The following is a 54,493-nucleotide window of genomic DNA, read 5'->3' on the forward strand; positions in this document are numbered from 1 at the left end:
ATCCCGATCGCGTTTAATGAGACCGAACTATCTGCGGATGTGGATCCAGGCCGCTTCCGAGGCCGTGTGATAGATGCTCATCACGGTAGCGGCCTGGATCCACATCCGCAGATAGTTCGGTCTCATTAAACGCGATCGGGATCGTGTTGATGCCAAAGAAATTCGTCGCCAGCAATACCGCGTGCAGGGCATGGTTGGTAGCCAGCTCCGCCAACGTCGGCATCGCCGCCAGCGCGCTGGCATAAGCCGCTGCCACGACTTCATGCTCGGCGGCCAACCCCGCGCTGTCGGCGCTGGCCCGCAAAAGCCAGGCCAGGTACGGGACGTGCACAGCCGCATATACTTCGGAGCTCGGGCCCCGCCACACCGCCTGAACTGCGGCCAGCACCATAGTCAGTTCTTCTGCCGCCGAGGCGTATTCGGTGCTCATCGATGTCCATGACGCGGCAGCTGCGAGCAGCGGACCGGGGCCCGGACCGCTGCTCAGCAACGAAGAATGCACCTCCGGGGGAGAGGCAATCCAGACCGGTGCCGTCACTGCAAACCGCCGGAGGCGAAGTACGTGGCCGCCGCGACGGCATCGCCAACCGCGTAACTCACCCCGGACTCGCCGAGACCAACCGCGGACCGGCCGAGCTCTTCGACCCCTTCCGCCGCGATCGCCGTGTGCTCGACGCCGTGACCGCTGAACCCCGCCGCGGTCTGCAGCGACACCGGATCCGCCGCCGGCGGTACAACCCCCGTGATCAATGGTGCCGCGGCTGCCTGCGCGGCCGCGAGCCGAGCCGTCAGCGCCTCCACCGCAGCGCTGGCCGCTGCCAGACCTTCGGGCACCACTCGCAGCGTCATTATCGATACTCCTTCTGAGCCATCTCACCGACGGATTCGCACAATCGACCGAATATAAATCTCACGAACTATAACCCTTGTCAACTGTTGTAATTGGTTACGGTGCCGTAGCCTTCAGGCACGTCAAATTGAGCGCTTGTCAGTTTGGGCCGGCGGGCACTGGCATCGACCGGCCGCTGCTGCGGCGGCCCCCGGAAGGCGCTTAATCGAGGGCGAGCGCCCTGCAGGTCAACGAAATTTGTTGTGCCGCAATAAAACAATGCCGGCAGACAAATTCGTCAGAGCCCGACGGCGCGCTCCAATTCCTTCAGCGAGGTTTCCAGGTGTCCGAGCACGCGCTGCAGGTGCGGGACGCTGCGGCGGCAGCCGACGAGTCCGAAGTCGAGACTGTCGGCGGTGCTGGTCAAGGTGATGTTGAGCGCCTGACCGTCGAGCACGAGGGACATCGGATAGTTGCCGACCAGCCGCGCGCCGTTGTAGAAGCGCGGCTCGCGCACGCCCGGAACATTCGAGATGCACACATTGAACGGCGGCGGAGTTGCCTTTCCCAGGCCAGGCACGGTGTTGAGGGCCGCCGGGCTCAGCAGTAGCAGTGACAACGCCATCGCTTGCGCCCGCGGCAGTTGCGACAGGACCTTCCTGTTGTCACGCATCGACGCATGGATGGCATGCAGGCGGTCCGCCGGGTCGTCGAGGTGAGTCGCCAGGTTGCACAACACCGCCCCCACCATGTTGCCGCCCGCCGAGTCTTCCTCGTTGCGAAGGCTCACCGGAACCATTGCCACCAGCGGTGCGCCCGGCAACGCGTCGTTGTCGTCGAGGTAAGCCCGCAGTGCGCCGGCACACATCGCCAGCACGACATCGTTAAGGCTCACTCCGGCAGCGTCTTTGACCGTCCTGACCCGGTCCAGCTCCCAGGATTGGGCCGCGCAGCGCCGCGCTCCGCCGACCGCGACATTCAGCATGGTGCGCGGCGTGCCGAACGGCAACGTCAGCTGCTGTTCCAGCAGCGCGGAACGCGCCAGCCGAAGCGTCGACGAGGCAAGCCCGCCAACGGATGCCAGCGTTCCACCGAGCTGATGCAGACGTCCACGGCGCAGATCGGCACGGGGCGCGCGCGTCGGTGCCGGCGACCAGGCCGCACGAAATTCGGCGCCGCTGGCCTCTTCGGCAAGCGACTGCCGCATCAGCGTGAGTCCCGACACGCCGTCGATGAGCGCATGATGCATCTTCGAATAGATGGCAAAGCGCTCATCCTTGAGGCCTTCGATCACGTGTGTTTCCCACAGCGGCCGATGGCGATCAAGGAGGTTGGCATGCAGCCGCGAGGTGAGTTCCAGCAGCTCGCGCACCCGCCCCGGCGCGGGCAGGGCAGATCGCCGCACGTGGTAGCTGAGGTCGACGTCGTTGTCGGTGGACCAGCCGATGTTGGCGAACGAGCCACCCAAAGAGGTGGGCCGCTTACGGAAAAGCGTTGCTATATCCTGGGATTCGAGCATCGCCTGATGGGTTTCGCGCACGAACGCGCGGCCGGCGCCCGCCGGCGGCGCGAACAGCTGCAGCGCGCCGACGTGCAATGGATGCTCCCGTGACTCGGCCGCCAAGAACAACGCGTCCACCGGTGACATCAGTTCCATACGTGTACTCCTCTTAGCCCGCTGGGCCGGTTGGCAGGTCAGCCCGTCAAGGCCAACTCGGACGTGTCGGCACAGGCCGACTTGGCAAAGTGCAGGCTGTCGTCGTCGACTGGCCCGTCGCGCAGTGTCTTTCGGTCGGCGCGGTAGTCCATGCAGGTCCGCCATGGCCCTTCGGCGCCCTGGTGGGGGAACTGGTCGACCGCCCGCTGCACGTATCCGGCGGAAATATCCAGTAGCGGCCGGGTCGGCATCGTCCCGGGTGCCACCGGATAGCAGATGTCGTGGCCGTTGGCGTCCATGTAGGCCAGCAACCGGCAGAAGTGTTCGCAGATCAGCCCCACCTTGAGCGTCCACGAAGAGTTCGTGTAACCGAAAACGTAAGCGAAGTTGGGAATGTCGCTGAGCAGAAAGCCTTTGAAGGCCACCTTCTGCCCAACGTCTACGGCGGCGCCGTCCACCGAGACAGAGATGCCGCCGAACGCCAACAGGTTCAAACCGGTTGCGGTGACGATGATGTCGGCCTCCAGTTCGCGTCCGGACCGCAGCCGGATGCCGCTTTCGGTGAACGTTTCGATCTGGTCGGTAACCACCGAGGCCCGGCCTTTTCGGATGGCCCGGAACATGTCGGCGTCGGGCACCGCGCACAGCCGTTGGTCCCATGGGTTGTAGGCGGGCTTGAAGTGCTCGTCGATCGGGTAGCCCGCCGGCAGCTGCCGGGCGTTAAGGTGACGGATCAGCCGTCGGGCGGCGCCCGGATACTGCTGGCAGAAGTGGAAGACGAGCCGTTGCTTGGCCACGTTCTTTTTCCGGGTCAACGCGTACGCCCGATCCCGGCCGACCAACTTGGGCAGGGTGTTGGCGATGCGGTCCCGCGCCGGCACCGGGACCACGTAAGTCGGCGACCGCTGCAACATGGTCACGTGCCCGGCGGTCTCGGCCATGGCCGGCACCAAAGTGACCGCGGTGGCGCCGCTGCCGATGATCACCACCCGCTTGCCTCGGTAGTCCAAGTCCTCCGGCCAGTGCTGCGGGTGCACGATCTGCCCGTTAAAGCTTTCCCGGCCAGGAAATTCCGGCGTATAGCCCTGGTCGTAGCGGTAGTATCCGCTGGCGCAGAAGAACCATCCGCAGCTGATGGTCACCCGCTCTCCGGTTGCCTGACCGTTGTGCAACCGCTCGACCCGGACCAGCCAGCGCGCCTCGCTGGTGGACCAAGCGGCCTCGAGCACCTTGTGCCCGAATCGGATCGACTTGGCGATACCGTTCTCGGCCACTGTCTCGCGAAGGTAGGCCATGATGGCGTCCGCACTGGCGATCGCCTTGTCGTTTTCCCATGCCTTGAACTCGTAGCTGAATGTGTGCAGATCGGAGTCCGAGCGAATTCCCGGATACCGGAACAAGTCCCACGTCCCGCCGATGTCGTCGCGGGCCTCCACAATCGCGAACGTCTTGTGCGGTTGCATGGCCTGCAGGTAATAGGCAGCGCCGATGCCCGAGATTCCGGCACCGACAATCAACACGTCGATGTGCTCAATGCTGCTGGAGTTCATGTGCCTGGAGTTCATGTGCGTAGTCCTGTTCGGGTGGATCTGCCCCGCGAACCTCACTGTCCGAAGGGGATGGCTCGGCATCGAACCCACCTTGACGCACGCCGCGGCCCTACGTCTTGACATCACAGGACAACGTTTTGACATTTGCGGACAGCGGACGCCTCCCCCGGGGCTGATTGCGCCATCGCACCCGACCCGGCTGACCGGGAACCGCGAGATTGCCACCATGGTCGTGGTTTTCGCGTTGACCACAACCCTGGCGGCAATCGGGACGCCACCCGAGCAGCGCAGTGGCCCGACGCGCTAGAGCTAGATACCGGTCAGGTCGTCGGGCACGTCGACGGAGTGCTCTTTCAGCGTCTCGAGCGTCACCACCTCGAGGGTGCGCTCGTGGGTGGCGGCCAACACCACCGGAGCGGCACAGCCGTCATGGTGGGCCCGTAGCCAGTTCATTGCGGTGACACACCACCGATCGCCCGGGAGCAACCCGGGGAAGCGGTATTCGGGAACGGGTGTCGACAGGTCATTGCCGATCGAGCGCTGATGCTCGAGGAATTCGGCCGTCACGACTGCGCAGATCGTGTGCCGGCCCACGTCTTGCGGGCCGGTGGAACAGCAACCGTCTCGATAGAAGCCGGTCAGCGGGTCGGTACCGCACGGTTGCAAGGGGCCGCCCAGCACGTTGCGGTCAGGCTGGCGTTCAGGCATCTGCCCAGTATCGCGCTTTCCTGCCGCGGATCGGCGAAGCTACGGCCGGAATGCCATGCGCCGACTACGCGCCCACCACGCGTAAGCCGGAGAGCAGCCCCGCGCCGGTCAGGTTCGTGGCGGCGGCGGCGTCGACCTCGGTGTACATTCGCGCGATATCGGCAAAGGCCGCGCCGGCCCGTTGTAGCTCTTGTTGCGCCGCTTGGTTGAGAGCCAGCAGCTGAGTGGCCTCCGCCGTGAACGCCGCCACCGCCTGGGCCGAGACTTCGTCGGCCCCGGCGGGTAGCAACGAGGTCAGCGAGGTCGACGCCGTCGCAGCGGCCTGTAGTCCTTGAGAGGCGTTGTCGGCAACCTGGGCACCGATGTCGGCGGCTGCCGGATCGATAGACATCGACTGCATGTGTTTCTCCTGTGTAGCGCCAGTCCGTAGTGGTCGACGGCGAGGTAACCCCGGGCCTAAACGATGTCAGTAGCGATAGTAGTGCTCAGGCATAGTTTTCATCTGCATATTTTAGAAATCGGTGGGGCCTGACAAAACGTTTCACTGCCTGGCCCACCGTTCGGCGAGCCGAGGAACACCGCGGCTCGAAAGCCGCTCGTGAAACGTAGAAGCCGGATGACGTTGGTGGCGGCGTGCCGCACATCTGCGCCCAACCTCTGCACAATCCACGGTCTTAGCACTGTTGTGGTTCAACGGCAGCCGAAAAAATCTCGATGAATGCGCCGGCACCGACGTGGGAGTCCGCCAGATCGGCGCCTCAGGTTTGCTGGCAGCATGTTAGGTTCAGCGGCGTGATACTTACGGGTGCCTTCCTGGCCGACGCCGCTGCCGTAGTGGACAACAAGCTCAATGTGCAGGGCGGTGTGCTGTCACGGTTTGCGGTCGGGCCGGACCGGTTGGCCCGGTTCGTCCTGGTCGTGTTGACGCAGTCAGAGCCGGGCAGTACCGAAGACCGGCAGCTCAATATTGAGGCGAGGCCTCCCGCGGACGCCGACGCAGTACACCTGCAGTTCGAAGTGCCCGAAGCGGCGGTCGCCGAGTTTCCCGGGTTCGCGTTCTTCGAGATCCAGCTGCGCTTGCCTGTCGACGGCCGTTGGGTGCTGGTCGTGACCGCCGACACGGGAGCGATCTCGCTGCCGGTACTGGTCAGCGAGATGACACCGCAGTTTGGCTTCTGAGCCGGCGCGGGTCAACCCTTAGACGCAGTCCGAGGCGCCGTCGACGACGAAGACGGCGCCCGTGGTGTAGCTGCTGTGCTCGGTGCACAAGAACGCGACTGTGGGCGCAATGTCGCCGACAGATCCGAAACGTCGCAGCGGAATGTGCGCCAGCTCCGCCGCCACCAGCTCCGGAGCGATGTGCATGGGTGCGGTCATCGGGGTATCGATGGTGCCCGGCGCCACCGCGTTCACCCGGATCCCGATCGGTGCCCACTTGACCGCGAGATTTCTTGTGATGGAGATAATCCCGGCCTTGGCGGCGGCGTAGCCGGGCACCAAAGGCACCGCTCGCAGGGCAGACATGGAGGCCATGTTGACCACGCTGGCGCCTCCGGTAGCCGTGGACGCTTCCAATGCGCGGCGAAGTCCCACGGTCAATCGGTAGGGACCGGTCAAGTTGAGCGTCACCGAAGTGTCGAACCCATCCGGCTTGGATTCGTCGAGCCCGCCGGGAAAGTTCGCGCCGGCGTTGTTGACTAACACGTCCAGTCGGGGGAAACGCTGAGCCAGCTGGTCCACCGAATCGGCGTCGGCCAGGTGTAGCCGGTGATAACTCATGCCGGACAGGTCGGTCTCGTATTCCGCCGCGGCCGGTCGCGTTCCGGTGATTGCGACATCGGCCCCGGAATCGCGAAACAGCGTCGCGATCGCATGTCCGATCCCGCTGGTGCCGCCGGTGATTAGGGCGGTGGTCCCAGTGAAGTCAAAGCTCACCCGCGCGGTCATGAGTTGCTCGCGATCTGATGCTTGAGCCATGCGCTTTCCCAGAAGTTCGTACTGTCGGCCAGCAGTGCCTGGTGGGCTTGTCTGAGCACTGCGCGCGCCTGATCGTCGGGCACTAACTCGGCAAGGTGGATGGCGTGCAGCGGCCGGCCGGCGGCCAGGTGCGCGCGTGCCCGATCCAGGAGTGCGTCGGCGCCTGCCAATTCGACGACATCTGACGCGACGGCGTCGAAACCGACGGGATAAAGCTCGGTCGTCGAGCGATGGTGAAACCAGCCCGAGTAGTTCTCCCAGATGGCCCGCACGTCCCAGGCGACCTTTCCGTAGCCTTGGCCCACTTCGTCTTCCGGCGGCACACTGATCTCACGCATCAGCGTCGCGACATCCTTTCCAGCGTTCATCCCGGCAACGGTCTGGTCGTGGATGTACTGAACAGCGTTGCGCAGCCGGGTCAGCTCTGCGTTGATGCGTTCGGCGCCGGTGATGGGTGCGAAGTGACCGGTCACCAAGAGTTCGGGTTGCAGGTCGCGTACCCGTTCGATCGACGAGATGGCGGTCAGGGCGTCTCGGTAGCGATCGCCGCGTATGGTGACGAGGTTGGGCACGTGTCCGAACACCGGGCCGAAGGTATTTCCGCACAAGCATATTCGCTCGTCGGGCAGCCAGACCACGAGTGAGTCGGTGGTTTCTCCGCCGGGAACCGCCAGCAGTTCGATCCGCCGGCCGCCGACCTCCAGCGCGAGGCTGTCCTCGAAGTCCAGATCGACGGCGGGCACGCTCTGCGCGGGCAGGCGGGTGGTGCCCAGACGGCGTTGAATCGCTTCGACGCCGGTTTTCAGCGTGTCTTTGAAGGCGAAGGCACTGCGGCTGGCTCGGTACCGGATGAGGCGTTCGTTGTCGTCGCGCCATAGAGTCCAATTCTTCTGCGCGACAACGACTGTATCGGGATCACGGACGCTGTCCAGACCGCCGACATGGTCGACGTGACCCTGGGTAAGGATGATGTAGCGTACCGGCGAGTTGTCGACGGCATCGAAGTTGGCGCGGTGCACCGGCCCCTCGAAACCCATGCCGGTGTTGACGATCACCCGGCCGTCACCGGTGGTCAGCAAGTAGGTATTCGACAGGCCCGGTGAGCACCACAGACCCGGCGCGAGCTCCTCGGCCCGTTCGGCGGCCGCCGGGCGAATCTCGTCGGCGCCGGGCCGGCTGAGATAAACCGGCTCGAACATCACAGTGGTCTCCTTCGTCGGGTCAGGACTCGGCACGGACGTCGAATCTGTCGAAATAGAAGCCGAACCGTTCGCGCAGGCGCTCGGCCGAGATGCCGAAATGGCGGTGTAGGTCGTAGCGGATTCGTCCGTGCTTGCCGCGCGCATTGCCGTCCAGGTACTGCTGAAAGCGTCCGCGCACCTCGGGAGTCAATTCGACTCCACCGCACCGGTAAAGCTCTGCGAGCAACGGCATTTCGTTGCCGTTGAGCCGGTGGAAGCCGACGTCGATGCTGCGCTCGGGCGGCACTGTGGCGCGGTCGCGCACGCAGGCGCGCAGCAGCCGGCGAACTCGGTCAGTCCAGTAGTCCAGCAGCCAGTCGGCGTCGATGCTGTTGCGGCGCAGCCGGTCCGAGTAGGCGATCATGGTGACTGCCGACTGGATCACCGCGACGGGGTCGCGATGGGTGAAAACGACGGTCGCGTCGGGGAAGGTCGCCATCAGGGCGCCCAGTTGCTCGCAATGCTGCGGGCTCTTGAGCACCCAGGTGCGGGGGCCGCGCAAGAACGTCAATGCCCGCAACACCTTTTTCAGGTAGGCGTAATGAAGGTTTTGGTCGAGTCCCAGATAGTAGTCGCGCCAATCAGGCACTCGCGCATGCCATTCCAACACATAGGAGGCCATATCCAGGTCGAGGAGCTCCACCTCCTCTTCGATGGCCTCGGGGAAGCGGTCATGCATGGCGGCCACCACCGGCGCGGTGACCATGAGTGCGTCGTGTTCCTGCTTGGCTCGCGCGTAGCGAGGGTCCACTCCGAAGATGTCGGGACCCTGGCCGCGGGCCGGGATGGGTTCCTGGCTTTCCCAGTACGGCAGTGCGCGCCGGCGTGGATCGGCGGCGATGAGGTTGACCAGGTGGGTGGTGCCCGATCGCGGCATCCCGACCACGATGAAGGGCCTCTCGATTGGGATCGATTCGATCTCGGGATACCGCTTGATCAGGTCGGTCAACGACAAGCGGTTGCGCAGCAGTCGAATCACTCGTTGCCGCAAGGTGCCGCGGGTTAGCTGGGTCAAGCCGGTGTCGCCGTCGATGGCCGCCACGTGCGCGGCCAGCCGGCCGCCAAAGCCGTCGGTGTCGTCCAGGTCGTCGGCTCCTGCCTGGTCGATCGCTTCGGCCAGCATCTGGTCGACGTCGAGTTCGACGGGCCGCGACTCGGTGAAGTTCAGCACCTGGCGCTGGATATCGGTCAGCGTGGGTGACGTCAGATCGTCGAAGTCGATGTCCTGGGTGTCACCGCCCGTAAGGTCCACCGGGTCCCCACTCCCACGCGTCGATCGGAGTCGATCGATATGTGCCTCAGACGGTAGCCGGTGCTGCGCCGCCGTAGCACAGGCATACCCCTACCCCGGCTTCCCTGGCTACCACCCGGCGGGGACCCGCAGACGCCTTACGGGCACGATGCCGCCGGCGGAGTGCGTTTGTCCGACGAGTCCGCGGTGACTGCCGGACCCTTGCGGCTGTTCTTCGGCCACCTCGGCATCGGGCGTTTTTACATCGGATCGATTCCGATGGCCGTCACACAGCTGAGCCTCGGGCTGCTCAGCATCGTCCTAATCATGTTCTGCTTCGTCGGTTTCCCGATCTTGGTTGGTGTTGTGGTCTGGACCTTTGTCGACGCGATCATGATGTTCACCGGCAGCGTGACCGACGAATGCGGCCGAAAGCTGCGCTGAAGCGCCAGGCGCGGCGACGAAACGGTACCCTGCACCGAAGGCCAGGCCGGCGCTCATTTCGGCAGGAAAGGTTGTGCGGTGCTCGTTGTCACTACCAATGACATTCCCGGTTGGGAGATCCAACGCGTCTGTGGAGAGGTCTTCGGACTCACCGTGCGATCACGGAATGCCTTCTCGCAGATAGGTGCCGGCTTCAAGTCGATGTTCGGCGGGGAGCTGCAGGGCATGACCAAGAATTTGGCCGAGAGCCGCAACGAGGCGATGGTCCGGCTGATGAACGAGGCGCGCAACAAGGGCGGTAACGCGATCATCGGGATGCGATTCGACACCACCGAACTCGGCGACGTGTGGACCGAGATCTGCGCCTACGGCACCGCGGTGCAAGCCGTACCGGTCACCGACGCCGCCCGTTACACCGCCTCGCAGCTCGGGTACGGCGGTGCGCCGCAGCCGCAGCCGCAGCCCCAGCAGCCGCAGCCCTACGGCGCGGGCTGAGACCGGCCAAGACGGCGATAGGTTCGGCGGGATGATCGTGGGGGCCTTCCTGGCCGAAGCAGCGGCGGCGGAGGACAACAAGCTCAACGTCTCCGGCGGCGTCTTGTTCCGATACGCCCTCGACGCTGACCGGTTGGCGCAATTCCTGCTCGTGGTGCTGACACAGACCGAGACCGGCAACCCGGACCGCCGAGTCGATGTCGAGATCTGGCCCCCCACCGACGGCGAGCCGCTGCATCTGCCCTTCGAGCTGCCCGAGGCCGCCACCGCCGCCGAGGTCGGCTTCGCGATCTTCGCCATCGAGGTGACGCTACCGGTCGACGGCCGCTGGGTGATTGTGGTGACCGGCGGTGCCGGCGCGATCTCGCTTCCGCTACTGGTCAGTGGCGGTTAGTCGCGGCGGCCTGGCCGCTGCGTCAGCGATTTGGCTGCCCTGACGCATTCATGACGGACCGGGGCGCAGCTGACCACGGGCGATTGTTGACAGCGCTATCACCCGTGATAGCGCTTTTCCGACTCGCATGCCTGGCAGTTCGGTGATGCTGGTGTGGCCCGTGTGACCTGTTTCGCTCGTCAGGAGCGTTAGCACCTAGATGTGCCTTGACCAGCGGATACCTTGACAATAAGGGCGGTGGCGGAGGGATTTGAACCCTATTCAGCTACCTGGTCAAAGGGCATAAACTGCCTACTAAGTGCGGAAATACATCACCGTTAGTAACCATAGTTATCGGCTTCTGACAGGGTTTTGTGTCCAAACGGGGTCCACCGGGGCAACTCCTCGGCCCCCTGTCTACATGGCTCGCTTGCGGTACCGGTTCAGCACGAACAGTTCGGCGAGTGACCATGAGAACGCCGGGGCCAGGGCGGCCTCGTATTCGACGTCATCAACCCTCTTCCGGCGGTGTTGGGCACCGTTGGCGGCCAAGCGTGCAGCGGCGGAGGTAATGACCGCGGTGATCTCGTCGTGAGGTTCGTTGCCGGTGAAACCCTGCCCTCGGGTGTAGGCCTTCGCCATCGTCGTGACGATGGGGACGACCGTCGCCACGTCGCCATCAATAAGCGACGTGACGTCGGCCGGATCGACTGGCATTAGCTACCGGTCTCACTGAGCAGGGTGACAGCCTCGGCCTGCAACAGTGCGGTGTCCCACCGGGACACGACCCTGATGCCGATGCTGTCGTAGTCGCCCCAGGTTTGGTCGAGGATCTTGACTTCGGCGTTGACGTCGCGGGCCACGACGACTTTGGAGAAGTCGACCAGTCCGACGCGGGCGTTGCCGGCCGAGTCGGGGATGTTGTCGGTGATGATCACTGGCAGCCCCAGCAGCCGGAAGTCGGTTCCGTTCTGGATGGTGTTGGGGTCGATCACGTAGCGCTTATCGCCGGTGCCGACCTTGACCTTGCGGATCGCGGCGAAAGTGGCCGCAGTCATCACCCAGTGGGTCGGAGAGACCTTGTTGCCCTGGGCTGTGGCCAGGCCGTCGATCAGCGAGTCGGGGTCGGTAAGGTTCAGGGTGCCGGTGGCGATTCCGCTGGCCCGCAGGATGCCCTTGATGGTGTTGGAGCTGCCGGTACCATCCCAGAGGGCTGCGTCCAGGGCGTTGGCGACGTCGGTGACCAACCGGGTCTGTAGGACGGACTCGAGGCCGACGACGGAGGTGCGGATCAATTCGTTGGACAGCTTCACCAAAACCTTGAGGCCCTTGAGCGTCGAGGGCAGTAGGGTCACTTCGTCGAAAGCGACATCACCATCGCTGATTTGGCTGCCTTCGGCTACGAAGCCGGCGGTGACACCGCTGACGATCCTGGGCACCCGCACGGGGCTGGACGAGTCGAGGACGACGGGGCCGGCGGCCAGGAACGTCGAGGCCTGCTCAAGGGGCTGTACAAGCAGGCTGGCGACCTGCGACTGAATGAGGGTGGAATTACCGCTGGTGACTTCGATGGTCACGATGAGTCCTTACGTGTGTCGGTTGGGGGAGGTTCGACACGCCGCCAGGACGTCAATCGCGATCGGGCACCAGGCCCTGAGTTGAGTGTAGCGCGCTCAAGTCCGTTCTTTGAGCATCTGCAGCAGGGAGAACGGCTGCGAGGACGATCCGCGGTTGCCTTGGCCGATGTCCCCGGTGGGCCGGCGACTGGCCAGGTGTGGCTTGCTGGCAAGCAACTCGTCGATCGCGGCCGCCAGTGCGTCGGCGTCGTCGAGGTGTTCCTCGGCGTACACCAAGTCGGTGGGGTCGGCCAATCGGCCTGTAGCGCGAACGAGTTCGGTGTGTAGGCGGCGGGCCAGGGTGTCGGCCTGGTGGGCGCGCTGCCGGTACTTGCCGTTCTCCCTGCGGAGTTGTTCGACGACTTCGCGGGGGAAGGATTCGGACTGTTCGTCGGGTTGGTCGATGTCGTGGCCAGTTTCGCCGCCCTGTTCCTGTTCGACGTCGTCGGCGACGTCCGCGGGCTGGTCCTCGGCCGTTGTTTCCTCGGTGGCGGCTGCCTCGGTCATGATGCTGTCCTCTCGGTGGAGTTGGTGTCGCTGACGGCGTCGGCGAGATCGGTGGCTAGTTGAAGGGCTTCGGCTGAGGTGAGGCCGAACGTTAGGCCGATGATCCGCAGGCGAATTGGCCGCCATGACTGGTGTACAACACCCACTTTGGCGTCGAAGTTGCGTGCGCTAAGCCGCATTGGAGTTCACCTGCCCTGCGGAGGTTTCCGTGGCGCGGGCCGCGGCGATCTTGGCGATCTCGTCGTCGGGGTAGCCGAGCTTGCCCAGCGCGTAGGTTACGGGCAGGATGCCCGCCTGCACCAACTTCACGGTGGCATCGGCCTCTTGGGCGACCGAGCGGGTAGCGGCGTCGGCCCAGTGGACGCGGATGTTGTCGATCGTGTTCGGGTCACGGCCATCTCGCACCGCGATCATCAGTCGGGCGACCTGCTCCCAAGCGCGACCAAATGTCTGTTGGCGGGCTTCGGCTCGGGCGGTGAGACTCGCCTCGGCCGCACGCAGCGCGTCGGCACTGGCCGGGTTGTCAGTAAACACTCCAACGTAGTGGGCGGGAAGCGTTGACACCGCCATGATTTGACCCAGGATCACCCGTACCGATGCCTCGTAACCCGCGAGGTCGGCGGCCTGCAATTGCCCAAACTTCGCTTCGTTGTTCTCCGAGATCATGGCCCGGTGCCCCTCGGGGATCGGATTAACCTCGGTCATCACTGGCTGATCGTCGTCGTCGAGGACGGGATTGCCGTCGTCGTCGAGTACCGGCTCCTCGGTCAGCTCGATGCCCGTAGCCCACCGGCGTGGTCGGCCAACGTATTCGGAGGTCACCATCATGTCGGCCAGCGACTTGTTCAGGGCATCCACCAAAGGTTTGAGGTCGTCGATTTCCGAACTGCCCCAGTCGCCGACGATGCGGTCGGTGTTGCGCAGGTTGACCACCGGGACCACGCCGAGCGGGTTCGCGATCTCCTCCAAGGTGCGGTAGCCCACCGTTGTAGATCCGGTCTGGTTGGCCCTCAAACGCACAATCTGATCCGGCAGGTACAGCACGGCTTCGGTGGTGTTGCGGATCTTGTCTTCCCAGCGTTTGACGGCGGCCACGACGGTGCGGGTGCCCGGATCGAGCTGGACAGCAACCTGTTTCGCGCTCTCGACGGTCACCTTTGGGCGGCCAAACTGATCGGCCCACACGATCACGTAGGAGTCGCCGAGCAGCAAGGCTTCGCGGTGGGCAACACCACTGGTCTGGTCGAGGTCGTTGCGTACCCAGTCGGCCCACAGCTCGGCGTCGCCGGTGAATCCGGTGATCCGAAGCCGTTCGGCCAGTGCGGTCACGGCCAGCCGGGGAATGTTGGAGGCCATCAGCCCGAACCTGTTGCCCAGAGCCACTTTTGCTTCCGGGGACAGGAATGCCAGGGGTTGAGTGCCGGTGTAGTAGCGGTCCAGGTCGGCGTAACGGGCGGCGGGCTCGCTGAGCCGCTGCATCATCTGCTGAATCTGTTCTTCACGGGTTGTCATGAGGCAAAGCTCCTTACTCGCTTACGGTTTCGTTGTTGGTGCCACGCCGCGCGGTCGTAGGCCACGATGGCGGCCACGGCGGCGTCGATCTTGCGGGGCGACCCGCGCTTGTCTTTGGAGACGAGGTCACCCATCGGTGTCGTCTTGGCGATGCAGTGTGCGACGTGGGCTGCCATCCGCAGATCACCGTCATGAGTGACCACGCGCGTCACAACCGCCTGATACAAACGGTCGGTGGCCGGGGCCATCCGCGCGGCGTGGGCAGTATTCCATTCCAAGACACGGCGCTCACCGTGCCGCTTGGCCCAGTCCTCGATCTCCGAACGCCAGCCCCACGGGTCGGCCGCCAGCTCAGCCACGTCGTAGCGGGCGAACGCCACATCGACCGCGCGGGTCACGTCTTCCCGTGGAACACGCCACCGCAGATCGCCGGGGTTCTCCCACAGGCCTTCCACCCATAGGTGGCCATCGAGGGTGCAACCCACCAGCGCGGTCGAGTCGCCCGACGCGGACCCATCGAACGCCAGCACCACACGCTCCCGCGGCGTCACCCTGCGCTCGGTACCGCAGGCATCCCATGCTCCCCACGGCAGCCATGCCTCAACACCGGTCACCCACTGACCCAGGCGTAGTTGCCGAAACACCGGCTCCCGGATCGTCTTCCGGGCTGCCTCGATTCCATCTTCGGACAGGAACGGCTTGCGACACGCCAACGCCGGATTGCCCACCCGCCAGGCCTGCCGATCATCGGCCGCGCACCCCTCCGGCGCGGCGAACTCACGGAAGTAGAAAGCGGGATCGTCACCGGTACGTCCATGCTCCACCAACCGCCACATGATCGAATCAGGGGAGCTGGCCGGTGTCGAGATCGCCAGTGTCAGCGACTCGGGACGCTTGCCGGCCACCGAAGTCACTGCCTCCCAAACCGCTTCAGTGACAACGTGTAATTCGTCAACAATTTGCAAGCTGGGGTCATGCCCATGCAGCGCACCGACCTCGGCCGGCAACGGCAACAACGTGGCGTCGTTCTCCGGCAGGTACAGGCGATCGGCGTAAACCTGAACCCGCTCCTCCAACACCGGGTTCAGCTCCACCATGCGCTTGGCGTACTTGAGAGTGATGTTGGCTTGGCGTTGATCGGTGGCGACTACCAGAACCTCGGCGCTGGGCGGACCGACGAACATTTCCGCGATACCCAGCGCGGCGGCAAGCATCGTCTTACCGTTGGCACGCGGAATCGACACCAAAGCGGTACGGATACCGGGCGCGAACGCTCCCCGAATGATCTCACGCTGAAAAGCCCTGAGATCGAAGGGCTTACCGGCACCTAGACCGCGAGGGGTCACCAGGTACTCACCAATGAACCGTTCGCGGCGCTTTGCGCGGCCTCTAGGCCAGTCATTGAACGACAGCGGCTCGGCCGTGACCGTTCCTTTCGGGCCAGCCCTCATGGGAGACTCCCGACGTGGCTATTGAAGTGAAGTTGACCGCGGATACGTCGTCCGATCTGCACAGCGGCGAAGGAGATTGGTTCGAATTCCTGCCAAGCGGAGTGCTTGCTCTCCACTTTGGCGACGGAATCCAGGCCCCGCAGTACTACTCCCCGCACGCCTGGGAGTACGTGTCCTCCGACCAACCGCCGGGAAAACCCAAACAACAGTCGACGCCCAGACAGATCTACTGACATCCGAGCACCGAACCGGTGGGTGAGTAACGCAAACTTTGCCCACCGTGGCGGTCAGGAAGGGTCCGGCGTGGGGCATCTCCCCTGGCAGCACCACGCCGGACGTTGCATAGGCGGCAGACCACATCGATGTCCTTGAGGCGGATGGGCAGGCCGGCGGCCTTGCGTGCCCATGCCTCGGGGCTGTGGTCGGCATGCAAGTCGGTGGTGGCCCCACAGTCGATGCAGAACGGCTGCAACTTCCGAGCGCGTTTGGACAGCTTGGTCCACGCCCAGTCGTAACCCCGCGCGTTGGCGGCTGGTTGGGTGTCAACGGTGTGCGTTGTACAGCGGGGACCAGAACACGGTTCACCACACACTAGGCACGGGTGCAGTGTCACTCGTTGGCCTCCTCGGTGTGGCTGGCTGCTACACAGGTGTCGAGCCATTGCCTGCCTGCCGTTGATGACAGCTCGGGCAAGATCACCGCGTAGATATTGAGCAGCGCGAGAAGGGTTTGGGTGCCTCGGTTATCAGCGCGGAGGGAGCGCAGGACTTCATTGATTGCGTCCAGGTCGCCGCGACCGTGGCCGTCGAGTATCCGAGCCGCGCGGTGCATATCCACCGTCTCGACGTCGGTGGGTACGATCGCAGCGATGTCTCCGACCTGTGATCGGATGTAGGCGACGCCGGTCTCTGTGTGCAATTGGACCATGGCGATCATGTGCAGGTGCAGTAGCGCCTCCAAGAGGCCGCTGGCGCGGCCGCCTTCGGCGGCGTCTCGGACTATTTCGGCGACCCCCACGTTGTCGCCGTTGCGGTGATGGATCGTAAGGACGGCCGCCATGCGGACGTCGCGCGGGTTCGGTTGGTTGGTGATGTCGGTCATGCTGTTTGCTCTCCCTCTTTTGTTTGCTGGTTAGCGCGGCAAGACAGGTGGGTTTCGCCCTGGCCGGCGACTACGGGCTTGTCGCATATGGTGCAGTTGGGGTAGCTGGATGCGGGTTCGCCTCGGTAGGTGCGCCTTCTCTGGGATGCCGGAGATGGTTGGACGACGGTCAGTTTCGGCGGCATGGATGCCGGTGACGGGGTGTAGGGAGCACCAAGGGAGCACTCTTGCCTTGCCTGCTCCCTTGGTCGATTTTCGGGCTTCTGCACCCCTTCTGACGTGCAAGGGAGCAAGGGAGCACTTCCACACGAGACAGGGGTGCTCCCTTGGTCGGTTGCTCCCTTGGTCGGAAGCTTCCAAAACCACGGACCGTCGCCAGTTTCACGTACCGCCTCAACAGCGAGCCGCTTCTTCGCGCGCTTTGCCTGATCCTTGGAGAACCCGGCCGCATCGGCCGCCGAGTACACCTCGTTGGCCTTCTTCGACCCGGTAGCCAGGAAGTCGGTGAGCCAGCGGTCTACATCGCGGGCGTCCTCGTCCTGAGCGCCAGCCAGCAGGTCGCGAGCGTCGAGAACGGTATCGCCGAGCCATTCCACGCAACCCATATCCGTGGACCCATCCGCGGTGCTAACCGTTGTGCTGACGATGCGGAACTCCACGGACCGATCAGTGGGCGTGTAGTTCCCCTTGGTGTTTGTCAGGATGCGGTGGCCAGTGTCGGTGTCCTCGGCGATGGAAAGGACGCAGCGAGCAACCTGGGACCAAGCGATCGAACCGAGCAACAACTTCCCGGAATCGTCGCCGCCCCGCTTACCGAAGTGAGCCAGGCCCAGGATTGTGACACGCCGCCTGGCAGCTAGCGCGGCAATGGGCTCAAGGTACTGGCGCACCGCAATGTCGTCGTTACCGGAGAATCCCGGCGGCACCAGGCCCTTGCACGGGTCCAACACGAGCATGGTGATGTTCTGCTCGCTGATCACCCTCTCGATCGCAGGTAAGTCGAGGGGGAACACCAAAATCCCGGTGCCGGTGTCGGTCTCCACGTCGACAAAGAAGATCTTCGACATGTCGGCGCCGTTGGCGATCAGCCTGGGCGCTTGGGCGTGCTCACGGGATTCTTCCGAGCCGATCCACAACACGTTGCCACCCATATGGGTCTCCCGAGCAGCCCAGCTGGCCGCCACAGTCGACTTACCTTTACCCTCCCGAGCGGCCAACAGGTTGATCGCATCACGCAGCACAAGTCCCGGCTCCCACCAGATCATCTTCTTGGTCTGCACCTGGTTGCCGGCGGTGAGAACAAGCCGCCGATACGAGTCGGCGTCGGAGGCCTCGACGGTCACCAACTCGTCGAGCGTTCGGCCGGCGGCGTAGTGGTCAGCGAAGTCTTTGCCCACGGCTGCTTCGGTGATGCGCACCGAGGCGGCTATGCCACGGAGCTGCTCGGTGACCAGTTTCGCGTGCTTACGTCCGGCGAGGTCGCGGTCGGCTATGACGATGGCGTCTATGCCCTGTAAGACATCCCAGTCGTAGTCCAGCCGTTTTTGACCCGCGCCCTGCGGCGGGCATACCGCGGAGCCACCAGCCGCTTCTACGGCAAGAACGTCCTTTTCGCCCTCGACAACGTAGACGGTCGAAGCCCCACCAACCTTGTCAGCGTGAAATAAGCTGCGGCCCTTCGTGTTGCCGCTCTGCCGGAAACTCTTGCTCGGACTGCGATGGACCTTCCGCCCGTCTGGGTAGGCGTAGAGTGCCCCGCGGCGATCGTCGTACAGATCCCCCGCCGCTAGCCCCAGTTGCCCAAGGATGTCTCCGATTTCACATCCTGCATGGCAGAACACAAGCACCGACCCGTCGATCTGCGTCACACTCAGCGACGGATTCCGATCATCATGAGCAGGGCATTGTGCCCGAGCCCGACCATCACGTTCATCGACCCGCTGACCAGCGCCCCGAAGGGCGCCGATCAGGGTCTCGTAAGCGGTCAACTAGCCGACCCCCTTGGGGCGGGCAGCCGTAACCAGATGATCTGGGTCGCAGTGGCGGCAGTAGAAGAGATTTCGCGCATCCACTGTGCCGTCCAGGTTGAAAATTGGTTTCCCGGTTGGGTTTAGGGTCATAGGCTGGCCACAGTCGACGTGGGTCAACTCTGGAACTTCGATGGGGGACTGCGGGCTGTTGGCCATCTAGACCACCACCGTGATCTCGTCGGCAACGGCGATCAGGTGGGCGGCCAGCTGGCGGGCCTCATCGGCGGTCAAGTGCAAGCTGTCGTCTAGGTCGAGGTGCTCGTTGTCGCTGGGCCGGTAAAGATGCAAATAAACGCAACCGCGCCAGCCAGGTTCGCGGCGGTATGAGTAGACGCCGACCCGCGGCGGGTCGAATCGGCCAACCGCGTCAAGCAGAGCCCCGTGCGGATACCCGGGCTCCATCGTTAGGTTCACGTCATGGTCGGCGCCCCAGCAAGCCAGGTCGTGGCGGCGGTGGTCGGCGTCTACACACCACGGCTCGCACCGTGTCTCCGGGCAGTCGCCGGTCTCGTGCCAGCCACGCCGACCGCATGTGTCGCAGCGGACGAGCCCCTGATCTGCCGGGGCGGGTGGGTATACAGTGGTCATGAACTTTCCTTTCTCGGTTCCTACTGGTGGGGTTGGTTCGGAAGGCCTTGAGGTGCCAGCCTCGGGGCCTTCAACATTTCAGTGCGGTCGTCCTCGACCAGGCCACGATCTTCGATCGCATCCCGATCTGCCTGGTTGGCGTGGGGGCCGCGCTGGTTGCGCAGTACATTTCGGATGGCGGTTTCCCCGGTTGGGTCGGAGTAGCTGATCGCCCTGGCGATGTCCGGGTTGAGCATCGCCGTTCGCTTCTGCTGCTCGGAAAGCTGGACCGAGTTCACGAAGAAGTCGAAGAACGAGAAACCGTTCATCGCAACCTGGTGTTGATAGTCGCGAACCAGCCGGGACACCTTCGACGGCGACATCTTGATGCCGCAGTTGTCCAGCACCAAGTGGGCGGCCTTGACCATGGTCTCGGTCCTCGTGGTTCGACCGGATGCAGCGCCTTCGGCCCTATGCGGCATCAGGCCCGCCGAATCGGTTGTCCTCCAAGAATTTCAAGACGTCAACCCGGAGGTAGCGCACCCTCCCGCCAATTTTCGTCCAGGGCACCCCACGCCGGCGGTAGCGGTCCTGAGCCAAGGCATCGACCGTGGTCTGCAAGATCTCTGCTACCTGGGTTGCCGTCGCGATTGGCGGCAACTCGTCCAGCCCGATCGGTTCAGCCATCTCGTCCTCCTTTCTGATGCCTAGTCCTATCAGATTTGATATGACTAGGTATCAGGTTGCATAACCGCAGACGTATTGTCAAGACTGAGAGAGTGACTTATCAGGTTTGATGCTTTACGGTCAGGGCATGGCCACTGATGAGAATTCGGTTAAGTCGACCAAGTCCACCGGCCGGCCGCTTGGCCCCACAGGGGAAACAGTGCGATCAAACATCAAGCGAATCCGGGAGCGCCGGCGGATTGCGGTCACGGAACTCTCCGCGAGAATGCGAAAGCTAGATCGGTCCATTCCGCCGCTCGGCATCCACCGAATCGAGGATGGCCAACGTCGGGTTGACGTTGACGATCTGGCGGCTTTCGCCGTCGCCCTTGGTGTTTCGCCGGCCTCACTATTGATGCCCCAGTCGGACACAGCCCATGACATGGTGAGCGTCACGGGCTACCCCGACACTCTCGCAGCCGGCAGGGTGTGGGCATGGCTAGGCGGCGGCCTTCCTGTATCTGAGGACCACGCCCTTGCAACCCTGGTAATGCACGGGTGGCCACCGTGGCGATGGCACGAAGTCAACGAGGCCGTGAAGGGCGCCATGCAAGAGCGGCTAATCGAACAACAGCGACTTTTCGATCAAGGAGATCGCCGCGCCAAGGTCACCTGGGATGGTCTACCGGCGGCAGAGCTAGAAGAAGACTCCGATGGCGACGATTAGGCGGTATCAGACTGCGGCCGGCGAGCGGTGGGAGGTTCGATACCGGCAGCCGAACGGCGACACCACCCGTAAGCGTGGATTCCCCACCAAAAGGTCGGCCGAGGACTGGGACGCCAGCAACAAGGTGGCGATCAACAAAGGTGAGTACGTCGCGCCCTCCGCGGGCCGCACCAAGGTTGGTGATCTCGCGCAGGCCTGGCTCGACCGGAAGGCAGCTACGACCGAGCCATCTCATAGCCGAATGTTGGAATCGGCGTGGCGAGTACACGTCTCACCCACATGGGCCAAGGTGCCAGTCAACAAAGTCACGGCTACTGGCGTAAGGAACTGGTCAGCGGCTATGACAGGTACCGGCTGTTCGGCCACCACAGTGTTGCGGGTGCTCGGCGTTCTCGCCGGCATCCTCGACGACGCCATAGCAGATGGACGGATCTCAAAGAACCCGGCCCGCGGGCTGGACCCGAAGAAACGGGAGAAGCCGACCAAGCCACGCCGGAAGCACATCTACTTGGATCATGACGCAGTTGGACGGCTTGCCGACGAATCCGGCGATCACCGGACGCTGGTGCTCACCTTGGCGTACACCGGGCTTCGATGGGGCGAAGCGGTAGCACTACGGGTCCGCCATGTCGACGAAGTGCGTCGGCGACTCTTGGTAACCGATAACGCTGTGCAGCTCGGGGTTGATCATGCGGTCGGCGACCCGAAGGACGACGAGCCACGCGAGGTTCCGGTGCCCAAATTCGTCATGGCCGAGATAAAGAACCAGATCGATGGGCGCGGCCCTGACGACTTGGTGTTCGGAAGGGGCGGCACCTACCTTCCGCGGCCGAAATCAAACGGCGGGTGGTTTGTCGGGGCGGTGAAGCGGGCGAAGATCCAGCGGATCACGCCGCATGACCTTCGGCATACCGCGGCCTCGTTGGCGATCTCGTCAGGCGCCAACGTCCTAGCGGTGAGTCGAATGCTCGGACATGAGAACCCGCAGGTGACGTTGCGGACGTACGCGGACCTATTCGACGCCGATCTGGACAAGGTGGGGACCGCACTTGACGCGGCCCGCCGCAAGAGTGTGTCCAAACGGGGTCCAACACGAGTCCAGCAGATCCCGGCAAATGCCGGCTGAGCTGGTCTACCAGCGCGTTTTGCACTGGTAGCTTTGGCGGTGGCGGAGGGATTTGAACCCTCGGACGGTGTTAGCCGTCACACGCTTTCGAGGCGTGCTCCTTAGGCCGCTCGGACACGCCACCGTCGAGCAGCTTACCGAACCGGTGGCCGGTCACCCCAATCGCTGGCGGGCGAAAAACTCCTCCAGCGGCGCAGCGCAGTCCGCCGCGAGCACACCGCCTCGCACCTGCGGTCGATGGTTGAGGCGACGGTCGCGGACCACGTCCCACAGCGATCCGACCGCCCCGGTCTTGGGTTCCCACGCACCGAACACCAGGCGGGCGACCCGCGCCAGCACCAGAGCACCGGCGCACATGGTGCACGGTTCCACGGTGACCGCCAGCGTCGTCCCCTCCAGCCGCCAGCCGTCACCGAGCACGGCAGCCGCCGCGCGCAAGGCGAGGATCTCGGCGTGCGCGGTCGGATCACCCAGCGCCTCACGGGCATTGACCGCGCGGGAAAGTTCTGTTCCGTCTGCGTCCACGACGATCGCGCCGATGGGCACGTCACGCGGTCCCGCCGTCGACGCCGCCGCCAATGCGGCGCGGATCAGATCTTCATCTGCGGTCACACGCGGTCAGCGGTCACCGACCGAGGCGCTCGATCACCGCCGACAGTTGCTCGGCGAAGCCCATCTCACGGGCGATGCGGCCAAGCTGCTCGTCGGCGTAGAGATCCGTCTCGTCGAGAATGACGCCGAGCACCGCTTCGGGTAGGCCGATGTCGGCCAGTAGGCCGAGGTCGCCCTCCTCGAAAGGCTCGGCATCCTCGAGGTCGTCGGGATCGATCTCGGCGTCCAGGCTGTCCAGCGCCTCGGCCGCGATGTCGTAATCCAGCGCGGCCGTCGCGTCCGACAGCAGCAGGCGCGCCCCCGAGGGTGCGGGGCGAAGGATGATGAAGAACTCGTCGTCGATGTCGAGCAGCCCGAAGACGGCCCCGGAACTGCGCAGTTCCCGCAGCTCCGTTTCGGCGGCCGCCAGACTCGTTAGCGCGTTCTGACCCATCGCCGCGCAGCGCCACTTGCCCTCTTCACGCACGACGGCGACGCCGAATCCGTCCGGCGTGTCGGCGGACGGGCCCTGCGCGGAGGCCCGTTGTGCTCCCATGGCCGCTTACGCTAGTCGCTGGCCAGGCCCGTGGCCAGACGGCCCCGCTGCGACAGCGCCGGACGCTAGCGCCTCCCAAAGCCTCCCAAAGCCTCCCAAAGCCTTCCCAAAGCCTTCCCAAAGCCTTCCCAAAGCCCTAGAAGCACCGTGAACCACGCACGGACAGGACAAGTGTGCCAACCTTGGGACTGTGCAGACGACACCCGTGTGCGTGCTCGGGCTGGGACTCATCGGCGGCTCGATCATGCGTGCGACGGCAGCGGTCGGCCGCGAGGTTTTCGGCTACAACCGGTCGGTCGAGGGAGCGCACGGCGCCCGGAACGCAGGATTCGAGGCCAGCACCGATCTGTCCGAAACGCTGACTCGGGCCGCCAACACGGAGGCGTTGATCGTGCTGGCGGTTCCGGTGCCGGCCTTGCCGAACATGCTCGCCCACATCCGGGAGTTGGCCCCCAACTGTCCGCTGACCGACGTCACCAGCGTCAAGTGCGCGGTCCTCGACCAAGTCGCTGCGGCCGGTCTGCAAGCCCGCTTCGTGGGCGGTCACCCGATGACGGGCACCGCCCACTCGGGCTGGCCGGCCGGCCACGGCGGGCTGTTCACCCGGGCGCCCTGGGTAGTGGCCGTAGACGACCATGTCGATCCGCAGGTGTGGTCGATGGTGATGACGTTGGCACTGGATTGCGGGGCGGTGGTGGTGCCCGCCAAATCCGACGAACACGACGCCGCCGCGGCCGCCATCTCCCATCTGCCGCATCTGCTTGCCGAAGCGCTGGCGGTCACCGCCGCCGAGGTCCCGCTCGCTTTTGCGCTGGCCGCGGGGTCTTTCCGGGACGCAACCCGAGTCGCTGGCACCGCCCCGGATCTGGTGCGCGCGATGTGTGAAGCCAACACCGACCAACTGGTGCCGGTCACCGACCGGGTTATCAAGTTGCTCGGCCGCGCCCGCGATTCGCTAACCGGCCACGGCTCGGTGGCCGACCTGGTCGACGCCGGCCACGCCGCGCGCACCCGCTACGAAAGCTTCCCGCGCTCCGACATCGTCACCGTGGCGATCGGCGCCGAGCGATGGCGCGAGCAACTGGCCGCCGCGGGCCGGGCGGGCGGGGTGATCAGATCCGCTCTGCCAATCCTGGATAGTCCACGATGAACCCCTCGGCGTCGACGGTCACGCTGGTATCGGCGACCGGGGAACGCAGCTTGATCGCGTCCAGACGCCCCTCACTGGTGTAGCTGACCGTGGCCGCGTCGACGGTCATCCCGGGGACGTTGACGTAGACCATCGGCAAGGCCAGCGACTCTGCCTTCTCGTGGATGCCGAGACGGCGGATCGGCAAGGCGTTGAAGAACGGGCTGAACACCAAGTCGATGTCGAGCGCGCCGTTGTAGCCCGCGCGCCGCTCGCCCTGGTGGTCGGTCACCAGCCACATGTTCTCCTCATCGCGGGCAATAGCGAGCTGGCGTTCCCGCTCGGCCAGCGTGACGGTCAGCCCGAACCGCTTGGTGGCGCCGGATTCGTCGGTCTGCAAGTCGTAGTAGGCGCCGAACGCCGGATTGACTGCGGTGGCTGCCGCCACGATGCGGCCGTTGGCCCTGATTCGCTTGCCCGACACCTGGATTCGTACCGATTCCATGCGTGAAACGTCCTGTGCACGCCAGGTCAACATCGCCGACCAGACGCGCCGTGCCGGATCAGAGGGAGCGGAGTTCACACTCCTACCGTAGAACGTGTGCGTCAACCACGGCGCAATTGGAGCTAACTGAGACGTCAATTTCGCGATTTGGCCTGGTTACAGGCTTACACAGACGACCGCTTCCCGGCGCCGCCGCCCATACCGCCAACGCCAGAACCGCGTCCAGGAGCAACGCCAGCGCGGCCACCATCAAGGCGCCCACCAGCGCGATGTGGAACTGACGCTCCTTGATCCCGTCGATCAGATAGCGGCCCAGCCCCCCCAGACTGGCGTAGGCGGCCACCGTTGCGGTGGCGACCACTTGCAGTGTCGCGCTGCGCAGCCCCCCGAGTAGCAGCGGCAATGCGTTAGGTAGCTCGACACGCAGCAGCACCCGCCGTTCCGTCATCCCCATCGCCCGGGCGGCATCGACTATCAGCGGGTCGACTCCGGCGATGCCCGCGTACGTGCCGGCCAGCAGCGACGGAATGCCCAGCAACATCAGGGCCGCTATCGGCGGGCCGATGCCCAGCCCGAACATCAGCACCCCCAGCAGCAGCACACCCAGCGTCGGCAACGCGCGCAGCCCGTTGACCACGCCGACCACCAGCACTTGCCCGCGGCCGGTGTGCCCGATGAGCATTCCGATCGGGACGGCGATCACCGCCGCGGCGGCCACGGCCAGCGCGGTGTATTCCAGGTGCTCCAGGATCCGGGCCGCCAGCCCGTCGGGTCCAGTCCAGTTAGCCGCGGTGGCGAGGTAGGAGCACGTGCGCTGCAGAAAGTCGGTCGCCTTCATCGCGCACCGCCCACGATCGGCGATCTGATCCGCCGGCGCTGCGACGCGCGCTCCCAGGGCGTGGCCAGCCGGCCCGCCAGGCTGAGCAGCATGTCGATGACGACGGCCAGCGCGAACATCGCGATGATGCCGGCCACGATCTGGTCGCTCTTGTCAGTCTGGTATCCCGCGGTGAACCAGGTGCCCAGGCCGCCGATACCAATCACCGAGCCCACCGAAACCATCGCGATGTTGGTCACGACAACCACGCGCAGTCCGGCAACCAGTACCGGGATCGACAGCGGCAGTTCGACTTTGATCATCCGGCTGACGGGTGAGTAGCCGACCGCGATGGCCGCGTCCCGCACCTGCGCCGGCACCGCATCCAGCGCCTCGAGCACGGCGCGCACCAACAGCGCCGTGGTGTAGGCGGTCAGCGCGACGATGACGTTGGCCTCGTCGAGGATGCGGGTCTTGATGATCAATGGCAACGCCACGAACAGCGCCAGCGACGGGATGGTGAACACGATGCTGGCCGTTGCCGTGGTCAATCGCCGCAGCACCGGCGCGTGCTGCACCGCCAAGCCCAGCGGCACCGCGATCGCCATCCCGATCAGCACCGGAACCAGCGACAGCCGCAGGTGGATCACGGTCAGCGCCCAGGCGGTGTCGAGGTGGGTCAGCAGGTAATGCACGCCTCAGCCCCGCCGTCGACTGGTCACCGCGGCCAGTACGTCGTCGGCCAGCACGGCGCCGATCACCTTGCCGTCGCCGTCGACGGCGACACCCATCGACGAGGGCGACGACAACGCCGCATCCAGCGCCTGGCTGAGGTTTCCGTTGGGGCGGAACAGCGAGCCGACGACGGTCATGACGTCCGGCAACGCCGCGCCGCTTCGGTGGCGCCGCAGGCCGTCGGCGTCTATCCAGCCTAACGGCGCGCTGCCGTCGTCGACCACCAGCTCCCAGCCGTCCGGGAGTGGCTTGTCGCACAGGGCGTTTGCGGACACGCATGCGATGTCGTGCATCGGAAGTCCGGCGCCGTCGATGAGCTGCAACAACCGATAGCCTCTGCCGAGGCCGATGAATTTCGACACGAAATCGTTGGCCGGGCGTGAAAGTAGCTTGGCCGGCTCGTCGCACTGCTGCAAGTGGCCGCCCGGCGCGAACACCGCCACCACGTCGCCGAGTTTGAACGCTTCATCGATGTCATGGGTGACGAAGACGACGGTTTTGTGCAATTCGCTTTGCAGACGCAGGATTTCGTTCTGCAGGTCATGGCGGACCACGGGATCGACGGCCGAGAACGGCTCGTCCATCAACAGGATCGGCGGGTCAGCCGCGAGCGCCCGGGCCACTCCGACGCGCTGTTGCTCGCCGCCGGAGAGCTGAGCCGGGTAACGGGTGGCGACCTTGGGACTCAGCCCGACCCGTTCGAGCACCTGGTAGGCGGATTTGCGGGCGGCCCGACGCGACTGCCCCTTCAGCACCGGCACCGTCGCGACGTTGTCGATTACCCGTTGGTGCGGCATCAGTCCCGCGTTCTGGATGACGTAGCCGATACCGAGCCGCAGCCGCACCGGATTGACGCCTGACACGTCGGTGCCGTTGACGGTGACGGTGCCCGAGGTCGGCTCGACCATCCGGTTGATCATCCGCAGCGCGGTCGTCTTACCGCAGCCGGAGGGCCCGACGAAAACGGTAAGCCTGCCGTCAGGAACTTCGAGGGTCAACCGATCCACGGCCGTGGTGCCGTCGGCATATACCTTGGCGGCTTTGTCGAAACTGATCATGGCTGGATCGGATGGTCGAAGCCATTGTCACGCAACCACTTTCGAGCTGCCTGGTCCGGATCTACGCCACCGTTGCCCGACACCGCGGCATTGAGTTCGGCCATGGCTTCGGTCGTCAGCTGCGCCGAGACCGCATCCAGGACATCCTTGAGTCGATCCGACTTCTTCTGCGAATTGACCAGCGGCACAATGTTGCCGGCCAGGAAATTGTGCTCAGGATCCGCCAGGACCACCAGGTTGTTCTGCCGGATCGCCGGGGAGGTGCTGAAAATGTTCGCGGCGGTGACCGTTCCGTCGACCAGCGCCCGCACGGTCACCGCGCCACCGCCGTCATTGATGGTGGTGAAATTGCCTGCCGCAATGTCGAGCCCGTACTTCTGGCGCAGCCCGGGCAACCCGGCCGGCCTGGTCTGGAATACCGACGGCGCGGCGAATTTCACCTGGGCCGAATGCGCCGCCAGGTCGCCGATGGTCACCAGGTTCCAGTTGGTGGCGGTTGCCTTGGTGACGGTGACGGTATCGGTATCGGAGGCCGGTGAGGGCGTCAGAATCGACAAGTCGCCGGGCAACCGCTTATAGAGCTCCAATTCGACCGCGTCCAGCATGGTCACCGTCGAGTCCGGCTGAAAGTAGAGCAGCAGGTTGCCGATGTACTCCGGTACCAGATCGATGGAATGGTCTTTGAGCGCCGGTATATAGGTCTCCCGGCTGCCGATACCCAGACGCCGCCCCACGTCGAAACCGTTGGCCTGCAATGCCTGCGCATAGATTTCGGCGACGATCTCCGACTCCGGGAAATCGCCGGATCCGACCACGATGGACTTGATATTGCCGCTCGCCGTCCCGAACGGGTCGGCATTGCCGCAGGCCGCCAGCGGCCATGCGCTCACGAGGCACACCACCGTGGCCAGTGTCGCGCGACGCACGCGCGGCAGCATCCCCATGCCGGTGACACTATCTTGAGAAACGTCGGGCTGCCGCAACCCGGCCGGCCTGCGTGGCTTGGTTTCATTCCGGGCGGGATGGGAAGAAGATGACATTATGACCAGCACCCCGTCAGGCCCGCGTGACCAGCCGCCCTCGGCTCCCAGACCTCGTGTGACAGCCAAGGACCCAGCGTCCACATTGACCCGGGCCGGCGCCCTCTGGTCATCGTTGATTGCCGGCTTCTTGATCCTGATCCTGTTGCTGATCTTCATCGCGCAGAACACCGCCTCCACCCCGTTCACCTTCTTAGGCTGGCACTGGAGCCTGCCGCTGGGGGTGGCGATTCTGCTGGCGGCCGTCGGAGGCGGATTGCTGACCGTGGCGGTCGGCACCGCGCGGATCATTCAGCTGCGTCGCGTCGCCAAGAAATCCCATACGCAGGCATTGCGATCCGCCGGCCCGCCACCCCGTTGACGGTGCGCCCTGGCTTTGACTGCCCGCTGAGCGGGCAGCTCGTGTGGCGATGCGCCGTCGGCTCACGGCCGGAGCCGCAGTCGCACACTCGACCCGACGGGTCAGGAGATCGGCTTGCTGATCTCGGCCAGGCCGCGCGAAATCAGTGGCGCTACGACCTCGGGGTCATCGTCTAAGGAATCGCCTTTCCCCGCGGCCATCTCGGACATACGCCTGCGGAAATCGATACCGGCCGCGATGATGGCCAGCTTGAAGTAAGCCAGGGCCATATAGAACTCCCAATGCCCCAGCGACATCCCGGACACAAGCGAATACCGGTCGGCCAGTTCGTCGGCCGTCGGCAGCAACGGCGACGTCCAGGCAGCTTGCGCGTTGACGATCAGATCCAGCGCGGGGTCGCGGTAGACACACATCAGGGCCGCGTCGCTGAGCGGGTCCCCCAGCGTGGACAGCTCCCAGTCCACCACCGCGCGCACCTTCGTCGGGTCGTTGGCATCCAAAATGGTGTTGTCGATCCGGTAGTCGCCGTGCACAATCGAAGTTCGGCTTTGCTTCGGAATCGCTTGCTGCAGAGCCGAATGCAGTCGCTCGACGTCGTTGTCCCGGAGGTCATCGGGCAGCCGCACCAGCTCCCACTGGGAGCCCCAGCGGCGCACCTGCCGTTCCAGGTAGCCGTCGGGTTTGCCAAAATCGCCCAGCCCGACGCCGTTCGGATCGATGCTATGCAGGTCGACGAGCACCCGGATCAGCGCGTCGACACAGCCGTCGATGACGCGGCTGCCGAACGCTTCGAGTTGGGCGCGCCGGCGCACCACCTGTCCGGCAACGAACTCGACGATCTGGAAGGGGGCGCCGAGCACCGAGTCGTCGGCACACAACGCGATCGTGCGCGCCACCGGAACCGGCGTGTCCTGCAGCGCGGCAACCACCCGGTACTCGCGGGCCATATCGTGCGCCGACGGCGTCAGCCCGTGTAGTGGAGGGCGGCGCACCAGCCAACTCGTCGCGTCGTCGTAGACCCGGAAGGTGAGGTTGGAGCGGCCGCCGGAGATCAGCTCACCACGTAGCTCACCGGCGCGCTCGATGCCGAGCGACCGCAGATATCCGTCCAGTGCGGCCAGGTCGAGGCCGTCGAGTCCGTGAGCCGAAGTCACCGAACTTGTTTACCACCTGTCGATTGCCCGACTCCTTCTCAGCCCGCAGCACGGCCCGCATCGTCACCGAGCAGGCGCTGATTCCGGGGCAACAGGTCCCACACGTGTTCGGTCGAGTTGACCGTCACCACCGTCGCCTGACCGGACCGGGAGAACAGCAACCGGGTCACCGAGACGTAGTCGATGGGAAAAGACAGCAGTCGCGCCGTCCCCAGGATCTCGTGCAGTACCACGTTGATCACCCCACCGTGGCTGAACGCCGCGACCGTCTCATCCGGATCCGCGGTGACGACCACGTGGTCGACGGCCGCGCGGACCCGGGCACGGAAAGCATCCTCGTCGACGGCGCTGGGCAGCCGCCCCTGGGCCATGCGTGCCCATTCCTGCGGATTTTCTGCGCGGATCTGCTCGACAGGTATGTACACCGGAAGGTCACGGTCGTACTCGGCGAACCGGTCCTCGATCTCGACGGGTAGGTCGAGTGCGGCTGCGACCGGTTCGGCGGTCTGGATGGCGCGGCGCTGCGGGCTGCTCACCACCCGTGAGATGGGAAACCTGGCCAGCGCCTCAGGTAACCGTGCGACCTGCGCAAAGCCGGTCTCCGACAGCTCCGGGTCCGACCCTTCGCCGTGTTCGCTGCGCATCGGCAATGCATGCCGGACCAAGAGCAGTTGCATGGGGCTCAGCCTTGCATGCGGCTTGCCCGGCGCTACCATGCCGCTTGAGAATGTAATTCTCCGAGCCGAGAGCGGGGTGTGCAGCCAATGGCGACTGCCGGCGGAACTCAGCTGGACGCCGGTGTGATCGGTCGTTGGCTCGACGCCAATGGCGCACCGGGCGGCGGTGCGGAGCCGGAATTCGAGCACCTGGTCGGCGGGTCGCAGAACACCCTGTACCTGATCCGGCGCGGTCCCGAGCGCATGGTGCTGCGAATGCCCGGACCCCGGCCCGACGCGGCCCGCATCGACGGAATGCTGCGGGAAATTCGCCTGGTGCGGGCGCTGTCGGGCACCGACGTGCCGCATGCTGAGTTGATCGGCGCCGACGAGACCGGCGCCGTGCTCGGCATGCCGTTCTACGTAATGCAGGCCATCGACGGGTGGAGTCCGATAAGCGACGGGTGGCAGACGCCGTTCGACGCCGACCTGGATACCCGGCGCGGGCTGGCGTTCCAGCTCGTCGAGGGTGCCGCGAAACTGGGCCGCGTCGACTGGCGCGCCCAGGGTCTCGACGGGTTCGGCCGTCCGGACGGCTTCCATGAGCGGCAGGTCGATCGCTGGCTGGGCTTCCTGGCCGCTTACCAGGTACGCGAATTGCCCGGCCTGCTGGAAGCCGCCGACTGGCTGCGCCGTCACCGTCCCGAGCACTACACGCCGGGCATCATGCACGGCGACTATCAATTCGCCAACGTCATGTTCGCGCACGGGGCGCCGGCTCGGCTGGCCGCGATCGTGGACTGGGAAATGACGACGGTGGGAGATCCGCTGCTGGATCTGGCCTGGGCGCTACTGGGCTACGACGGCGACGAGCCGCGCGCCGACGGGTTCTATCTGGATATGCGCGGTATGCCCAAGCGCAGCGAACTGCTGGCGCATTATGAGGCCGTCAGCGGGCTGTCCACAGAGAACATCGACTACTACCTGGTGCTGGCCAACTGGAAGCTCGGGATCGTTCTGGAGAAAACGTATGCGGCGGGGGTCCGCACGGGGCAGGTCGACACCACGCTCAACCAGGCCTTCGCAACAATGATTCCCCAACTCATTACCACCGCCGCCGAACTTGCTCAGGCCCACTGAAATGAGTTATGCGGACCGGCTTTTCGACCTCACCGGCCACGTGGTGCTGATCACCGGCGGCAGCCGCGGGCTGGGCCGCGAAATGGCTTTCGCCGTAGCCCGCTGCGGCGCCGACGTGGTGATCGCCAGCCGCAACCTGGACAACTGCGTTGCCACCGCCACCGCGATCGAAGCCGAGACCGGTCGCACCGCTATGGCCTACCAGGTGCATGTCGGCCGTTGGGATCAGCTCGACGGGCTGGTCGCGGCGGCCTATGACCGGTTCGGCAAGGTCGACACGTTGATTAACAACGCGGGCATGTCACCGCTGTACGACACGCTCACCGGCGTCACCGAGAAGCTCTTCGACGCTGTCATCAACCTCAACCTCAAAGGGCCATTCCGGTTGTCGGCACTGGTCGGCGAGCGGATGATGGCGGCCGGGCGGGGGTCGATCATCAACGTCAGTTCCACCGGGTCGCTGCGGCCCGGCGCCGACATCATCCCCTACGCCGCGGCCAAGGCGGGACTCAATGCGATGACCGAAGGTTTCGCACGGGCGCTCGGGCCAGCGGTGCGGGTCAACACATTGATGGCCGGACCGTTTCTGACCGACATCAGCAAGTCCTGGAATCTGGACCAGGCGACCGAGAACCCGTTCGGCCATCTGTCACTGCGGCGGGCCGGTAATCCATCCGAAATCGTCGGCGCCGCATTGTTTCTCGCGTCTGACGCATCCAGTTTCACCACCGGTTCGATTGTCCGGGCCGACGGTGGAATCCCGTAACAGGTAGGAGCATCGCATGTCTTGGGACTTTTCCACCGAACCTGAATTCGACAAGAAGCTCGCGTGGATCCGCGAATTCGTGCGCGAGGAGGTGGAGCCGCTCGAAGTGCTGTTCCCAGGCTGCGAATTCCTGCCGCTCGACGACCAACGCCGCCGGATCGTCGATCCGCTCAAGCGGCAGGTTCGCGAGCAGGGATTGTGGGCACCACATTTGGGTCCCGAACTCGGCGGGCAGGGATTCGGTGCGGTGAAGCTGACCCTGATCAATGAGATTCTGGGACGCAGCCCATGGGCGCCGATCGTGTTCGGAACGCAGGCACCCGACACCGGCAATGCGGAAATCATCGCGCGGTTCGGCACCCATGAGCAAAAGGACCGCTACCTGCAGGGGCTGCTGTCCGGGGAGATCTTCTCCTGCTTCTCCATGACCGAACCGCAAGGCGGTGCCGACCCGCGCGTCTTCACCACCCGTGCCGTCCGCGACGGCGACGACTGGGTGATTACCGGGCGTAAATACTTCTCCTCCAACGCATCCGTGGCATCTTTTTTCATCGTCGTGGCGATCACCGATCCCGATGTGCCCGTACACCGGGGCGCCTCGACGTTCCTCGTTCCGGCCGAAGCCGCGGGGCTCACCATCGAGGCCAATCATCACCTGGTTGGCGCGCTTCCGCACGAGCCGGGCCATTCCCTGGTGCGCTACGACGGCGTGCGGGTAGGCGCGGACGCGCTGCTGGGCGAGTCCGGTCAGGGCTTCCTGATCCTGCAGACCCGACTGGCCGGTGGCCGGTTACACCATGCGATGCGCTCCATCGGGATGGCGCAGCGCACCATCGAAATGATGTCGCGCCGGGCGAAAAGCCGCTTTACCCAAGGTAGTTCGTTGGCCGACAAGCAACTGGTGCAGGCGTTCATCGCCGACTCTTACACCGAGCTGATGCCCTTCCGGCTGGCCGTGCTGCATGCGGCCTGGCTGATCGACACCGCCGGTGAGCATGCGGCGCGCGCCGAGATCGGAGCCTGCAAGATCCTGGCGTCGCAAGTGCTCAAATCGATTGGACTGCGGGCTATCCAGGTGCACGGAGCGTTGGGCACCACCAATCAACTACCGCTGGTCAACGTGTTGCTCGGCGGGGTGGCACTCGGCCTGGCCGATGGGCCCACCGAAGCGCACAAGGTCAACTTGGCCCGGCTACTGCTGAGGAACTACGACGCCGAAGACGCCGAGCGGCCCAGCGAAATGCTCGACGTACGCCGCGAGGCCGCCCGAGCCAAGTATGGCGATCTTGTGGACCACATTCCCGCCCTTCCCTCTTCGTCGTGACCGCGGCCCGTTGATGCGTGCGGTCGTCTGCCGGGCATACGGACCGCCCGAGGATGTGGTGCTGGGCGACGTTGCCGAGCCCGTCCCGGGGCCCGGTCAGCTACTGGTGCGGGTGCACGCCGCCGCGGTCAACTTTCCCGATGTGCTGTTGATCGCGGGCAAATACCAGATCCGGATTCCGGTGCCGTTTACACCGGGCAGCGAGCTCGCCGGCGAGGTGCTGGCCGCCGGTGCGGGGGCGCCATTTGCGCCCGGGCAGCGGGTTTTCGGGGCCACGGCCGTCGGCGCTTTCGCTGAGCTGGCGCTCTTGGACGCGGCCTCGGCGACGCTGGTTCCCGACGACGCCGACCTGGCTTCGGCTGCCGCCTTCGGGGTCACCTACCGCACCGCGTATCACGCGTTGCGCTCGGTTGGACAAGTGTCGGAACGAGACTGGGTGGTGGTTCTGGGCGCCGCCGGCGGTGTGGGTCTGGCGGCCGTCGATCTGGCGGTCGCCATGGGCGCCCGCGTGCTGGCCGCCGCCTCCAGCCCGGAGAAGCTGGAGTTGTGCGCGCAGCGGGGCGCGCAGGCGACCGTCGACTACGACCGGCAGGACCTGAAAGCCCGCATCCGGGAGCTCACCGACGACAGCGCGCGCGTGGTGATCGACCCGGTGGGAGGCCGCTACTCGGAGCCGGCATTGCGTGGCCTGGCCCGCGGCGGAACGTTCATCACCCTCGGCTACGCCGCCGGTTCCATCCCGGCGATCCCGCTCAATCTCGTGCTGCTCAAGGGCATCACCGTGCGCGGCATGGAGATTCGCACCTTTGCCGCTGATCACCCAGTCGAGGCCGCCCGCGACCTCGACGAGTTGACGCAGATGTTTGCCGCCGGTACGGTCCGGCCCTACATCAGCGCACGTTTTCCGTTGGCCGACACCGCCGCAGCCCTGCGCTATGTGGCCGAGCGCAAAGTTCTGGGCAAGGTGGTCATCGACGTCTTCTGACATCGCCGTGTTCGGCTGTGCCGCAATAGTTTTAGCCACTGTCCACGCGCCTCATTTACAATTTCACGAAGGCGGCTGGTCAACGATGTCCGCGAGCGCGGCCTTAGACTTAGACCATCCGGGTTGGCGTTCGTTTCGACACGCCGCATCTCGCTCAAATCTCCTTTGTGATGCCAGGAGCTCGGGGGACAGTATCGAGTGCTCACCGAGTCGGCCCTCCAGCCGACGTATCCAGTGTGCGTTGGGGGCGTCGAGTGTGCAGTTGCGGCTCTGAGTGTGTATGTAGGGCTGAACATTTGCGATCGGACCGCCCTGACGGCACACTCGACGCCCCCGACACACACTCGAGGCCACCAGGGCACGCAGCGACAAGCTCGGTGATCCCGCATACCCGCAGTTGTCGCAGCGAGGTGGCGACGGGACACCGAGTGATCAGGCGCGGGCTACGGCGTCACGATGTTGAAAGCCGGGTTGGGCTGATCGAGGACGCTCAGGAACGTCTGCAGCACCGTCTCGTCGCCGGAGACCTCGAAGCCCGGTGAACTGATGTCACCCAGCGCCGCGGTAATCAGCCGAACTTTATTGCCTACCGCCACAGTCGCGTTCGCCGTCGACGGGTCGGCAGCAACCTTGCGATGGATCAACACACCATTGCGCAGAGTCAGCCGGTAATTCTCCGCCGGCTCGGTAAAGCTGAAGTCGATCGCGAGGTCGAGGTCCCACGCGCGCGGTCCGTTGATGCTGATGGCCACCACATCGAAAATCTGATCCAGGGTCAGCTGGTCGAAGAACGTCGACGACGGCGCCTGCCCCGACGTGCCGAGGTTGCCATCCCGAAGCTCCGTCGCGCCCGACAAAAAGAAGTTACGCCAAGTCGCATTCTCCGCACCGTAGGCGAGCTGTTCCAATGTGTCGGCGTAGAGTTGCCGGGCCGCGGCGTGGTTGCTGTCGGTGAACACAGCATGGTCCAGAAGTGTCGCGGCCCAACGGAAGTCGCCATCGGCGACGGCTTTGCCGGCCAGCTCGACCACCCGGTCGATTCCGCCCATCGCCTCGACGTAACGGGGAGCGATGGCCTCCGGCGGGTAAGGCCATAGCCGGCCGGGGTTGCCGTCGAACCAGCCCATATAGCGCTGGTAGATCGCCTTCACATTGTGGCTGACCGACCCGTAGTAGCCGTGGGTGTGCCATGCCTTCTCCAGAGCCGGTGGCATCTGGAACATTTCGGCGATCTCGACACCGGTGTACCCCTGGTTCAGCAGCCGCAGCGTCTGGTCGTGCAGGTATGAATACATGTCACGCTGCTGCGACAAGTACTCGACGATGTTGTCGTGCCCCCACGTCGGCCAGTGGTGTGAGGCGAACACGACGTCGCTGCGATCACCAAAGGCCTCGATTGCCTCGGTGAGATACCCCGACCAGGCGCGCGGGTCGCGCACCAGCGCCCCGCGCAGCGTCAACAGGTTGTGCAGGTTGTGGGTGGCGTTCTCGGCCATACACAGCGCGCGGAAACGCGGGAAGTAGAAATGCATTTCGGCGGGAGCTTCACTGCCCGGCGCCATCTGGAACTCGATCTCCACCCCGTCGATCGTGTGCACCTCGCCGGTCGCCCGGATGTCGACGGTTGGCACGATCAGCGACACCTCACCGGTCGAAAGTGTCTGCCCCAGACCGCAGCCCACCTGTCCCTGAGGGCCGCGCGGCAAATAGGAGCCGTACATGTAGCCCGCGCGACGCATCATTGCCCCGCCGGCGTAGATGTTCTCCTGGACGGCGTGCGCCGTGAAACCCTCCGGAGCCAGCACCGAAACCTTGCCGGCGTCGACGTCAGCCTGCGACGTGACGCCCAGCACGCCGCCGAAATGATCGACGTGGCTGTGGGTATAGATCACGGCGACCACGGGGCGATCACCGCCGCGGTGGGTGCGATACAGATCCAGCGCGGCAGCGGCCACCTCGGTGGAGACCAACGGATCGATGATGATGATGCCGGTGTCGCCCTCGACGAAGCTGATATTGGAAATATCGAAGCCACGGACCTGGTAGATACCGGGCACCACTTCGAATAAGCCTTGTTTGGCGGCCAGCGTCGATTGCCGCCACAGGCTGGGATGCACGGACGCCGGTGCGGACCCACTGAGGAATGCATAAGCGTCGTTGTCCCAAACCACGCGGCCGTCGGCCGACTTGATGACGCACGGAGACAATGCCGCTATGAATCCTCGATCGGCATTGTCGAAGTCGGTGGGGTCATCGCTCGGGGGAACATATTCGCGATGGGCGGACTCGATAGCCGCGGAAGGAGGTTTGGCGTTCACCGGCAATACATTGCCTTAGCGTGGCGCTCCCCGGAAGGTCCTCTCAAGCGACTAACAGGAAATATAGAGGATAGAAATAGTTGCTTAAGCCCCTAGACCTCGGTTCAGTTAACTTGCATACTGCCGGGGCGGTCCTCAAAGCCAGGGGACCGCTACGACGGCAAAGGAGCACAGGTGAAGCGTGGACTGACGGTGGCGATAGCCGGAGCGGCGATTCTGGCCGCGGGTCTTTCCGGATGTTCTAGCAACAAATCGACCAGCAGCGGCGGCAGCTCGAGCAGCAGCGCCGCATCGGCAAGCACGGGCGGTGGCGGGGCGTCGGGAACCAAGGTCACCATCGACGGCCAGGACCAGCACGTGACCGGCTCGGTCGTCTGCACGACGGCCGCCGGCAATGTCAACATCGCGATCGGTGGCGCAGCCACGGGCATCGCCGCCGTGCTCACCGACGCCAACCCGCCCGAGGTGAAGTCGGTGGGTCTGGGCAACGTCAACGGCGTGACACTCGGATACACCTCGGGTACCGGCCAGGGCAAGGCCGAGGCGAGTAAGAACGGCAGCAGCTACAAGATCACCGGCACGGCGACCGGGGTCGACATGGCCAACCCTATGCAGCCGGTGAACAAGCCGTTCGAAATCGACGTCACCTGCCCCTAGCAGCAAGGCACTGAGCGCGGGGCAATTCAATCCGATGACGATGCGGGCGGTTGCCACCCGTCGAGTGGCAACCGCACCGCGAACTCGGTGTAACCGGGTGAGCTGTTGACGCTGATGGTTCCGTTGTGCGCCTTGACCACGGCAGAGACGATCGCCAGGCCAAGCCCGGTGCTACCGCCCTTGCGGGAGCGAGAGGTGTCCCCGCGAGCGAACCGCTCGAATACCTCCGACTGAAGTGCCACCGGAATGCCGGGGCCGTTGTCGACCACTTGCAGCAGGGCGTGCGCCGGCTCGACACTCAACCGGGCGGTCACCACGGTGCCGGGGCCGGTGTGGATGCGGGCATTGGCAAGCAGATTGGCGACCACTTGATGCAATCGGGCGCCATCGCCGGTCACCGCGACCGGCTCCGGCGGTAAGTCGAGTTCCCACTTGTGATCCGGGCCCGCAATGTGTGCGTCACTGACCGCGTCAACCGCCAAGCGCGACAGGTCAACCGGTTCGCGTTCCAGCGGCCGTCCGGAGTCCAGCCGGGCCAGCAGTAACAAGTCCTCGACAAGACGAGTTATCCGCTCGGTCTCCGAAGCCACTCGGCTCATGGCGTGAGCCACCGCTGCGCGGTCGTCGCTCATGCGCTGCGCGAGTTCGGTGTAGCCGCGAATCGCGGCCAGCGGGGTGCGCAGCTCGTGACTGGCGTCGGCGACGAACTGGCGTACCCGGGTTTCACTGGCTTGCCGCGTCGACAAGGCGGCCGCGATGTGGTCGAGCATCCGGTTCAGGGCCGACCCGAGTTGCCCAACCTCGGTGGCGGGGTTCGCGTCGTCGTCGGACACCCGGACCGGTAACGCGACTTCGCCCCGATCCAACGGCAAATCGACGACCTCGGTGGCGGTTTGGGCGACGCGCCGCAACGGCGCCAGCGCTCGCCTGATGATCACCGCCCCGGCGGTCGTCGCCGCGAACAGCGCGACCGCGGTGACGATCCCGAACATGGCCAGCATCCGGAACATCGTTGCGTCCATGTTGGACATCGACAGCCCGGTGACGATGACGTCGGTGCGGTTTCGGCTGGGAGCCGCGACCACCCGGTAGCGACCCAAGCCGTCGAGGTTTACGGTGACCGGGGTGCGACTGCCCGCAATCGCGGCCAGCTGCGCCTGGGCCTGGTCGCTCAGCGCGGCCCGGGCACCGCTGCCGGTCAGGTAGCCGGCGTCGATCGTCTTGCCGTTGCTGACCACCGCCGCGACCAATCCGGCCGGCTGGCCGGGCGCGTCCAGAAATTTGGGACCGGGGCCGGCCCGCACGTAACGCGGTTCGTGCCGGCGCGGCGGTTCGGGGTACAGCAGCGATGAACGATATGAGGCCCCGCTGAGCTGGCCATCGAGCTGCTTCACCAAATGGTGGCGCAAGGCCAGTTCGGTTGCCGCGGTGATGCCGACACAGACCAGGACCAGAACCACGACCTGTCCGACCAGGAGTCGCAGCCGTAAAGACCAGGGCCGGCGGGCTTTAACGGGCCGGCTTGAGGACATAGCCGGCGCCACGCAGCGTGTGGATCATGGGTGCGCGACCGTTGTCGATCTTTTTGCGCAGGTAGGAAATGTACAACTCGACGATGTTGGACCGGCCACCGAAGTCGTAGCTCCATACCCGGTCCAGGATCTGGGCCTTGCTCAGCACCCGCTTGGAATTGCGCATCATGAAGCGCAGGAGCTCAAACTCGGTGGAGGTCAAGGAGATCGGTTCGCCGGCGCGGGCCACCTCGTGACTGTCCTCGTCGAGCACCAGGTCTCCCACCACGAGTTGGGCACCGCTGTCGACGGTGGTGATGCCGGTGCGGCGCAACAGTGCGCGCAGCCGCAGCACGACCTCCTCGATGCTGAACGGTTTGGTCACGTAGTCGTCGCCGCCGGCGGTCAGCCCGGCAATGCGGTCTTCCACAGCATCCTTGGCCGTCAACAGCAGCACCGGCAGGCGGGGGTTCTCCCTGCGCAACTTGTGCAGCACCTCCAGGCCGCTCATGTCGGGCAGCATCACGTCGAGTACGACGACGTCGGGCCGCGCGGTACGGGCCGCGGCGATCGCCGATGCGCCGTCCTGCGCCGTGGTGATATCCCAGCCCTCGTAACGCAACGCCATCGAAACCATTTCGGCGAGAACGGGTTCGTCGTCGACCACCAGGACGCTGATCGGCAGTCCGTCGGCACGGCACATGACGACTCGCTCGACCGGAGTTCGCGGGCTCGTCACGACTCCCAGTATCGGCGCCGCACTGGGCCGACGCTATGCCTTGGCTATGCGCAAGCTGTGAAAGGTCGCGTGAGCCGCATGGCCACTGGGGCCACGGGGCACGCGACCTTTCGGCGGCGGGCGCTAGTACCAGTACCGCCGGCCGGCGACCGGGCGGCCCATGGAGCCCAGCGCCCACAGCACGGCGCCGATCACCAGCAAGATGATTCCGAGCACCGTCAACAAATGGATGCCGAACACGAATCCGAGAATGAGCAAGATGGCGCCGACGACGATCATGGTGACTTCCTTTACATTGAGGGGCTGTGATCGACCAGCTGCATGGAGCTAGGCTGCGGCAAATGACAATTTGTTACTTTCGGGTTCACACCGAGGTAATTCAGGGGTCCCGCGATCACCGTCACCGCAACGGTTCCCGCTGAAGCGCAACTTGTTTGCTCACCTTTGAAGTAGCCTCGCTGCCACGTCGCGAAGACTCCGATGAGTAACCACACGAGCACAATCGCCCCGACAACTCCGCGCCCACGCATGGTGACCTCCATTGTGTTTCGAGATAAATCCCGTGGACCAGAGATACCCGTTGCACCCGTGTTTAAACATGTTCCGATGCAAGCGTCGAAACGAATTAGCAGTCGGAATTTGTGCGGGCGGCTAACTACCAGTTATGGGCGGCCAGCCACTGCGCCGCGCGTCTCTTCGAGGCGCGGCAGAGCCAAGCGTCCTGGATCATCTCGGTCAGTTCGGTGATCCCGATTTCCGCCAATCGGCCGGCCCGCACAAGCACCGACAGATGCCCGTCGAAGTGGGGGGTAGTGAAAAACGGTGACTTCGGATCCTGGGTCAGCGCCAGCTTGTCGGCCTCGGACTCCACCCACATGATGATGACGTCGCTGTAGCGCTCCCCGGTGTCGGGGTCGGCCGCGTCCGGCCGTGGGGTGCGAAAGTACACGAACGATTTGCCGCCCACCTGGTAGATGGGGTTACCCTGCGGCCCGGCCAGCCGCTTGACGTGTGGCATCGACGCGGCGATCCGGTGCACGTCATCGACCGTTGCGGGTCGCTCAGCCATGATCCGGACAATACCCGCCCGGCCCGGCCGATACCCGTGAAACGGATCTGTACCATGGGCGACAAGCATTGCGGTAAAGGGGGATTGGGAGGGCTCTAGCTGAAATATGGTCGATACATTGTTCGCCGACGTATCCGAATATCAAGTGCCCGTTGATGACTCATATCCCTACCGGGTGCTTTCCATCCGCGTTTGCGACGGCACCTATCGCGATCACAACTTCGCACGAAACTATGCGTGGATGCGGGGCGCATTGAACAGCGGCCGAATGACATTCGGGATCGTCTACACCTATGTCCGTCCCAATTGGCTGGCCAACGCCAATACCGTGCGTGCCATGATCGATGCCGCAGGCGGCTTGCACCGACGCGTCGCCTTGATGCTCGATGTCGAGTCCGGCGGCAACCCGCCGGGTGACGGCTCGGCGTGGATCAACCAGTTGTATTAGAATCTGGCCGAGTACGCCGGGTCAGCCAGGCGAATTATCGGCTATGCCAACGCCTATGACTTCTGGAACATCTGGCGGGTGCGCCCGCCGGGTCTGCGGGTGATCGCGGCCGGCTACGGGTCCAACCCCCGCCTGCCCGGCCAGGTCGCCCACCAGTACACCGACGGCTCGGGTTACAGCCCGAATCTGCCGCAGGGCTGCCCGCCTTTCGGCCGCTGCGATATGAACTCAGCTGACGGACTGACACCACGGCAATTTGCCGCGGCCTGCGGCATCACAGTGAACGGAGGACCGCTGATGGCGCTCACCGACGACGAGCAAGCCGAGCTGCTGACCAAGGTTCGCGAGATCTGGGATCAATTGCGCGGGCCCAACGGCGACGGCTGGCCACAACTCGGCCAGAACAGCCAGGGCCAAAGTCTCACCCCCGTCGACGCCATCGCGGCCATCAAGGATGACGTCGCGGGGATGCTCGCGGGGTAAGCCGAACAGCAGCCCGTCGACGCCTCACCCAGCAGGCCGCTGCGCGGACACGTAAAGCGTTGGCGGCATGGAATCTTCGAGGCCGCTGGGCACGCCGCGGCCGTAACGGGCCAACACTTCCGCCGCGGTTTGCGTCGACACCTGCCAGGCACGTTTGCGTAGCCAGTCGGCCACCGGGGTGCGTTCCTCGGCGTACCAGAGCTCATCGAGGTCGGTCAGCTCGACCTTGACCAGCCGGGCCGCCGCGGCTCGCATGCGTTGCATATCCTCGCGCTGGCGCCGAACCAGATCAGGGTCCAGGAAGCCCTCGGCTGGCACATTGCAAGCAAGCCAACTGCCGGCGGGGCTCATCGCGTCGATGCGCGCGAACAACAGGTCCTGGGCTGTGGCCGGCAGATAGCGCAGCAACCCCTCCGCCGACCAGGCACACGGCTTGGAAGCATCAAATCCGGCCTTCTGCAACGCCGTTGGCCAATCTTGCCGTAGGTCGATCGGGACGTTTACCAGTTCTGCCGTCGGGAGCGCGCCGTGTTGTCGCAACGTGGTGGTCTTGAAGTCCAACACCTTGGGCTGGTCCAACTCGTAGACAACAGTGCCGCCGGGCCAGGTCAGCCGCCAGGCGCGGGAATCGAGTCCGGCCGCCAAAATCACCACCTGCCGCACACCGGCGTCGGCGGCGCCGAGAAAGAACTCGTCGAAAAACGCCGTCCGCGTGGCCATAAAGTCGATCATCGCCCGAACCCGGTGCCATACCCCGGGTTCGCTGTCGACCGCCTGGTTCAGCAGCCGGGGATCGGCGAACACCGACCAGATGCCCTCCCCCGCGGCCTCGACGAACACCCGCGCGAACGGATCCCTGATGAGCGGGTTTTCACTTTCGGTCTCGGCGGCCCGAGCGGCCGCCACGCCTAGGGCGGTAACGCCCACGCTCTCGGTGATGTCCCAGGAATCGTCGTCCGTTCGCGGCATTGGCCACACCTCGCCGGCTAGAAGAGTCAGGTTCCCGACCTATTCTTCCAGCGGGCGCGGGCTTACGATCGCTCGCTATGACTCGCATGCCCAAGGAAGTATTCGCCCATCACGGTCGAGCGCTGGCCACCGGTGACCTCGACCAGATCGTGGCCGACTACGCCGACGACTCCGTGGTGCTCACCCCGGCCGGCGTTGCGCGCGGCAAAGACGCCATCCGGCAGGTATTCGTCAAGCTGCTAGCCGATCTGCCGAATGCGGCATGGGACTTGAAGACTCAGATTTTCGAAGGCGACCTGCTGTTCTTGGAGTGGAGCGCCGATTCGGCGGCGAGCCGGGTCGACGACGGCGTCGACACCTTGGTGTTCGCCGACGGCATGATCCGGGCTCAGACGGTTCGCTATACCCTGCGCGCCAAGTCTTAGGGCTGCGCCAGCAGTTCGGCCATTTTCGGGATGAGGGCCTGCAGAGCTTTGACCGGGCGAATCATCACCTTGACCGACACGATCTGCCCGTGGTCGTTCCAGTGGATCATGTCGATTCCGTCGACGAAGATGCCGCCCATGTCGGCCTCGAACTCAAGGACCGCCGAGTGCGCACTGTGCCACTGCTCGACGTAGTGGAAGTTGCTGTCGGCGAACACCTGCAACGCCGCACTCAGGTAGGCAAGGACGTTGGCACGGCCTCTTTGTGGGGTGAACACCGCGGGCGAAAAGAACACCGCATCCTCGGCGAGCAACATGTCGAGACCGTCGATGCGGCCGGAATCGACAATCTCAATCCAACGTTGGAGTACCGGCGACGTCATTGCACCAGAGTAGTTTTTGACAGGTGGACCTGGAAGCGGTGGCGGCATGGATGTCCGAGCGCGGACTCGGCGACGGCCCATTGGAGGACGTGTCCGCGGTCACCGGCGGAACACAGAACCTCATGCTGCGATTCAACAGGTCCGGCCGGCCCTATGTGCTGCGGCGCGGGCCGCGACACCTGCGCCCGCGCAGCAACGCGGTGATCCTGCGAGAGACCAGGGTTCTGGCCGCGCTGGCCGGCTCCGACGTCCCGCATCCGCGCTTGATCGCCACCTGCGACGACCCCGGCGTGCTCGGCGACGCCGTCTTCTACCTGATGGAACCAGTCGAAGGTTTCAACGCCGGTGAAGGGCTGCCGCCGCTGCACGCCGGGAACGCGGCGGTGCGGTTCGGGATGGGCCTGTCGATGGCCGACGCACTGGCCAGGCTGGGCGCGGTGGACCATGTGGGCGTCGGGCTCGCCGACTTCGGCAAGCCCGACGGCTTCCTGGAACGCCAAGTGCCGCGCTGGCTTTCCGAGCTGGAGTCCTATCAGCAGTACGACGGCTACCCAGGGCCGCAGATCCCGGGAATCGAGCAGGTGTCCGGGTGGTTGCAGCGTCACCGGCCGACCGCGTGGACCCCCGGCATCATGCACGGTGACTACCACGCCGCCAACGTCATGTTCTCCTGGACCGGGCCGGCCGTGGTCGCCATCGTGGACTGGGAAATGTCCACGATCGGCGATCCGCTGCTGGACCTGGGATGGCTGCTGGCGACCTGGCGCCAGCCCGACGGGTCGAGCGTGTTCAGCCACGCCCTGGGCGGCCAACGCGGGCTGGCCAGTACCGACGACCTGCTGCACCGCTACGCCGCCAACTCCACCCGCGACCTGTCACACATCACCTGGTACACCGTGCTGGCCTGCTTCAAACTCGGCATCGTGATCGAAGGCACGCTGGCGCGCGCCTGTGCGGGTAAGGCGGAGAAAGAAGTCGGCGATCAGCTGCACGCGGCCACGGTGCACCTGTTCGAGCGGGCGCTGACCATCATCGAGTCGCCGCACTAGTTGACTGAAGTTCCCGGAGCGCCAGGTGCCCGGTGGCTCCTGGAAAAGCTAGCGGCCAACCAGGTCGTGAGGGCGCAGCGACGGGTCCCGTGGGCGGACGACGAGAAATCGAGAAATATGCCACGCGACGAATCCGCGCATGACGCGGGAGGGCCGTCCTGGGCGTGACGACATCATGACATATGACGGCCGCACCTATTGCCGACGCCGTGATTCACGGCGCCCATCAACCTCGTGTTCGCACCTATTGTCGGGGACAATGGCCATGATCGTCCCAGCGACCGCTGAAGGAGGCCACACATGACTGCGCTGCAACCCGGAACCACCAACGCAGAGTGGGTTCGGGAGGTGTTTCGCCGTGTCTTCGACCAACGTGACTTCTCCCAGGCACAAGAATTCTGGAGCGACGACTCGGTCGATTACTTCCTCGCCACCGGTGAAACCGTGCGCGGGGCAGCCGCCTTGACGCAATGGTTCAGCAGCCTGTTCGCAGCGGTCCCAGATTGGCGGCTGGTGATAGAGAATGTCGTCGATGACGGCGCAGGCCAGGTCGTGGTCCAGTGGAAGGGTGGCGGATCGTTCACGGGATCGCCTTTTCAGGGCATCGAAGCGACCGGCCGCCGAGTCGAGATTCGCGGCTGCGACGTCATCCAGCTGGCATCCGACGGCCGGGTGGCCAGCAATACTGTCTACTACGACGGCGCCGGATTTGCTCGTCAGATCGGGATGCTGCCGACGATGGGCACCCGCGCCGACCGCCTGGTCACCCGTGGGTTCAACGCGATCACCAGGCTGCGTCGTCGCATCGGGCGGTAGGCCGCAATAGGTGTAGCGAAATCTCTAGCGAAGAGTTCCCCACTGGCAGTAACCGCACCCGAAGAGATTCGAACTCTCCACCTTCTGCAGTAAATCACCCGTCCCGCAACATATTTCGCTGCTTGCTCGCGCCTGTCCGGCACTTTCCGACGTGCGCCGCAGCCGTTACCCGCCCTGCGATCCGTCTTACGCCGTATGCGGCCGTCGCGGGATCATCACATGTTTTCGAGGGAAAGGCGATGGGTTTACCAGTCTCAGACTCCATGCGTTGCACCGCCACACCGCCTGATACACCGCTGACGGTGACTGCCGTCCGAGCGCATTCACGATGCGCTGCATTTATCAAATATCCGCGTCTCGCGGCGCGCATACTGGTCGCCGTGAACCCCGTAACCCGTTCATTTCGCGTCGGATTCCACGGTGTGATTACTGCTGCCGTTGTTTTCGCAAGTGCTGTCGGCTGCGGGGGCGACCGCAACCGTGCCGAATCCACACCAGGACCGACACCCGCGCCCGTCACCCGGTCGAACCTTGCATACGACAGCACACCAGGCGTTGCTCCGGCGCAGGAGCAGAGTTTTGTCAATGCCACCAACGGTTTCGGGCTGGATCTGTTCCGGCGCATGTCGGCAGCCAGTGAAAAGAACTTCGTCTTGTCTCCGCTGAGCCTCAGTGTTGCGTTGTCGATGGCCTATGCCGGTGCCGCCGGAGCTTCCGCCACCGAAATGAAAGCCGTTCTGCGCGATCCGTTCGGCAATGACACTTACTACCGTGCCATGAACCAACTGCTCACCGATCTGCGTTCACGCAACCGCGCCGCGATCTCCGCCCAAGATCCGAGGAGCATCGAGCTGGCGATGGTCGACGCGGTCTGGCTGCAACGTGGCATGTCGGTTCGCGCGCCGTTCCTCGACATCCTCGCTACCCAATACGATGCCGGCGCACACCTCGCCGACTTCAAGGCCAACTCCGAGGGCGAGCGGGTCACGATCAACAACTTCGCCAGCAACGCGACCAAGGGGCAGATCAAAGACCTGATCCCGCCCGGCATGTTAGATGCGTTCACGCGTGTCGTGTTGCTGAACGCGGCCTACCTCAAGGCGAGCTGGGAGTACCCGTTTGCGAAAGAGCTCACGGCCGACGGCAGCTTTCGGGTGGCGCCCGGTACACAGGTCACCGTGCCGATAATGCACAAGATCACCGGGGCGCTGCGCTACGCTGTCGGGTCGGATTTTCAGGCGGTGGAACTCCCCTACGTCGGTGGCGACCTCAAGATGCTGATCGTCCTGCCGGCCGAGGGACAGCTCCAGGCGGTTCGCAACAGCATGGACGACGCTTGGTTCCGCAATGTGGCCTTTACGGATGCGGCGGTCGACCTCAGTTTGCCCAAGTTCCGTATCACCTGGGGAACCGAGGAATTCAAGGAGACCCTGGCGGCGATGGGAATGTCGCGTGCATTCGACCGCGATCGGGCGGACTTCTCCAACATCACCGCCGACGAAAAGCTCTACCTCACGCACCTAGTGCAGAAGGCCTTCGTCGGGATCGACGAGTCCGGGACGGAAGCGGCGGCCGTTTCCGTGTCGCCCGGGGGCGGGCTGGGCGCGCCCGAGAATGTGGACGTCGATCACCCCTTCCTGTTTGCCATCGTCGACAAGACCGGCGCCGTGGTCTTCGCGGGGCAGGTGATGGATCCGCGCTGAGGTACGGCGGTACACCAGGCGACGGGCGTGCAAACCGAGATGCCTGAAGGGCCACGAACCCGCGCACGCAATACTCGCGAAATCGGGGGCTTCTGCTTACGCAAAGCACCCCCGTGCCTTCCCAGCTCGTCGGATGTTTCTCGCTAGCATCGGCAACAGCGGCTTTGGTTCCCTGGCTGGTATCGCAATGAGGGCTACGCCAACCTCGGCATCGCCAACAGCGGCGGCAAACGGCAACGTCGGCCTCCCCGGCACAGGTCTCCAGCTTGCATTCCCCCGCCGAATTTCTTGGGTAAATGCGGCCCAGGTCGTAGCCGCCTCGACGGGCAACGCCTAGGCGCACTCGAACACCCTCCAGTGCCGCTGCCGGCGCCGGGACACTGCCGCACGCCAAATCGAACGCCCGTTGAGTCGCGGTTGTTGTCAACGCCGCGCACTAGCGGCGGCCCCGGGCTGCTCAAACAGCCTCCGATAATCAGCGCGCCCGAAGAGATTCGAACTCCCAACCTTCTGATCCGTAGTCAGATGCTCTATCCGTTGAGCTACGGGCGCTTGTCTTCAGTTGTGTTCCCCGGAAGGATCCTGCGGAGGCGAGAGGATTTGAACCTCCGGTCCCCTTGAAGGGGGACAACTCATTAGCAGTGAGCCCCATTCGGCCGCTCTGGCACGCCTCCCATGGACTTCATGAGGGTACCCGATCCGGGTACCCGGAGCCGCCGGAGGCTTAGAGTACACAGCCGCAACATATGCTGTCGACGTGACTGCCCGTCTGCGACCCATACTCGACGGGCTGCCGGTCTATGTTCCCGGCAAGACCGTGCCGGGTGCAATCAAATTAGCGAGCAACGAGACGGTGCTGGGCCCGCTGCCCAGCGTCCGCGCAGCCATCGAAACGGCCGCCGCGTCGATCAACCGCTACCCCGACAACGGCTGCCTCGAGCTCAAGGCAACGCTGGCCAAGCACGTGGGCTTCGGCCCCGAGCACATCGCCGTCGGTTGCGGTTCGGTCAGCCTGTGCCAGCAGCTCGTCCAAATCACCGCGTCGGTGGGCGACGAGGTGATCTTCGGCTGGCGCAGCTTCGAGCTCTACCCGCCGCAGACTCAGGTCGCCGGCGCCACGGCCGTTCCGGTCCCGTTGGCCAACCACACCTTCGACCTCGAGGCGATGCGCGCCGCGATCACCGATCGCACCCGGCTGATCTTCGTCTGCAATCCGAACAATCCGACGTCGACCGTTGTTCCGCCGGATGCCCTCGCCGAATTCGTCGAGGCAGTTCCGGCGCACGTCCTGGTCGCGATCGACGAGGCCTACGTGGAATATGTCCGCGACGGCATGGCCCCCGACAGCCTGGAGTTGGTCCGCTCCCATGACAACGTGGTGGTGATGCGAACGTTTTCGAAGGCGTACGGGCTGGCCGGATTGCGCGTCGGGTACGCGATCGGCCACCCGGACGTGATCGTCGCCCTGGACAAGGTGTACGTGCCGTTCACCGTGTCGAGCATCGCCCAAGCGGCGGCCATTGCCTCGTTGAATGCCGCCGACGAGCTGCTGGCCCGCACCGATGCGGTGGTCGCCGAGCGCGTTCGGGTTGTCGCGGCGCTGCGCGAGGCCGGGTTCGATCTGCCGCCGCCGCAAGCGAACTTCGTCTGGCTGCCGCTGGGCGCACGCACTCGCGACTTCGTGGAACAAGCGGCGGCGGCGCGCATCGTGATCCGCCCCATGAGCACCGACGGTGTGCGCGTCACCATCGGTGCACCGGAAGAAAACGACGCCCTGCTGAGATTCGCACGCAGCTGGATCACCGCCGAGGGTCAGCATCGGGGTGGGGCTGATCACGTCAAGCGAATCGACGGGCACGCGGTAACGGGCGGCACGGGCGTGCCGGATGGCGCCTGTCCAGTTATCCGCCCGGGTTGCGGCCGGTGAACGCGACGAGCCGATCCAGTGCACTGGCGTGCTCGGGAACCTCGACCGGCGCGTCGAACCCGGCGGCGCTGCGTTCATGCGGCTTGATCAGCGTGCGCGCCAATCCCAGCACGTACTCGGTCAACGAGTCGGCCACGCGCACCTCGCTCCCCACTGCCGTCGCGTAATCCCAGGCGTGGACCAGGAATTCGATCGAAAAAACAGACACCGCGACCCTGGCCGACATCGAGCCCGGACCCAGCGACACCTCACCTTCCAGGCCGTGGCGGTGCCAGGCATCCAGCGCCGGCCGAGCGGCGCCGATCACCAGACGCTCCACCGAGTCGGTGTCGTCTCGCATGCAGAATTCCGCGTCGACCATGCCGCCGAGAACCATGATCGAGTTGAGCAGATGCCCGGTCAAGCCCTTGACGTCATACTCCGTGCACGGCGTCTGCTTGGCCCTGTCGTCGGCGCGGATCGTGTGCAGCACCTGCTGCAAGACCCCGAGTGCGGCCTCGGCGCTTTGCAGCTCGTCGGTCGGTGGAGAATCTGGTCCGGGTCGCAAATCGGAGGACATACCCGCCACGCTACGGTCTCGGCATGGGCGAAACATACGAATCCGTCACCGTCGAAATCAAGGACCGGGTCGCGCAGGTGACCCTGATCGGGCCGGGCAAAGGCAATGCGATGGGCCCCGCGTTCTGGTCGGAGATGCCGGAGGTGTTCGCCGCCCTCGACGCCGACCGTGAGGTGCGCGCCATCGTCATCACCGGGTCCGGCAAGAACTTCAGCTACGGCCTGGACGTCTCGGCGATGGGCGGTTCGTTCACCCCGCTGCTGTCCGGCGAGGCCCTGGCGGGCGCGCGCGCGGAGTTCCACGCCGAGATCAAGCGCATGCAGAACGCGATCAGCGCCGTCGCCGACTGCCGCACCCCCACCATCGCGTCGGTGCACGGCTGGTGCATCGGCGGTGGCGTCGACCTGATCTCGGCGGTGGACATCCGCTACGCCAGCGCCGACGCCAAGTTTTCGGTGCGCGAAGTCAAACTGGCCATCGTCGCCGATGTCGGTAGCCTCGCCCGGCTGCCGCTGATCCTCAACGATGGCCATCTTCGCGAACTGGCGCTGACAGGCCGCGACATCGACGCCGCCCGAGCCGAGAAGATCGGCTTGGTCAACGACGTCTACGCGGATGCCGACGCCACGCTGGCCGCGGCGCACGCCACAGCCGCCGAGATCGCCGCGAACCCGCCGCTGACCGTGCACGGCATCAAGGATGTGCTTGACCAGCAACGCATTTCAGCCGTCTCGGAGAGCCTGCGCTATGTCGCCGCGTGGAACGCCGCGTTCCTGCCGTCGAAAGACCTGACCGAGGGCATCTCGGCGATCTTCGCCAAACGCCCGCCGCAGTTCACCGGGGAGTAAGCCCTGCCGCCTGGTACAGCGGCGAGATAACGCCCCGTACCCTCGCGAAGATGGCAGAGATGACCCCCGACGGCAAGGTCCGCGTCCCGGCCGACCTGGACGCCGTCACCGCGATCGCCGACGAAGACCACGCCGACATCGACAGCGCGGCCATCGAACGGATCTGGCAGGCCGCCCGGCACTGGTATCGGGCCGGAATGCATCCCGCTATCCAGGTGTGCCTACGGCACAACGGCCGCGTGGTGCTCAACCGGGCGATCGGCCACGGCTGGGGCAACGCGCCGATCGACCCGCCCGACGCGGACAAAGTCCCCGCCACCACCGACACACCGTTCTGCGCCTATTCGTCGGCCAAGGCCATCACCGCGACGGTGGTGCACATGCTCGCCGAGCGCGGCACCTTCTCCCTCGACGACCGCGTCTGCGAGTACCTGCCCACCTACACCAGCCACGGCAAGGACCGGACCACGATCCGCCATGTGCTGACCCACAGCGCCGGTGTGCCGTTTCCCACCGGCCCACGGCCCGACGTGACCAAAGCCGACGACCACGAATACGCCCTGCAGAAGCTCGGCGACTTGCGGCCGCTCTACCGGCCCGGGCTGGTCCACATGTACCACGCGCTGACCTGGGGTCCGCTGATGCGCGAGATCATCTGGCGAACCACCGGCAAGGAAATCCGCGACATCCTGGCCGCCGAAATTCTCGACCCGCTGGGCTTTCGGTGGACCAACTTCGGCGTCGCCAAGAAGGACCTCCCGCTGGTCGCCCCGAGCCATGCCACCGGGCGGCCGTTGCCCCCGGTGATTGCGGCGGCCTTCCGCAAGGCCATCGGCGGAACCGTGCACGAGATCATCCCCTACACCAACCAGCCGCTGTTTCTGAGCACCATCGTCCCGTCGTCCAACACCGTCTCCACCGCAAACGAGCTGTCACGCTTCATGGAGATCCTGCGCCGCGGCGGCGAACTCGACGGGGTTCGCATCATGCGGCCCGACACCGTACGCAACGCGGTCAGGGAATGCCGGCGCCTGCGGCCCGACGTCGCCACGGGTCTGATGCCGCTGCGCTGGGGCACCGGATACATGCTGGGTTCGACGCGGTTCGGCCCGTTCGGGCGCAACGCGCCGGCCGCTTTCGGCCATCTCGGCCTGGTCAACATCGCCGTCTGGGCCGATCCGCAGCGCCGCCTGGCCGCCGCCGTGATCAGCAGCGGCAAACCCGGCAAAGACCCCGAGGCAGGCCGATACGGCGCGCTGCTCAACACCATCACCGCCGAGATCCCGTCGGATTGACCTCACCGCACGGCGGGAACCCTGCCGGCATGTCTACCTACCGAGTGATCAACCCACACGGCGAAGTTGTGGCCACCAAGGACATCGGCAACGCTGACGACGCACATGCGTGGTTCGTCGATACGGAGTTCGCGGGGAAGGCCGACAAAGCCGAGCTTGGCTGGCGGATGGAAGTCGATATCGACGGTGACTGGCGATTCTTCGACCAGACCGACGGGGACCGGGCTTAGCGGGTTTGTCGGGTTTGCTCGCCGACCGGTCCGGCAACCCGAAAGGTATGCAATCCGACCGCTTTCGCCAATTGCTGGATACGCCAGGACCCTTCGCGTCGATCTATTTCGAGGACTCACACGACACGCACGACGCCACCGACCAGCTCGAGCTCAAATGGCGTGGGTTGCGTGAACAACTCGAGGAGCAGGGCGTGGCCGACTCTGTGACCGCCGATATTGAGCAGGCCGTGCTGGATCTGCGCCCACCGATCGGCCGAAGCGGGCGCGCGGTGATCGCCGGCGCGACGGGGGTGGTGGTCAACGAGCACTTGTTGCGCCCCACCGCAACGCCGCTGGTGCGAGTCTCCGAGCTGCCCTACATCGTGCCGATCGTGGAACACGGCTTCGACCCACCCAACTACGTGCTGGTCGAGGTCGACCACACCGGTGCCGACATCACCGTGCGCAGCGACGGCACCCTGCGCTCGGAAACCGTCGACGGGGGCGGCTATCCCGTCCATAAGGCCGCCGGCGCCGAAACGGCGGGATACGGCGATCCGCAGTTGCGCACCGACGAGGCCGCGCGCAAGAACGTGCGCGCCGTCGCCGACCGCGTCACCGAGCTGGTCGACGAAACGGGCGTCGAGGCGTTCTTCGTCGTCGGCGAGGTGCGGTCGCGCTCGGACCTGCTGGCGGCCCTGCCGGAGCGGGCGCTCGGCCGGGCGGTGCCGCTCAAAATCGGTGCCCGCCACAGCGGATACGACCTCGACGAGGTCCAGCGCGCCATCGAGTCCTGGTTCGTCCGGCGCCGACTCCGCGTCATCGACGAGGCGGCCGAACGCTTCGGCGCCGAAATCGGCCGGCAGTCCGGACGGGCCGCCGAGGGGCTGGGCGCCGTCTGTTCGGCATTGCGGCAGGGGGCGGTCGACACGCTGATCGTCGGCGACATCGGAGACGCCACCGTGGTCGCCGACGAGGGGCTGACCACCGTTGCCCCCAACGCGGACGTGCTTTCCGAGCAGGGGGCCGCACCGGCGCAAACGCTGCGAGCCGACGAGGCGCTACCGCTGCTGGCGATCTCGGTGGGCGCCTCGCTGGTGCGCACCGACGAACGGATGGCTCCGACCGACGGGGTTGCCGCGGTGCTTCGGTATGCGCCGACGCTGCACTGAACGGCGGTGCCCGGGATGTCCGGGATGTCCGGGTCTGGGTTCACCACATCGTTCGCAGCAGGCGCCGTAAGCGCAGCGCCAGGTGAAGTTCGGTTGCCGAGGCGGTGGTGTGCAGGTCGACGCCGAGCAGCGTTTCGATCCGTTGCAATCGCTGCTGGACGGTGTTGGTGTGGACATGGAGGTGTCGGGCCGCCGCCCGGATGCTGCGGTCGCGGTCCAGGTAGGCCTCGAGGGTCGGGATGAGACTCGTGTGACGATCGGTGTCGTGCTCTTCCAGTGCACCCACGCGGCGGTGCACGAAGTCGCTCAGCTGGGCTCGGTCGGGGTTGGCCAGCAGTAGTCCGACGAAGCCGAGGGTTTCGATGGTGGCCGGGCCGTGTCCGGTCAGCTTGTCCTGGGCCGTTGCGCAGTCCAGTGCTGTCGCGTAGTGGTGCTCAATGTCGCTCGGTCCGGTTGCGGGACCCGAGGCGCCAACCGCTACGAGCAGTCCGGCCTCGTGGAGGGCGGTGGCGACATCGGTTGCTGCGGCGTGTGGGTCGGCCAGCGGAAGGATGGCGACGAGGTGGCCGTCTATCTCGCCGGGAAGCCCGCCGACCCGGTGCGCATGTCCGCGAAACAGTGAGCGGGTCTGACGTCGGCGATCGGTCAGCGTGGACGTGACGAGGACGACGTTCGGCGTGCTGAGCTCCAGGCCCAGGCTCGCAGCCTGCCGCTCCACAGTTTCGAGCCGTCGACCGCGGACCAGGTCGGTGACCAGGTCGGCAGACGAGCGGAACTGGGCCTCGGAGATGGCATGCCTGGTGGCCAGAAGCAGGGCGGTCGCGGTCGCCGCGCGCTCCAATAGCAGGCGTTCCATCTCGAGGAGATCATCGCGTTCGACGACCAGCACCGCGAGCGCCTCACCGCCGGAATGGGCAGGAGCCGCCCACAGCGACGCCCCGCCCTCACCTGTGACATGCCCGGCCCGGCCGCCGGCAGCGATTCCGTCGAGGACGCCGCGACCTATTACGGGCCGCCACGACAGAGGCGCCGCGGCGAGGATCACACCCTGCGGGTCGAGGACGGCGGCCTTCGCTCCCAAGAGTTTGTTCATGGTCTCGGCGACCGCGTCGGTCCGAGTTCCGGGCAGCAGCAGGGCCAGCAGCCGGTCATGAGCCTGGGCACCCCATTCGAGCTGAGAGTTCGCCCGTCTGAAATTTTCGTTCGCTTCCTCGAGCGCGATGCGGGACCGGCGTGCCTCCTCGTGACGGCGGGCCGCAGCGACGGCCACGGCTGCCAGCGAAGC

The 54,493-nt window shown here is 65.1% G+C and carries 59 protein-coding genes, 3 tRNA genes and 3 pseudogenes (1 of these 65 cut by a window edge); 24 read left to right on the plus strand and 41 right to left on the minus strand.

Annotation, left to right across the window (positions count from 1 at the left end; translation table 11 throughout):
* Positions 1–48: 48 nt before the first annotated feature.
* The 6 genes and pseudogenes from EET13_RS27580 to EET13_RS27610 form a co-directional block, all read right to left on the minus strand.
* A pseudogene (locus tag EET13_RS27580) lies at positions 49–538 on the minus strand (PPE family protein); the annotation flags it as partial.
* A complete protein-coding gene (locus EET13_RS27585) occupies positions 535–849 on the minus strand; it encodes a PE family protein (RefSeq protein WP_122445230.1) in 315 nt (104 codons plus the stop codon). The gene EET13_RS27585 and the pseudogene EET13_RS27580, both read right to left, overlap by 4 nt.
* A 278-nt stretch (positions 850–1,127) precedes the next feature.
* Complete coding sequence (locus EET13_RS27590) at positions 1,128–2,477, minus strand: WS/DGAT/MGAT family O-acyltransferase (protein ID WP_122445293.1); 1,350 nt, start codon at positions 2,475–2,477, stop codon at positions 1,128–1,130.
* A 47-nt stretch (positions 2,478–2,524) separates the two neighbouring features.
* Complete coding sequence (locus tag EET13_RS27595; protein WP_122445231.1) at positions 2,525–4,036, minus strand: flavin-containing monooxygenase; 1,512 nt, start codon at positions 4,034–4,036, stop codon at positions 2,525–2,527.
* A 309-nt stretch (positions 4,037–4,345) separates the two neighbouring features.
* Positions 4,346–4,744, minus strand: a complete 399-nt coding sequence (locus EET13_RS27605) for a DUF2237 family protein (protein ID WP_122445233.1) — start codon at positions 4,742–4,744, stop codon at positions 4,346–4,348.
* A 64-nt stretch (positions 4,745–4,808) separates the two neighbouring features.
* On the minus strand, positions 4,809–5,144 hold the full coding sequence (locus EET13_RS27610) for a PE family protein (RefSeq protein ID WP_122445234.1): 336 nt from the start codon (positions 5,142–5,144) through the stop codon (positions 4,809–4,811).
* A 392-nt stretch (positions 5,145–5,536) separates the two neighbouring features.
* Between EET13_RS27610 and EET13_RS27615 the strand changes: the two genes are divergently transcribed.
* On the plus strand, positions 5,537–5,923 hold the full coding sequence (locus tag EET13_RS27615) for a hypothetical protein (protein ID WP_122445235.1): 387 nt from the start codon (positions 5,537–5,539) through the stop codon (positions 5,921–5,923).
* 18 nt (positions 5,924–5,941) lie between these two features.
* Here the strand turns inward: EET13_RS27615 and EET13_RS27620 are convergent, their stop codons facing one another.
* From EET13_RS27620 to EET13_RS27630, 3 genes are read right to left on the minus strand one after another with little or no spacing between them, the layout of a single operon-like run.
* Complete coding sequence (locus EET13_RS27620) at positions 5,942–6,691, minus strand: SDR family NAD(P)-dependent oxidoreductase (RefSeq protein ID WP_122445236.1); 750 nt, start codon at positions 6,689–6,691, stop codon at positions 5,942–5,944.
* On the minus strand, positions 6,688–7,920 hold the full coding sequence (locus EET13_RS27625) for an MBL fold metallo-hydrolase (RefSeq protein ID WP_122445294.1): 1,233 nt from the start codon (positions 7,918–7,920) through the stop codon (positions 6,688–6,690). The genes EET13_RS27620 and EET13_RS27625 overlap by 4 nt, the downstream gene beginning before the upstream one ends.
* 22 nt (positions 7,921–7,942) lie before the next feature.
* Complete coding sequence (locus EET13_RS27630) at positions 7,943–9,214, minus strand: sulfotransferase family protein (protein WP_122445237.1); 1,272 nt, start codon at positions 9,212–9,214, stop codon at positions 7,943–7,945.
* Positions 9,215–9,400: 186 nt separating this feature from the next.
* On the opposite strand from EET13_RS27630, the gene EET13_RS32055 reads away from it, so the two are divergent.
* The 3 genes from EET13_RS32055 (at position 9,401) to EET13_RS27645 (ending at position 10,526) form a co-directional block, all read left to right on the plus strand.
* Positions 9,401–9,637 (plus strand): TM2 domain-containing protein, encoded by a 237-nt coding sequence (locus tag EET13_RS32055; protein WP_244604148.1) that lies wholly within the window; start codon positions 9,401–9,403, stop codon positions 9,635–9,637.
* Positions 9,638–9,715: 78 nt separating this feature from the next.
* On the plus strand, positions 9,716–10,132 hold the full coding sequence (locus tag EET13_RS27640; RefSeq protein ID WP_122445238.1) for a YbjQ family protein: 417 nt from the start codon (positions 9,716–9,718) through the stop codon (positions 10,130–10,132).
* 31 nt (positions 10,133–10,163) lie between these two features.
* On the plus strand, positions 10,164–10,526 hold the full coding sequence (locus EET13_RS27645; protein WP_122445239.1) for a hypothetical protein: 363 nt from the start codon (positions 10,164–10,166) through the stop codon (positions 10,524–10,526).
* Between the two features lie 396 nt (positions 10,527–10,922).
* Here EET13_RS27645 and EET13_RS27650 read toward each other — a convergent pair whose 3' ends face one another.
* The 5 genes from EET13_RS27650 to EET13_RS27670 all read right to left on the minus strand — a co-directional run bounded on the left by EET13_RS27650 (position 10,923) and on the right by EET13_RS27670 (position 15,591).
* Positions 10,923–11,222 carry a hypothetical protein gene (locus EET13_RS27650; protein WP_122445240.1) on the minus strand — a complete coding sequence of 100 codons (300 nt, stop codon included), beginning with the start codon at positions 11,220–11,222 and terminating at the stop codon, positions 10,923–10,925.
* Positions 11,222–12,082, minus strand: a complete 861-nt coding sequence (locus EET13_RS27655) for a phage major capsid protein (RefSeq protein WP_122445241.1) — start codon at positions 12,080–12,082, stop codon at positions 11,222–11,224. Before EET13_RS27655 ends, EET13_RS27650 begins: the two co-directional genes overlap by 1 nt.
* Positions 12,083–12,178: 96 nt before the next feature.
* The gene (locus EET13_RS27660; protein WP_122445242.1) at positions 12,179–12,628 is read right to left on the minus strand and encodes a hypothetical protein; all 450 of its coding nucleotides are present in this window, start codon (positions 12,626–12,628) and stop codon (positions 12,179–12,181) included.
* 168 nt (positions 12,629–12,796) lie between these two features.
* Positions 12,797–14,140, minus strand: coding sequence for a phage portal protein (locus EET13_RS27665; RefSeq protein WP_244604149.1), 1,344 nt, complete (start codon positions 14,138–14,140; stop codon positions 12,797–12,799).
* Positions 14,137–15,591 carry a terminase large subunit domain-containing protein gene (locus EET13_RS27670; protein WP_122445243.1) on the minus strand — a complete coding sequence of 485 codons (1,455 nt, stop codon included), beginning with the start codon at positions 15,589–15,591 and terminating at the stop codon, positions 14,137–14,139. Before EET13_RS27670 ends, EET13_RS27665 begins: the two co-directional genes overlap by 4 nt.
* 14 nt (positions 15,592–15,605) lie before the next feature.
* Here EET13_RS27670 and EET13_RS27675 point away from each other — a divergent pair, with 14 nt between their 5' ends.
* The gene (locus EET13_RS27675) at positions 15,606–15,824 is read left to right on the plus strand and encodes a hypothetical protein (RefSeq protein WP_136623276.1); all 219 of its coding nucleotides are present in this window, start codon (positions 15,606–15,608) and stop codon (positions 15,822–15,824) included.
* Positions 15,825–16,200: 376 nt separating this feature from the next.
* On the opposite strand, the gene EET13_RS27680 is transcribed toward EET13_RS27675, so the two are convergent.
* From EET13_RS27680 to EET13_RS27705, 5 genes are all read right to left on the minus strand, one after another.
* Positions 16,201–16,692, minus strand: coding sequence for a hypothetical protein (locus EET13_RS27680; RefSeq protein WP_122445245.1), 492 nt, complete (start codon positions 16,690–16,692; stop codon positions 16,201–16,203).
* Positions 16,689–18,560 (minus strand): AAA family ATPase, encoded by a 1,872-nt coding sequence (locus tag EET13_RS27685; RefSeq protein WP_122445246.1) that lies wholly within the window; start codon positions 18,558–18,560, stop codon positions 16,689–16,691. The genes EET13_RS27680 and EET13_RS27685 overlap by 4 nt, the downstream gene beginning before the upstream one ends.
* Before the next feature lie 318 nt (positions 18,561–18,878).
* Positions 18,879–19,310: a hypothetical protein gene (locus EET13_RS30000; protein WP_136623277.1), complete on the minus strand. Its 432-nt coding sequence runs from the start codon at positions 19,308–19,310 to the stop codon at positions 18,879–18,881.
* Between the two features lie 20 nt (positions 19,311–19,330).
* Positions 19,331–19,717, minus strand: coding sequence for a hypothetical protein (locus EET13_RS31035; RefSeq protein WP_244604150.1), 387 nt, complete (start codon positions 19,715–19,717; stop codon positions 19,331–19,333).
* A gap of 43 nt (positions 19,718–19,760) precedes the next feature.
* A complete protein-coding gene (locus EET13_RS27705) occupies positions 19,761–19,976 on the minus strand; it encodes a helix-turn-helix domain-containing protein (protein WP_122445249.1) in 216 nt (71 codons plus the stop codon).
* 127 nt (positions 19,977–20,103) lie between these two features.
* Between EET13_RS27705 and EET13_RS27710 the strand changes: the two genes are divergently transcribed.
* Positions 20,104–20,682: an XRE family transcriptional regulator gene (locus tag EET13_RS27710; RefSeq protein WP_136623278.1), complete on the plus strand. Its 579-nt coding sequence runs from the start codon at positions 20,104–20,106 to the stop codon at positions 20,680–20,682.
* On the plus strand, positions 20,669–21,808 hold the full coding sequence (locus EET13_RS27715) for a tyrosine-type recombinase/integrase (protein ID WP_122445251.1): 1,140 nt from the start codon (positions 20,669–20,671) through the stop codon (positions 21,806–21,808). The genes EET13_RS27710 and EET13_RS27715 overlap by 14 nt, the downstream gene beginning before the upstream one ends.
* A gap of 34 nt (positions 21,809–21,842) precedes the next feature.
* On the opposite strand, the gene EET13_RS27720 is transcribed toward EET13_RS27715, so the two are convergent.
* The 3 genes from EET13_RS27720 to EET13_RS27730 form a co-directional block, all read right to left on the minus strand.
* Positions 21,843–21,932: transfer RNA gene (locus EET13_RS27720), tRNA-Ser, on the minus strand.
* Positions 21,933–21,961: 29 nt separating this feature from the next.
* On the minus strand, positions 21,962–22,420 hold the full coding sequence (locus EET13_RS27725; protein WP_122445252.1) for a nucleoside deaminase: 459 nt from the start codon (positions 22,418–22,420) through the stop codon (positions 21,962–21,964).
* A gap of 13 nt (positions 22,421–22,433) precedes the next feature.
* Positions 22,434–22,955: a tRNA adenosine deaminase-associated protein gene (locus tag EET13_RS27730; protein ID WP_122445253.1), complete on the minus strand. Its 522-nt coding sequence runs from the start codon at positions 22,953–22,955 to the stop codon at positions 22,434–22,436.
* Positions 22,956–23,160: 205 nt separating this feature from the next.
* Here EET13_RS27730 and EET13_RS27735 point away from each other — a divergent pair, with 205 nt between their 5' ends.
* Entirely contained in the window at positions 23,161–24,105 is a 945-nt protein-coding gene (locus EET13_RS27735) for a prephenate dehydrogenase (RefSeq protein WP_244604151.1), read from the plus strand.
* Here the strand turns inward: EET13_RS27735 and EET13_RS27740 are convergent.
* From EET13_RS27740 to EET13_RS27760, 5 genes are read right to left on the minus strand one after another with little or no spacing between them, the layout of a single operon-like run.
* Positions 24,068–24,667, minus strand: coding sequence for a putative glycolipid-binding domain-containing protein (locus EET13_RS27740; protein WP_122445255.1), 600 nt, complete (start codon positions 24,665–24,667; stop codon positions 24,068–24,070). The two genes, EET13_RS27735 and EET13_RS27740, sit on opposite strands and share 38 nt — an antisense overlap.
* A gap of 4 nt (positions 24,668–24,671) precedes the next feature.
* The gene (locus EET13_RS27745; protein WP_122445256.1) at positions 24,672–25,427 is read right to left on the minus strand and encodes an ABC transporter permease; all 756 of its coding nucleotides are present in this window, start codon (positions 25,425–25,427) and stop codon (positions 24,672–24,674) included.
* On the minus strand, positions 25,424–26,101 hold the full coding sequence (locus EET13_RS27750) for an ABC transporter permease (RefSeq protein WP_122445257.1): 678 nt from the start codon (positions 26,099–26,101) through the stop codon (positions 25,424–25,426). The genes EET13_RS27745 and EET13_RS27750 overlap by 4 nt, the downstream gene beginning before the upstream one ends.
* 3 nt (positions 26,102–26,104) lie before the next feature.
* Complete coding sequence (locus tag EET13_RS27755) at positions 26,105–27,199, minus strand: ABC transporter ATP-binding protein (protein WP_122445258.1); 1,095 nt, start codon at positions 27,197–27,199, stop codon at positions 26,105–26,107.
* Positions 27,196–28,143, minus strand: a complete 948-nt coding sequence (locus EET13_RS27760; RefSeq protein WP_122445259.1) for an ABC transporter substrate-binding protein — start codon at positions 28,141–28,143, stop codon at positions 27,196–27,198. Before EET13_RS27760 ends, EET13_RS27755 begins: the two co-directional genes overlap by 4 nt.
* A 97-nt stretch (positions 28,144–28,240) precedes the next feature.
* Between EET13_RS27760 and EET13_RS27765 the strand changes: the two genes are divergently transcribed.
* Positions 28,241–28,600 (plus strand): LapA family protein, encoded by a 360-nt coding sequence (locus EET13_RS27765; protein WP_122445260.1) that lies wholly within the window; start codon positions 28,241–28,243, stop codon positions 28,598–28,600.
* 101 nt (positions 28,601–28,701) lie between these two features.
* Here EET13_RS27765 and EET13_RS27770 read toward each other — a convergent pair whose 3' ends face one another.
* Both EET13_RS27770 and EET13_RS27775 read right to left on the minus strand, forming a co-directional pair.
* Positions 28,702–29,754: a phosphotransferase family protein gene (locus tag EET13_RS27770; RefSeq protein ID WP_122445261.1), complete on the minus strand. Its 1,053-nt coding sequence runs from the start codon at positions 29,752–29,754 to the stop codon at positions 28,702–28,704.
* Positions 29,755–29,792: 38 nt separating this feature from the next.
* Positions 29,793–30,431: a histidine phosphatase family protein gene (locus EET13_RS27775; RefSeq protein ID WP_122445262.1), complete on the minus strand. Its 639-nt coding sequence runs from the start codon at positions 30,429–30,431 to the stop codon at positions 29,793–29,795.
* A gap of 87 nt (positions 30,432–30,518) precedes the next feature.
* Between EET13_RS27775 and EET13_RS27780 the strand changes: the two genes are divergently transcribed.
* From EET13_RS27780 to EET13_RS27795, 4 genes are read left to right on the plus strand one after another with little or no spacing between them, the layout of a single operon-like run.
* A complete protein-coding gene (locus EET13_RS27780; RefSeq protein ID WP_122445263.1) occupies positions 30,519–31,550 on the plus strand; it encodes a phosphotransferase family protein in 1,032 nt (343 codons plus the stop codon).
* A 1-nt stretch (position 31,551) separates the two neighbouring features.
* Positions 31,552–32,316: an SDR family NAD(P)-dependent oxidoreductase gene (locus EET13_RS27785; RefSeq protein ID WP_122445264.1), complete on the plus strand. Its 765-nt coding sequence runs from the start codon at positions 31,552–31,554 to the stop codon at positions 32,314–32,316.
* 16 nt (positions 32,317–32,332) lie between these two features.
* Positions 32,333–33,640 carry an acyl-CoA dehydrogenase family protein gene (locus EET13_RS27790; RefSeq protein WP_122445265.1) on the plus strand — a complete coding sequence of 436 codons (1,308 nt, stop codon included), beginning with the start codon at positions 32,333–32,335 and terminating at the stop codon, positions 33,638–33,640.
* A gap of 13 nt (positions 33,641–33,653) precedes the next feature.
* On the plus strand, positions 33,654–34,625 hold the full coding sequence (locus EET13_RS27795) for an NADPH:quinone oxidoreductase family protein (protein WP_122445266.1): 972 nt from the start codon (positions 33,654–33,656) through the stop codon (positions 34,623–34,625).
* 443 nt (positions 34,626–35,068) lie between these two features.
* Here EET13_RS27795 and EET13_RS27800 read toward each other — a convergent pair whose 3' ends face one another.
* A complete protein-coding gene (locus tag EET13_RS27800; protein WP_122445267.1) occupies positions 35,069–36,949 on the minus strand; it encodes an alkyl/aryl-sulfatase in 1,881 nt (626 codons plus the stop codon).
* A 168-nt stretch (positions 36,950–37,117) separates the two neighbouring features.
* Here EET13_RS27800 and EET13_RS27805 point away from each other — a divergent pair, with 168 nt between their 5' ends.
* A complete protein-coding gene (locus EET13_RS27805) occupies positions 37,118–37,600 on the plus strand; it encodes a lipoprotein LpqH (RefSeq protein ID WP_122445268.1) in 483 nt (160 codons plus the stop codon).
* Positions 37,601–37,626: 26 nt separating this feature from the next.
* Here EET13_RS27805 and EET13_RS27810 read toward each other — a convergent pair whose 3' ends face one another.
* The 5 genes from EET13_RS27810 to EET13_RS27825 all read right to left on the minus strand — a co-directional run bounded on the left by EET13_RS27810 (position 37,627) and on the right by EET13_RS27825 (position 40,919).
* Positions 37,627–39,132, minus strand: coding sequence for a sensor histidine kinase (locus EET13_RS27810; protein WP_122445296.1), 1,506 nt, complete (start codon positions 39,130–39,132; stop codon positions 37,627–37,629).
* Positions 39,110–39,814, minus strand: coding sequence for a response regulator transcription factor (locus EET13_RS27815; RefSeq protein ID WP_122445269.1), 705 nt, complete (start codon positions 39,812–39,814; stop codon positions 39,110–39,112). Before EET13_RS27815 ends, EET13_RS27810 begins: the two co-directional genes overlap by 23 nt.
* Positions 39,815–39,973: 159 nt before the next feature.
* Complete coding sequence (locus EET13_RS30690; RefSeq protein ID WP_023368814.1) at positions 39,974–40,129, minus strand: DUF6131 family protein; 156 nt, start codon at positions 40,127–40,129, stop codon at positions 39,974–39,976.
* An 11-nt stretch (positions 40,130–40,140) separates the two neighbouring features.
* Positions 40,141–40,392, minus strand: a complete 252-nt coding sequence (locus EET13_RS27820) for a hypothetical protein (RefSeq protein WP_122445270.1) — start codon at positions 40,390–40,392, stop codon at positions 40,141–40,143.
* A 113-nt stretch (positions 40,393–40,505) separates the two neighbouring features.
* Complete coding sequence (locus tag EET13_RS27825) at positions 40,506–40,919, minus strand: MmcQ/YjbR family DNA-binding protein (protein ID WP_122445271.1); 414 nt, start codon at positions 40,917–40,919, stop codon at positions 40,506–40,508.
* Positions 40,920–41,025: 106 nt separating this feature from the next.
* Between EET13_RS27825 and EET13_RS27830 the strand changes: the two are divergent.
* A pseudogene (locus EET13_RS27830) lies at positions 41,026–41,850 on the plus strand (hypothetical protein).
* Positions 41,851–41,874: 24 nt separating this feature from the next.
* On the opposite strand, the gene EET13_RS27835 reads toward EET13_RS27830, so the two are convergent.
* Positions 41,875–42,819, minus strand: a complete 945-nt coding sequence (locus EET13_RS27835) for a class I SAM-dependent methyltransferase (RefSeq protein WP_122445272.1) — start codon at positions 42,817–42,819, stop codon at positions 41,875–41,877.
* Between the two features lie 77 nt (positions 42,820–42,896).
* On the opposite strand from EET13_RS27835, the gene EET13_RS27840 reads away from it, so the two are divergent.
* Complete coding sequence (locus EET13_RS27840) at positions 42,897–43,244, plus strand: nuclear transport factor 2 family protein (protein WP_122445273.1); 348 nt, start codon at positions 42,897–42,899, stop codon at positions 43,242–43,244.
* Here EET13_RS27840 and EET13_RS27845 read toward each other — a convergent pair.
* Positions 43,241–43,627, minus strand: a complete 387-nt coding sequence (locus EET13_RS27845; RefSeq protein ID WP_122445274.1) for a nuclear transport factor 2 family protein — start codon at positions 43,625–43,627, stop codon at positions 43,241–43,243. The two genes, EET13_RS27840 and EET13_RS27845, sit on opposite strands and share 4 nt — an antisense overlap.
* 50 nt (positions 43,628–43,677) lie before the next feature.
* On the opposite strand from EET13_RS27845, the gene EET13_RS27850 reads away from it, so the two are divergent.
* The 3 genes from EET13_RS27850 to EET13_RS27860 all read left to right on the plus strand — a co-directional run bounded on the left by EET13_RS27850 (position 43,678) and on the right by EET13_RS27860 (position 47,195).
* Positions 43,678–44,676: a phosphotransferase family protein gene (locus EET13_RS27850; protein ID WP_122445297.1), complete on the plus strand. Its 999-nt coding sequence runs from the start codon at positions 43,678–43,680 to the stop codon at positions 44,674–44,676.
* Positions 44,677–44,976: 300 nt separating this feature from the next.
* Complete coding sequence (locus EET13_RS27855; protein WP_122445275.1) at positions 44,977–45,492, plus strand: ester cyclase; 516 nt, start codon at positions 44,977–44,979, stop codon at positions 45,490–45,492.
* Between the two features lie 380 nt (positions 45,493–45,872).
* Positions 45,873–47,195: a serpin family protein gene (locus EET13_RS27860; protein WP_168991345.1), complete on the plus strand. Its 1,323-nt coding sequence runs from the start codon at positions 45,873–45,875 to the stop codon at positions 47,193–47,195.
* A gap of 479 nt (positions 47,196–47,674) precedes the next feature.
* On the opposite strand, the gene EET13_RS27865 is transcribed toward EET13_RS27860, so the two are convergent.
* Positions 47,675–47,747: transfer RNA gene (locus tag EET13_RS27865), tRNA-Arg, on the minus strand.
* A 33-nt stretch (positions 47,748–47,780) separates the two neighbouring features.
* Positions 47,781–47,869: transfer RNA gene (locus EET13_RS27870), tRNA-Ser, on the minus strand.
* Positions 47,870–47,952: 83 nt separating this feature from the next.
* Between EET13_RS27870 and hisC the strand changes: the two are divergent.
* A pseudogene (gene hisC, locus EET13_RS27875) lies at positions 47,953–48,993 on the plus strand (histidinol-phosphate transaminase); the annotation flags it as partial.
* Between the two features lie 103 nt (positions 48,994–49,096).
* On the opposite strand, the gene EET13_RS27880 reads toward hisC, so the two are convergent.
* On the minus strand, positions 49,097–49,681 hold the full coding sequence (locus EET13_RS27880; RefSeq protein ID WP_122445278.1) for a TIGR03086 family metal-binding protein: 585 nt from the start codon (positions 49,679–49,681) through the stop codon (positions 49,097–49,099).
* Between the two features lie 23 nt (positions 49,682–49,704).
* Between EET13_RS27880 and EET13_RS27885 the strand changes: the two genes are divergently transcribed.
* From EET13_RS27885 to EET13_RS27900, 4 genes are read left to right on the plus strand one after another with little or no spacing between them, the layout of a single operon-like run.
* Positions 49,705–50,529, plus strand: coding sequence for a crotonase/enoyl-CoA hydratase family protein (locus EET13_RS27885; RefSeq protein WP_122445279.1), 825 nt, complete (start codon positions 49,705–49,707; stop codon positions 50,527–50,529).
* Between the two features lie 59 nt (positions 50,530–50,588).
* A complete protein-coding gene (gene lipE, locus EET13_RS27890) occupies positions 50,589–51,824 on the plus strand; it encodes a lipase LipE (protein ID WP_122445298.1) in 1,236 nt (411 codons plus the stop codon).
* Positions 51,825–51,853: 29 nt separating this feature from the next.
* The gene (locus EET13_RS27895) at positions 51,854–52,054 is read left to right on the plus strand and encodes a hypothetical protein (RefSeq protein ID WP_122445280.1); all 201 of its coding nucleotides are present in this window, start codon (positions 51,854–51,856) and stop codon (positions 52,052–52,054) included.
* A 47-nt stretch (positions 52,055–52,101) separates the two neighbouring features.
* The gene (locus tag EET13_RS27900; RefSeq protein WP_122445299.1) at positions 52,102–53,208 is read left to right on the plus strand and encodes an Rv2629 family ribosome hibernation factor; all 1,107 of its coding nucleotides are present in this window, start codon (positions 52,102–52,104) and stop codon (positions 53,206–53,208) included.
* A 40-nt stretch (positions 53,209–53,248) separates the two neighbouring features.
* Here the strand turns inward: EET13_RS27900 and EET13_RS27905 are convergent, their stop codons facing one another.
* Positions 53,249–54,493 carry the 3' portion of a helix-turn-helix domain-containing protein gene (locus tag EET13_RS27905; RefSeq protein ID WP_168991346.1) on the minus strand. It continues 648 nt past the right edge of the window, so only the last 1,245 of its 1,893 coding nucleotides appear in the window; the start codon falls outside the window, past its right edge; the stop codon is at positions 53,249–53,251.

This window comes from Mycobacterium attenuatum, from assembly GCF_900566085.1.
Taxonomy (GTDB): Bacteria; Actinomycetota; Actinomycetes; order Mycobacteriales; family Mycobacteriaceae; genus Mycobacterium; species Mycobacterium attenuatum.

What these genes read in the sequence shown, in the direction of transcription:
- EET13_RS27585 (WP_122445230.1), bottom strand. Translation starts at nt 849, where the DNA reads ATGACGCTGCGAGTGGTGCCCGAAGGTCTGGCAGCGGCCAGCGCTGCG.
- EET13_RS27590 (WP_122445293.1), bottom strand. Translation starts at nt 2,477, where the DNA reads ATGTCACCGGTGGACGCGTTGTTCTTGGCGGCCGAGTCACGGGAGCAT.
- EET13_RS27595 (WP_122445231.1), bottom strand. Translation starts at nt 4,036, where the DNA reads ATGAACTCCAGCAGCATTGAGCACATCGACGTGTTGATTGTCGGTGCC.
- EET13_RS27605 (WP_122445233.1), bottom strand. Translation starts at nt 4,744, where the DNA reads ATGCCTGAACGCCAGCCTGACCGCAACGTGCTGGGCGGCCCCTTGCAA.
- EET13_RS27610 (WP_122445234.1), bottom strand. Translation starts at nt 5,144, where the DNA reads ATGCAGTCGATGTCTATCGATCCGGCAGCCGCCGACATCGGTGCCCAG.
- EET13_RS27620 (WP_122445236.1), bottom strand. Translation starts at nt 6,691, where the DNA reads ATGACCGCGCGGGTGAGCTTTGACTTCACTGGGACCACCGCCCTAATC.
- EET13_RS27625 (WP_122445294.1), bottom strand. Translation starts at nt 7,920, where the DNA reads ATGTTCGAGCCGGTTTATCTCAGCCGGCCCGGCGCCGACGAGATTCGC.
- EET13_RS27645 (WP_122445239.1), top strand. Translation starts at nt 10,164, where the DNA reads ATGATCGTGGGGGCCTTCCTGGCCGAAGCAGCGGCGGCGGAGGACAAC.
- EET13_RS27650 (WP_122445240.1), bottom strand. Translation starts at nt 11,222, where the DNA reads ATGCCAGTCGATCCGGCCGACGTCACGTCGCTTATTGATGGCGACGTG.
- EET13_RS27660 (WP_122445242.1), bottom strand. Translation starts at nt 12,628, where the DNA reads ATGACCGAGGCAGCCGCCACCGAGGAAACAACGGCCGAGGACCAGCCC.
- EET13_RS27665 (WP_244604149.1), bottom strand. Translation starts at nt 14,140, where the DNA reads ATGACAACCCGTGAAGAACAGATTCAGCAGATGATGCAGCGGCTCAGC.
- EET13_RS27670 (WP_122445243.1), bottom strand. Translation starts at nt 15,591, where the DNA reads ATGAGGGCTGGCCCGAAAGGAACGGTCACGGCCGAGCCGCTGTCGTTC.
- EET13_RS27680 (WP_122445245.1), bottom strand. Translation starts at nt 16,692, where the DNA reads ATGACCGACATCACCAACCAACCGAACCCGCGCGACGTCCGCATGGCG.
- EET13_RS30000 (WP_136623277.1), bottom strand. Translation starts at nt 19,310, where the DNA reads ATGACCACTGTATACCCACCCGCCCCGGCAGATCAGGGGCTCGTCCGC.
- EET13_RS31035 (WP_244604150.1), bottom strand. Translation starts at nt 19,717, where the DNA reads ATGGTCAAGGCCGCCCACTTGGTGCTGGACAACTGCGGCATCAAGATG.
- EET13_RS27705 (WP_122445249.1), bottom strand. Translation starts at nt 19,976, where the DNA reads ATGGCTGAACCGATCGGGCTGGACGAGTTGCCGCCAATCGCGACGGCA.
- EET13_RS27710 (WP_136623278.1), top strand. Translation starts at nt 20,104, where the DNA reads ATGGCCACTGATGAGAATTCGGTTAAGTCGACCAAGTCCACCGGCCGG.
- EET13_RS27715 (WP_122445251.1), top strand. Translation starts at nt 20,669, where the DNA reads ATGGCGACGATTAGGCGGTATCAGACTGCGGCCGGCGAGCGGTGGGAG.
- EET13_RS27730 (WP_122445253.1), bottom strand. Translation starts at nt 22,955, where the DNA reads ATGGGAGCACAACGGGCCTCCGCGCAGGGCCCGTCCGCCGACACGCCG.
- EET13_RS27745 (WP_122445256.1), bottom strand. Translation starts at nt 25,427, where the DNA reads ATGAAGGCGACCGACTTTCTGCAGCGCACGTGCTCCTACCTCGCCACC.
- EET13_RS27755 (WP_122445258.1), bottom strand. Translation starts at nt 27,199, where the DNA reads ATGATCAGTTTCGACAAAGCCGCCAAGGTATATGCCGACGGCACCACG.
- EET13_RS27760 (WP_122445259.1), bottom strand. Translation starts at nt 28,143, where the DNA reads ATGGGGATGCTGCCGCGCGTGCGTCGCGCGACACTGGCCACGGTGGTG.
- EET13_RS27765 (WP_122445260.1), top strand. Translation starts at nt 28,241, where the DNA reads ATGACCAGCACCCCGTCAGGCCCGCGTGACCAGCCGCCCTCGGCTCCC.
- EET13_RS27775 (WP_122445262.1), bottom strand. Translation starts at nt 30,431, where the DNA reads ATGCAACTGCTCTTGGTCCGGCATGCATTGCCGATGCGCAGCGAACAC.
- EET13_RS27780 (WP_122445263.1), top strand. Translation starts at nt 30,519, where the DNA reads ATGGCGACTGCCGGCGGAACTCAGCTGGACGCCGGTGTGATCGGTCGT.
- EET13_RS27785 (WP_122445264.1), top strand. Translation starts at nt 31,552, where the DNA reads ATGAGTTATGCGGACCGGCTTTTCGACCTCACCGGCCACGTGGTGCTG.
- EET13_RS27790 (WP_122445265.1), top strand. Translation starts at nt 32,333, where the DNA reads ATGTCTTGGGACTTTTCCACCGAACCTGAATTCGACAAGAAGCTCGCG.
- EET13_RS27795 (WP_122445266.1), top strand. Translation starts at nt 33,654, where the DNA reads ATGCGTGCGGTCGTCTGCCGGGCATACGGACCGCCCGAGGATGTGGTG.
- EET13_RS27810 (WP_122445296.1), bottom strand. Translation starts at nt 39,132, where the DNA reads ATGTCCTCAAGCCGGCCCGTTAAAGCCCGCCGGCCCTGGTCTTTACGG.
- EET13_RS27815 (WP_122445269.1), bottom strand. Translation starts at nt 39,814, where the DNA reads ATGTGCCGTGCCGACGGACTGCCGATCAGCGTCCTGGTGGTCGACGAC.
- EET13_RS30690 (WP_023368814.1), bottom strand. Translation starts at nt 40,129, where the DNA reads ATGATCGTCGTCGGCGCCATCTTGCTCATTCTCGGATTCGTGTTCGGC.
- EET13_RS27820 (WP_122445270.1), bottom strand. Translation starts at nt 40,392, where the DNA reads ATGGAGGTCACCATGCGTGGGCGCGGAGTTGTCGGGGCGATTGTGCTC.
- EET13_RS27825 (WP_122445271.1), bottom strand. Translation starts at nt 40,919, where the DNA reads ATGGCTGAGCGACCCGCAACGGTCGATGACGTGCACCGGATCGCCGCG.
- EET13_RS27835 (WP_122445272.1), bottom strand. Translation starts at nt 42,819, where the DNA reads ATGCCGCGAACGGACGACGATTCCTGGGACATCACCGAGAGCGTGGGC.
- EET13_RS27840 (WP_122445273.1), top strand. Translation starts at nt 42,897, where the DNA reads ATGACTCGCATGCCCAAGGAAGTATTCGCCCATCACGGTCGAGCGCTG.
- EET13_RS27845 (WP_122445274.1), bottom strand. Translation starts at nt 43,627, where the DNA reads ATGACGTCGCCGGTACTCCAACGTTGGATTGAGATTGTCGATTCCGGC.
- EET13_RS27850 (WP_122445297.1), top strand. Translation starts at nt 43,678, where the DNA reads ATGTCCGAGCGCGGACTCGGCGACGGCCCATTGGAGGACGTGTCCGCG.
- EET13_RS27855 (WP_122445275.1), top strand. Translation starts at nt 44,977, where the DNA reads ATGACTGCGCTGCAACCCGGAACCACCAACGCAGAGTGGGTTCGGGAG.
- EET13_RS27880 (WP_122445278.1), bottom strand. Translation starts at nt 49,681, where the DNA reads ATGTCCTCCGATTTGCGACCCGGACCAGATTCTCCACCGACCGACGAG.
- EET13_RS27885 (WP_122445279.1), top strand. Translation starts at nt 49,705, where the DNA reads ATGGGCGAAACATACGAATCCGTCACCGTCGAAATCAAGGACCGGGTC.
- lipE (WP_122445298.1), top strand. Translation starts at nt 50,589, where the DNA reads ATGACCCCCGACGGCAAGGTCCGCGTCCCGGCCGACCTGGACGCCGTC.
- EET13_RS27895 (WP_122445280.1), top strand. Translation starts at nt 51,854, where the DNA reads ATGTCTACCTACCGAGTGATCAACCCACACGGCGAAGTTGTGGCCACC.
- EET13_RS27900 (WP_122445299.1), top strand. Translation starts at nt 52,102, where the DNA reads ATGCAATCCGACCGCTTTCGCCAATTGCTGGATACGCCAGGACCCTTC.